The organism is Vibrio sp. YT-15 (assembly GCF_033337445.1).
In the GTDB taxonomy this organism is placed as follows: Bacteria; Pseudomonadota; Gammaproteobacteria; order Enterobacterales; family Vibrionaceae; genus Vibrio; species Vibrio alginolyticus.
The window spans coordinates 346028-403066 of sequence record NZ_JAWOQR010000001.1 but is presented as its reverse complement, the minus strand read 5'-3'; the positions used below and the strand labels follow the sequence as shown (position 1 = coordinate 403066).

The window sequence follows — 57039 nt, the reverse complement described above, 5'->3', positions numbered from 1 at the left end:
TAACTTGGGTGAATTATGTGTGTCGTATCACACTTTATCAAACGGTATTTGGTCAGAACGGTGTTAAAAAACGCGAATATTGAGTGTAGTAAATACTTGTCACTAAAACCAAATTTATAAGAATATGGTTTCGAGAAAGTTGCGATGGATGAAGAGGCAGTAGACTCTGCAACTTAATGTGATTTGAGTATACAATACCGCAACAAATAAAAAACACCCGTAGGAAGAAGGCCATGTCGCAACCCGTTTTATCCCAAATTAATGTTTTTCCGGTTAAGTCAGTTGGCGGATTATCGCTGTCGTCCGTATGGGTTGAGAAGCAAGGATTGAGCTTCGATCGTCGCTTTATGATTGCGAAAGCTGATGGCTCGATGATCACTGCGCGAAAGTATCCGCAAATGGTAACCATTAAGTCTGCCTTATTGTCCGATGGAGTGGTGTTTAGTAGTTTGGGTATGGAGCCACTTAAAATCCGTTACCAAGATTTCAAAATGCAGGAGACACCTGCAACGGTTTGGAAAGATACGTTTACTGCCTATACCACGACAGATGATGCAGATGACTGGTTTAGTCGTGTGCTGGGGCAGCGCGTTGAGTTGTTGTTTAGTGGTGAGCAATCGAATCGTGTCCGTGAAAAGCTAGGTCAAAACGTCAGTTTTGCTGATGGTTATCCGGTTTTAGTGATCAGCCAAGCTTCACTTGATGAGCTGAACCGAAGAAGTTCAGAGCTACACTCAATGGATCAGTTTCGTACTAACTTAGTTGTCTCTGATACTAAACCATTTGAAGAAGATTCATGGAAGCGCATACGAATCGGTGAGGTAGAGTTTGAGTCTCTCAAACCTTGCGAGCGCTGTATCCTGACTACGGTGAATACCCAAAGAGGCACATTCCGTGAGAGCAAAGAGCCGCTCAAAACCTTGCAACAGTTCCGTGCAAACGATGTCGGTGGTGTGTTCTTTGGCCAGAATCTTGTCGCGCGAAATGAAGGCATTATTCGTCAAGGCGATAAAGTTGAAGTATTGGAGTACAAAGAGCCGGAGTTTTACGTAGATAACTCGCCAGTGCGCATGAAGCTTACATGTGTTGAGCGTGAAGAAATTGCCCAAGACTTTGTGACCTTATGGTTAGAGCCAAACAAAGGTTCGTTGCCTAATTACTTGCCAGGACAACACCTGCCAATAGAGGTGAATATTGATGGTAAGAAAGTGGGTCGACGCTATACCTTATCATCCAGTCCTTCTCGCCCGGGTCGTTATGCTATTTCTGTAAAGCGTATCGCGGGTGGAAGAGTCTCTAACTCACTCTTGGACAACTTACAAGTCGGTGATGTTTTAGAGGCAGAACAACCTGACGGTCAGTTCCACCTTAAAACGCATGAAGCGCAGCCTCTGCTGTTACTCTCTGCGGGTAGCGGAGTAACACCAATGTTATCAATGGTGCGTTACTTAGCGGATCACAATCAGTTGGATAATGTGGTTTTCTACCATCAATGTCGCACCGAGAATGATATTCCTTGTCGCTCAGAGTTGGAGCAGTTAAAGCGTGAGCACCCAGGGCTAGAAGTAAAAGTCTGTTTAACGCAACCTGCTGTTGATTGGTTTGGTTTGAAAGGGCGTTTAAGTTTGTCACACATTAAGCAAATCAAAGATGTTGAACAGCGGCAGGTGTTTGTGTGTGGTCCTGATGGTTTTATGGAGAAAGCGAAAAATCTCCTGCTAAGAAAAGGGCTGCCAGAGGAAAACTACCATCAAGAAGCGTTTGGAGTTTCTTCTCTTACGTCAAAGCCAGAGAAAAGTCTCGCTATTGACTTTAATGGAACTAAAGTCGTAGGCAACAACCAAAAAACGTTGTTAGATCAGCTCGAAGATGCTGGGAAGGTCATCAGCAATAGCTGTCGTGCTGGCTTATGCGGCGCGTGTAAAGTTCAGCTTACGTCGGGGCAAGTTCATCATCCGGACGTGCCCGCGTTGACTGATGAGGAACGTGCAATGGGAACCGTATTGGCGTGTTGTGCTGTGCCAGAGACGGACATAACAGTAACCAACTAGGCGAGAGCACCTTTGTCCTTCGACAAAAACTGTTCCTAGACAAAAAAACGCTGCTATTTTTAGCAGCGTTTTGAGTTTTAAAGAGAGCTGAAAATATCGCTTAGTCGTAAATCGTCGGGATTGGCTGGCGTTTGTGCTGCGTTGCTTTGTAAATCGCTACCAGACGGTCACTCACTTGCTGTGGAACAGGTTTGCCCTCTAAGAAGTCGTCGATTTGCTCGTAAGTTAGGCTTAGGGCATCTTCATCTGCTTTTTGTGGAGCAAGCTCTTCTAAGTCTGCTGTTGGCACTTTCTTCACTAGTTGCTCAGGTGCACCCAATGTAGCAGCTACTTCACGAACTTGGCGCTTACTTAATCCGAACAATGGTGCCATGTCACAAGCGCCATCACCAAATTTAGTGTAGAAACCAGTGATGTTTTCTGCTGAGTGATCAGTACCAAGAACAAGGCCGCCTACGTAGCCCGCGATCTCGTATTGAGCAACCATGCGAGCACGCGCTTTTACATTGCCTTTTACGAAGTCGACTTTTGCTGCATCAGTTGGTAGAAGATCTGTGCCTTCTAATGCAACGTGAGAAGCCGAATGAAGCCCGTCAACACCTGCTTTGATGTTCACCGATACAGAATGGGTTGGCTGGATAAAAGACAGAGCGAGCTGAGCCTCATCTTCATCTTTTTGCTCCCCATAAGGCAGGCGAACTGCGATAAATTGGTAGCTATTGTTGCCCGCTTCTTCGTTTAGTTGGTCTACAGCCAACTGAGCTAAACGACCACATGTCGTTGAGTCAACGCCACCGCTGATGCCAAGAACAAGAGACTTACAGCCCGCTTCTTGCAATTTACGCTTAATAAAAGCGACACGGCGTTCAATTTCAAAATGCGGATCAATTGAAGGGAGTACGCGCATTTCGTCACGGATGGATTGTTCCATTTAGGGTTCCTTTTCCTGCAAATATTTCAGACTCTAAAGCACATTTGCTCAAATGGTGATAAACCATACAGTTGAGGCTCATTAAACGCGACTTTAGGGTCAAAAGCTGTAAAGATTAGTAGTATCATACCGAAATCATCAGATTAGAAAACTCTCTTCAACCAGGTAATCACCGGATATGAAAAAAATCGCCATTTTTGGTAGTGCATTTAACCCACCTAGTTTAGGGCATAAAAGTGTTATTGAGTCTTTGAGCCACTTTGATCTTGTGCTACTTGAGCCAAGCATTGCACACGCTTGGGGCAAGAACATGCTTGATTACCCAACTCGGTGCAAAATGGTTGACGCGTTCATCAAGGATATGGGGCTTTCTAATGTTCAGCGTTCTGATGCAGAGCAAGCTTTATACCAACCTGGACAAAGTGTGACGACCTATGCGTTGTTAGAAAAAATTCAAGAAATCTACCCAACTGCCGATATAACTTTTGTCATTGGTCCTGATAATTTCTTCAAATTTGCTAAATTTAGTAGAGCTGAAGAGATTACGGAACGTTGGACTGTTATGGCATGTCCTGAAAAAGTAAAAGTCAGAAGCACAGATATTCGCAAAGCACTGGCCGAGGGTGAAGAGATCGGTGCCTATACAACACCTTCCGTACGTGATTTATTACTTAGTAAAGGCTTATACAGAGAAACATTGTCTGGGAACTGAGAGGTCAGATTTTCATGGTCAGAGTCGTTTTATTTAGTGCATGTGCGCTGCTTGTGGTGACACAAGCTCATTCCGCGTGTAACTATTTTTCTGATCGTTCCGTGGTGTTTGCAGATAACACTCTTCCTATCTGTGAAGACATTTTAGATTCCATCGGCGTGTTAAGTACTGAAGCATTGATTTGGCATGCAGCGGAAGCGAAGCTTGAAGGACCAACAGAAAACTATTGGGAGGAGTGGGCGATTAAGCCGGAAGACACCCCACTTCTAACTCAAAACTTAGAAAAGAATTACTTTGGTCTTGGTTTTTGGATGCCGGAAGAGCTTCGAGACGAAGAGAGTAAAATGGATACAGAAGAGTGGCTTCGTAGTCACGGGTTGATGTTCAGCGTTGGTTTTGGTGATAAATCAGACGGACAGCCAAGAATGCGGTTTGATTATCGTTGGCACGAATATTATGACGCTGACTGGATGATGCAGATAGAGGTACCTTTCTAGACACCTCAAGCAAATGAAAAAAGGGCGTACATTATCAATGTACGCCCTTTTTGCTTTTACTTGAATCTCTACTTTCTGTGTCCGTAATTCTACGTAATGCTGAACACGTAGCTTGTTGAAGAGCAAGTTATAGCGCTTCTCCAAAGACTAAAAAGCAAAGCTGTTCATATTCTTCGGTGTTACCAGCAAAAAGAGAGTCAACAATTTGCTCTTCCTTCTTCCCCGACAGTTTCATTTTTCTTGCTTCACGTAGTGTTAGTACCAAGCAAAGCTCTTTAGAAATATTCATGTCACAGCCAGGAGTCCATTGATTGATGGTTCTCGTTAACGTTGAGTGCGCTAGTTTAGGAGACAGCGTCAATATTTCATGTCTTACTACTGTCAGTAGATCGGTTTGCAGATCCGAGCGTTCGGCAGTTGTTGCTAGCTTCTCGACGAGCGCTTTGAGTAGCGGTGAAGGCTTCACAAAGCCCGCCTGTTGTGAGAAGTCGTCATTTAAACGCACAGAAAAATCACAACGATATACACGAGAATTAGGTAAAAAGGTGAGGGAGCTCAAACATCCTTGAGGAATCCAAAAATATTGGCCTGGTTCAATGGCATACTCCTGCTTACCCAATTTAATGACGGCTAACCCTTCGATGACAGACAGTAGACTGTGCTTCAATGCTTTTTTACGCGCAGCTACATCAAGAAAGGGGTATTTAGCGTCGTGAAATTCAATTGCGTAGTTCATTATGAGTACCAGTGTTTTTTGGCGCTAAGGGTAACGTTAAACCCATACGATTCCAACCTGCTGAGAGAATTTTTTAGCATGATAAATGGTGGCTTAACTGGTATGACCATGTTAAAAGTATGGGTTGAAATGCTGCTTGTCAGCAAAACTATGCGTAAAATGTGCCAGCTTTTTTTGATATGTAATGAACAATGACAGCCAATACCGATCCTTATATTGAAATTCGTCCTTACAACGACGAAGAAATTCCAGCAGCGCTGGATCGTCTAATCCAAGATGATGAATTTATCACTGCTATCCTAGAACATCGCTTTGCTAATAAAGCAGCATGGTTCAAAACGCTAATGAGCCCGATCCTGCGCATCTACCTGAAAGCTAAGTGGAGCAAGCTTGATTCTGTCGAAGCAATTCAGATTGAAGTGAAGAAGTATCTGAAAGATACATTGAATAAGACAACGGATGGCGTCACTTTTTCTGGTTTGGATAAGCTGGATAAAAACACGTCATACCTATTCGTTTCTAACCACCGTGATATTGCGATGGACCCTGCGCTCGTAAACTATGGCTTGTACCAAAGTGGGCACCGTACAGTTCGTATAGCGATTGGCGATAACCTGCTGAAGAAGCCATGTGCGACAGAATTGATGCGACTCAATAAGAGCTTCATCGTTAAGCGCTCTGCTAAAGCGCCTAGAGAAATGATGAAAGCATTGGGACAACTTTCAAGCTATATCAAACATTCGCTTGATACTGGCAATTCAATTTGGATTGCCCAAAAGGAAGGCCGTGCTAAAGATGGAAACGACTTTACTGATCCTGCGATTTTAAAAATGTTCCATGTTGAAGGCCGTAAACAAAAGATCAGCTTTGGTGAGTACACGCGTTCTCTGAAAATCGTTCCTGTCTCGATTGCCTATGAAAATGATCCATGTGACATTGCCAAAGCAAAAGAGCTGTACGAAAAAGCAGAAAATGGCCGCTATGAAAAAGGCGAATTTGAAGATATCGAAAGCATCATTCAAGGTATCGTTGGCTATAAAGGCCGTGTACATGTTGCGTTTGGTGATGTGATTGAGCAAGAGTTTGAAACGCCGGAATCTCTTGCTGGTGAAATCGACCGCCAAATTCACAACAACTACAAGTTGTACCCAATCAACTTGTTAGCTGCTGGGCATGAAGATTCGAGCATCATTACGGAAGCGGTTAAGCGTCATCTCGCGGATAAGTTGGATCAGCTACCTGAAGGCGCAAGACCTTATTTGGTGGCGAGCTATGCTAATCCTGTGAATAACCAAGAGTAATCTTCGTCACTGAACTCTGTTGATTCAGAATGCCTTAAAGCCTCGGCCTGCCGGGGCTTTTGTTTATCTGCTCTTTAAGGTGCGACGGCGCCACCAAGGGTTAAATTGCTAGGCCATTTGGTGATCCTGTTACCACCTAAATAGATATTCCCTTTCACCGTCATTGTGTCTGGAAATACTTTCAGCGCTGATCCTCCAATATAAAGATTACCATCAACCACCAATCCTTCAGGAAGTTCAGAAATGGGAGTGCGAATAACACTTAGATCACCTTTTACTCGAAGTTTAGCTGGAAGCGCTTTTAACGGTGTATCTGTCAGATTTAGGTAACCGCCTAGTTTGATGCCTTTAGGCCAGTTTTCGATCTTACTACCTAGTAGGTTTGCATAGCCTTTTATCTTTGTTCCTGAGCGAATAACTTTGAGTGCGCTGTTAGTTGCTTCCAGACTGCCTTCAACATCAAGCCCTTTAGGCAAGGTTTTGATAGGGGTTTGTGAGATGTTTAAGTTGCCCTTTACCACTAGGCCAGAGGGGAGTTGGGTGTAAGGCTTGTTTCTAAGATCAAGATTGCCGTAATTATCGATGTGACCAAACTTAGAATAGTAATCTAGCTCATATGCCAAAGGAGACGAGCAGAGCAGGATTGAAGTAATGCATAGGGAAACAAAACGCATAGTCAAAGAGTTAGTTAAATACCGAGATCAACAGGTGCTTATCTTATACTTAAATAAACCTATTATGCATTTTTTGCTCACAGTTTTTGATTCATAACTTAAATATTCAAATTAGAGATACACGTTAAAAGTGCGCTTCTTTACTGAGCTAAGTAACTTCAAGCTTACTAAAATGAGATAAATTAAATGATTGAATGTGAAGCAGACCCAAGTGTAGAGGTGAGAAAAATATCAGTAGATATTTGAATAATATGAGATTCTTCCAAGAACTTCACAAGGGTCCTTGTTAGTATTATTGAGGTTTGAGGGAGATTTTCATGAAGTTAAAAAGTGTATCTATTTTTACCGCTGGTGTTTTTGCAGTACTGCTGTCGGGTTCCGTTTTTGCTAAATCATACAGTACACCAGAAAACAAAGCGCTAATAGTTGCTGACGGTAAGGTAGGTCAGCGTATCTGTTACTACGATGATAAAGCCTACACCACAGGGGCCGTGATTAATGTTGAAGGCGTATTACTGATGTGTACCGCTGAGAACGATTTTGAAACCAATGGCTCGTTAAAGTGGGCCGTGTTCAAAAAAGATAAATAAACGCGCCGAAGTTGTCTGTTTCATTTAGAGCGGTTTAAGATTAAGAGATTGGAAAAATAAAAAGCGAGCATCATGCTCGCTTTTTTCATTAACGCGCGAGTGAGCGAGTTTTTAATTCAAAGATAAGTTTTTCAGCACTTACTTCAAATTTGAATCGAGCCGTCGCTTGGTTAGATTCTTCGGTTATTTCTGAAACATTGTATTCAACATCAGCACATACTGATTTAGCGAGCTCGATGTATTTTTGTAGTTCAGACTCTAGCTCTGTTTTTGTCTGTGCGAAAACCGTTACGTCGGCAACTTCGTCACCTTCTTTGATGATAAAGCCTATCTCGCCAGCACAGCCGCAGGCCTCACATACTTGGTTTTTTTCTAATTCGACACTCATAACGAATCCTCTTGTAAATACTAAGGGTATTCTATCAGGTATTTGATCTGTATCTACAAAAATGACGACTTTTGCGTAAAAAAGGAACAGAGTAGGCACTTGTTAAGTAAGGGTTAAAGATTGGATTACTAAATCATCAAGAACGTTAATGTGATATATATCAACATTTAAAATCAATTAACGAACATAGTGACGAGATTTTGCTCAGTCCAGTTGAACTAATGGTTAATTTATAAGACTATTTCTTGATTGATTATTTTTAATAATTATCATTCTTGGTCTTTGAATAGTTTCGATGAATAATTGGCGCAAGGTTTTGATGAGACTAACTTTTCGCCTTATTTTGAGTAGCATGTATTGACAAAAACATAACTGAAAATTACACATTACGCAGTGTAAAGACGTTATGGTTTGGAACTCGACATGATATTAAATAGTCGCAATACATATACCCAAAGCGCTTTCAAGTGCAGTGCTTAGCAACCTGATTTCTAGGTTTTCGCTAATCGAACCGCATCGGCGAGCCGGGTATAATGCTAAGAATGATTTCATTCTGGCCTCATTTAATAGTGAGTTAGATGGATTTACAAAGAGAAGAGCTTAAAATATGCCAAAGCGTAGTAAAGAAGATACCGAAATCACTATCCAAAAGATCATGGATGCCGTTATTGATCAGCTACTCAGATTAGGTTACGACAAAATGTCGTACACGACGCTAAGCCAGCAGACAGGTATATCGCGTACCGGTATTAGCCATCACTTCCCTAAGAAAACGGACTTCACCGCCGCACTGGATGGCCGTATCTTTAAAATGTTTATTGAACACTTAGAGTTTGATAAAGGATTGAATGCATTTTCACAAAGTTGGATTAAAGCGCTGGAAGATGCTGAGTTTCTCGCGATTTTACGACTGCTATTCCATCACATTGTCACCGCTGAAAATGCGCAAGAATTTGCTGCTAATGGTATTGACCGCTTATACAAAATGGTTGAAAGCCAGTTTGGTGCGGGTGGTGACAAAGAGCTTGAGTGGTTGATTGGTCGATCATTGATCCAAATGAGCAAGTAATAGCCTTTAAAGCCCCAAATTCTGCCACTATCAAAGCAAAGGCCCGCAATTCTCATATTGCGGGCCTTTGTCGTATCAAAGTGTTTTAGAGACGGCTTAGAGGAGATACGCTTTATGCTGCGGCATGCACTTGAGGGAAGTCTAGCGTCGGATGTTTTGTCACAATAGAGCGATAGCCATAAACTTGCTCAATGCGCTCTGACGTTAGTGCATTCCATGGCGTGTCATCACAAACTAGTTTCCCGTTATGCAAGAGTACAAGGCGGTCTGCGTACTGAGAGGCTAGATTCAAGTCATGTAACACCACAACCACCGCTGCGTTTTGTGCTTTTGCCGTTTCACGAGCAATTTTTAACGTGTTGTGTTGATGGGCGAGATCCAACGCTGAGGTAGGTTCATCAAGCATTAAGATTCGTTTTTCGCCAGATTGATGTAGTTGTGTCATCACTCGTGCTAGATGCAGTCGTTGCTTTTCTCCACCAGATAAAGACGGGTACAGGCTTTCTGCTAAATGCAATACGTCGGTTTGTTCCATGTAATGTAAAGCCAGTTTAGTGGTTTCTTTATTGGACAGTGATAGCGGTATTGCCCCCAGCTCTACTACTTCTCTGGCTAGAAATGGGAAGGTTAAGGTGCTGTGCTGCGGGAGCATTGCAATATGTTTGGCGCTTTTTTCAGGCTCCCAATCATGCTTTTGTTTACCGAAGTAGGTGATGTGATGATTCGAAGAGATCTCACCGCATAGAAGCTTGAGCAAAGTACTTTTACCTGCGCCATTGGGGCCGAGTAGGGCGGTCACTTCACCAGCTCGGATATCAATGTTGATGTCATCGAGCACCACACGGTTGCCATACGTCATCGAAATGTTTTTCCCCGATAAAACGATCTGGTTCATTACAAAATCTTCCCTTTTTGCTGGAACAATAAGTAGATGAAAAAGGGCGCGCCAATCAATGCGGTCACGATTCCAACTGGTAATTCAGCTGGTGCCACGGCAACACGAGCAAACATATCTGCGGCAGTAAGAAGCAGTGCTCCCATTAAGGCAGATATTGGTAATAGCGTTCGATGGTCAGGCCCAGCGAGCATGCGCCCTAAGTGAGGAATCACGAGCCCAATAAAGCCAATTGCACCACTGATGCTCACCGTAATACCAACACCCAGTGCAGAAAGTAAAATAAGCTGACGTTTGAGTTTTTGAACCGGAACTCCTAAGTGTCTTGCTTCTGATTCCCCTAACAACAGAGCATTCAGCGCCATCGACTTCTTCTGGAACCAGAGTAATAGGATGACGAGTGTTACAGCAGATAGAGCAATCCCTGACCAATTTGCACCAGCTAATGAGCCCATCGACCAAAGCGTCAAGTCTCGCAGCATCTGATCATCTGCGATAAAGTTCATGTAGCCAATCGCAGCACCCGAGAGCGCGCTGATGGCAACGCCAGCTAACAACATAATTGTAACTGAGGTACCAAACTTACTTGTGCCGAGTTTATAAACGAGAATAGTCGTTAGTGCACCGCCAAGGAAAGCAAAAAGAGGCAGAGCCGCTAAGTTCATTAGTTGCGGATAGTTTTGGCTAAATTCAGCAAATACAACAATAGCGAATGCACCACCAAGAGCAGCGCCAGCAGACACACCAATGATACCTGGCTCGGCTAATGGGTTACGGAACAAGCCCTGCATAACCACACCACAAATTGCCAAAATGGCGCCGATGAACATACACAAAATGGTGCGAGGCAATCGGATTTCGTTAATGACCAACTGAATGTGAGGAGCGAGATCAGAACTGCCTCCCGTTAGGCTACGCAAACTGTCAGCAAAGCTAATGTTCATTGGGCCCACGGTAATAGAGGCGATAGCAATAAATGCTAAAAATCCACTAAGCACTGATAACGTCGTTGAAAGGGGGATGCGTCTTAACAACATGTCATGTCTCTATGGGTAAAGCAGTGCATTCAAGCGTTTAGCTTCTGCAAGGCTTTTAAGGCCCAAACCACCTACCAGAGCATGGCCATCAATCGTTATGATGTCTTTGTTCTTTCCAGCGGGTGTTGCAGCAAGAAGCGGCATTGCTTTTAAAATTGCATCGGCACCACCCAACGTTTCATAGCTGCGACCACTAACAAGAATCACGTCAGGCTGCATCTCTACCATCGCTTCTGTGGATAGAGGCTTGTAAGACGAGAGTTGTGTAGCGGCTGGGTTTTGTCCGCCGGCGAGTTGAATAATTGCATCGGGTGTCGTTTGTGAGCCCGCAACATTTGCAGGTCGCCCTTCATGGATCAGCAGAAAGAGCACTTTCTTTTTCTTTGCTTGATCAGGCTGGTTTGCATTGAGTGCTTGTACTTGCGCCTGGACATCTTGCTTTAAGCTTTCAGCTTGAGCTTTGCGATCCATAAGGTTCGCAATTTGATCAATACGTTGATAAAGGCCCTCGACATTTGCATCAGTATTAACGATTTCTACATCTACGCCAGCCGATTTCAATTGGCTCAATGTTGTTTTCGGCCCCATCTCATCAGAACCAATGACTTTTGTCGGACGTAAGGCGAGCAACCCCTCCGCTGAAAGACGACGATGGTAGCCCACTTTAGGCAGTTCCATTCCTTTTGGTAATTGACTGGTGACGTCGATAGCAACCAAGCTATCTTTAGCGTCGAGTTCAAGCAAGAGTTCAGTGACGGCGCTGCCTGCGCTAACAACGCGCTCTGAGGATGGCGTTTCATTGGCAAAAAGTTGACTACTCGCAAGTAGGGAAATAGCTGCCGTGACAACAGCATGAATAGTGATGCGTGTGTTCTTCATTTTGAAAGGATCTCTATCTTACTTATTTTTATGATGGCTCTTCAGTGAGTAACTGAGTAGCTTGAATTCCGTTTTCTTGTAAAAAGCCGAGAAGTTGTACTAGCGACTGAATATTCGCGGTTTTTTCTGCTCCAATTACAATTGGTTTATCGCTTGATTTACTCTCTTCTAACAGCGCGAGGGTAAAGTTGTCCCAATCGATGTATGTCTTGCCGTTAATAGCCCAGTAAGGCTCGTCTTTAAGAATATTTACCGTGATGGATTGCTTATCGACATCTGCAACAGCCTGAGATTCTGTGCTCGGTAAATTGACGTCTAATGAATCGAGTTTGACCGCCGCGGTTAACATCAGGAAAACCATGACGATAAAAATAATGTCTAACAGCGGTGTTAAATCGGGGGTTAAACCGTTACGACTATTTTCTTGTGGTGTTTTAATCATTTAGTTGCTGCCTCAATCTTCCCAGAAGAGCGCAGTGTTACTTTTGAGTGGTCTGGCGAGACATGCTGTAACGAGATACCTTCAAGCCATAAGTTGACGTAGTTTAAAGTGTGCTCAAGCTTGGCGATTACACGATCCGCCCACAAACCAATGATCTGCGCTCCTGAAATGGCAGGAAGTGCGATAATGAGACCCGCGGCAGTGGTGCGCATAGCAAGACCTAGGCCGTCAGCCAAATCATTCGGAGTGATATTCCCCGTTGAAACCGCGATGCCTTTAAACATGTCAATTAAGCCAAGTACCGTACCAAGCAAGCCAATTAAAGGGCTGATGACGCCAATCAGCGTCAGCAAACGAAGGCCGGAATGCAGCTGATGGCGTTTTTCTTGCAGCCAAATACCTGCGGCATCCTCTCTTAAAGATTTAGAGAAAGAATGATGAGCAAGCAACATCGCAACACCACGGTACAGAAGCGGCCGCTTATTCGACAACTCTTCAGCAAGTGCTTCAAGTTCGCTCCCATTTGTTGGGTCTAATCCTGTGAGCTTTTGGCGAATGGCTCGCTTTCCTACACCAAGGCTAATTAACACATGGAATAATCGCTCGGCGATGATCATCACGGTTAGAGCTGAGCAAATGATCAAAGGCCATGTCATCAGCCCAAATTGAGTTTGTAATTCTTGTAGTTGTTCCATTATCCATCCAACTTAAAACGAACAGGTACTTGTACTCGGTGAGCGACTTTTAGCCCACCTGAAATATGTGGTGTAAATTGCCACTGTTTGATCGCACGAAGTGCTGAGGCATCTAGCGACTCTGTGCCGGAAGACTCAATCAAAACCTGTTTAATCTGGTTACCATTCTCATCTAGCCATATCTCATACAAGGCTACACCTTCAATACCGCGTCTTTGTGCAGACCTTGGGTAACGGGGTTGTGTTGGTTGACTCACAAACGTTGGTTTGTCTACCAAGACAGGCTGAGACGTTGCCCCTTTGGATTGGCTCGCAGGTGCGGATTGTTGAGCTACCGTCTCTTTCTTCACTGGTTCCGTTTTTTTCTTTGGTTTCGCTTCGGGCTGAACCTTTTGCTTTGTTACGGTTTTGGTGGGCTCGACCGCTTTAGGTTTAGATTGTTTAACCGGTTCAGGTTTTTTCTCTACTACCTTCTTCTTAACAGCGTCTTTCTTGACGACCTGTTTTTTTACAATCTTCTTTTCTGGTTCAGGTTGGTCTTGAGGCTGCTGCTCTTTTGGTGGCGCTACATTTTCTGGTGTAGATTTTTCGACAGCGGGAGGAGCAGACACAAGATTTAGACTTACCGAACTTGCTGGGTTTCCAGCCGGCATCGCGAACACCTTTGTCTCTTGAGAAACAAAAAGAAGTGCGGCATGGATGGCAAGGGAAGCACCTCCTGCAATGACATATCTTTGTACGTTCACGGAATATCTCGGGAAACTATGAAAACTTGGGCAGATTATTACTTACAATGGAAATAAGATCAATTATCAATTGCATTATCATTACGCTCAAATTATGATTCTTGCAGAATTTTTAAGATCAGCTTCCATCCCTTACATGATGGGAGTTAAGCGAGTATATATGAGCGTCGATATCGATAAGCTTGATGAATCAGTGTTGGGCAGTGATAGTCCTGATCCATTGCGATTTGCTTTTGTTAAGAAGCATTCTGCACATGCCGGGGGAGCGAGCGTACCTGTGCCCTTGTCTCAACAACAGGCGATTTTTTCGAGTATTACGGCTAACTCAATTAAAGCGACCAATAAGCGCTGTCTTTATATTCATGTTCCGTTTTGTCGCGTTCGTTGCACTTTTTGTAACTTCTTTCAAAATGCTGCAAGTCGCACACTGGTTGATGAGTACTTTGAAGCATTAATGCAGGAGCTTAGAGAGAAAGCGGCATTACCTTGGACACAAAATGGTATTTTTCACGCCGTATATATCGGGGGCGGAACGCCAACGGATTTATCTCCAATACAGGTTCGTGTGTTAGGCCAGGCTATCCGAGACCACTTTCCTTTGGCCGCAGACTGCGAAATCACCTTAGAAGGTCGCATCAATCGTTTTTCTGATGAGTTGTATCAAGGCGCTTTAGACGGTGGGTTTAATCGTTTCTCTTTTGGTGTGCAAAGTTTTAATACACAAGTGCGCCGCAGCGCAAAACGTTTAGATGATAGAGAAGATGTCCTCAAACGGGTGAGCGAGATCGCCAAAGAAGACAAAATTCCGGTCATTATCGATTTACTCTATGGCTTACCTTATCAAACCAAAGAAGTGTTAGAGCAAGATTTAAATGATTTCCTCTCGACTGGCGCACACGGACTGGACTTGTATCAGTTAGTGGTTGGTGGGTCAGCTCCCATGCTCAACCTCGTAGAAAAGGGAAAAATCCCGCCACCTGCGACCACACCAGAAAAAGCGGGAATGTATGAGCTCGGTGTGAACTTTATGGCCAAACACCATATGAAGCAACTGAGTGTGAACCATTGGGCAATCGATAACCGCGAGCGTAGTTTATACAATAGTTTAGCCAAGACTTATGCAGAGGTATTGCCAATTGGCTGTGGTGCTGGAGGTAATATCGGTGGCTACGGGATGATGCAACACCGCACACTAGAGACCTATATTAAAGCGGTCAAAGAAGGTCAAAGCACCATCGCGATGATGATGAAGCAAAGCCCTCTAGAACCACTTTTTTCTGCACTCAAATCTGCGTTTGACCGTGGCATTGTTCAAGCAAATCAACTTCCATCATTTATGGGAGAGGACGCGTTCGGGTTTTTATTGCCTCTATTTAAAGTGTGGCAAGCGAAAGGCTTAGTACAACTACATGAACGTAGCGCAGTCCTTACTCTTGCAGGCAGCTTCTGGGCTGTGTCATTGGCTCAAAGTTGTATTCAGGTACTCACGTCAGAGATGAACGAAACCGTACCGAAAGCATCCAATAATTAATGAAAACAAATTGAACAAAAACGGAAGACACAATGGAATCAATCAAGCAACAAGTTGAAGTATTACTAGAGCAAGAACCACAATTATTGCCAGCTGCGATGGCAGAGCGTCTTGGCATTTCCGAGTTTGAGGTTGTTGCGGCTCTACCTCAGGAAATGGTGGCTATTGCACCAGGAGAGCAAGCGCAAAGCATCTTAGAAAGTTTGGTTGGTTTTGGCCCGGTGACGACCATCGTCCACTCTTTTGGTTCTATCTTTGAAGTTAAAGCGCCGTTTCCAAAAGGAAAAGTGGCGCGTGGCTATTACAATTTAATGGGTAGAGAAGGTGAACTGCACGGCCACCTTAAATTAGATAACGTTAAAAATGTCGCATTAGTCAGTAAACCGTTTATGGGTAGAGAGAGTCACTATTTTGGTTTTTTCTCAGAGTGCGGAAGCAATATTTTCAAGATTTATTTAGGCCGTAACGAAAAGCGCGAGTTGATTGAAGAGCAAGTCACCGCATTTCGCGCCCTACAAGCCGAATTAAAAAAGTAATCACAAACATAATCGAGGCTTAACTCGAATACTAATTAGTAAAGTCAGGTATCAATATGGATCAACAAGTTAAACAAGAGCGTTTGCAAGGTCGTTTAGGGCCAGAGATCAAAGAGTTCCGTCAGGAGCGTCGTACACTTCAGCTTGCAACTGTCGATGCAGAAGGTCGCCCGAATGTAAGCTACGCGCCTTATGTCCAAAACCAGGAAGGTTATTTCGTTCTCATTTCTAAAATCGCTCGTCATGCCCGTAACCTTTTAGAAAATCCAAATGTTTCATTGATGATGATCGAAGATGAAGAGTCTTCAAAGCAGCTGTTTGCTCGTAAGCGCTTAACTTTTGATGCGGTAGCAAATGTAGTTGAGCGAGACACAGAGATGTGGCAACAAGTTGTTGGACAAATGAAAGAGCGTTTTGGTGAGATTATTGATGGTCTAAGCCAGCTAGAGGATTTCGTTTTGTTCAACTTAAAGCCAGAATCGGGGCTATTTGTTAAAGGTTTTGGTCAGGCGTATCAAGTGTCTGGTGATGATTTAGTCGATTTTGTTCACCTTCAAGAAGGTCATAAGAAAGTCGAAAGTGCCTGATTGTAAACCGATCATATGAATGTCGATCATTTGGCATAATGAACGTTTAAAGGGAGTTAGGTTATACTGACTCCCTTTTTTATATTGGAACAAAAGCATGAAACCTGTAAGCAAGGAATTGAGCGAGATTTGCTATCCGTTTATTTACGAGGACAGTCCGGTTTGTGACTTTGAAATTACAGCAGATGAACTTTGTAGTCGTATTGGCCTTGTTCTCGCTATGGAGTTGGACGAGTTTAGCCGTGATATACTGACAAGAATGCAGCCTAATGTTTATCATCTAAATGGTTCGGTTCGCGGAAAATTAGCGATTACAGAGACGGAAGTTGAAGAGTTAAAGGCCGATTATGCTTTGCTCAAGCAACGCATTGATGGTGGCTTCAAAGGCTTTGTTCTACCCGGAGGACATCCGGCAGCCAGTCAATTGCATTTGTGCCGTTGCCAAGCTAAAAAAACGGTACGAGCATTAGTTGCCGTTGAACATACAGGTAAGAAGCAGCCCGCACCTATTTTGTTTCGTTACGCGAACTTATTAGCGAATGTACTTTACAGCCTAGCTTCTTATATTAATCATACTTATCAAGTCAAAGAGACGGAATTCGTTTCTCGTAGTTACGCGATGCCAAAGAAGTGAGCTGAGAAATTAGCGGATGTGAGCATCAGGGATAGGACAAGCACTGCATTATATTCTCAAATCAACTCGTCCAATAAGAGTTAAGAAGTCATAGCTTTGGCTTCTAGCTCTTTTGCTCCGCGAAGCATCGCTTCGATTAGTTCTCCTGCATTGAATTTCTCAAGTGCCTCATGCGCGCCAACTTGGTGAGCTCTGTCTACACAGATTTCGCTCGATAACGATGTATGTAAAATGCGGTATGAATGGTTCAGAGAGGAATTATTCTGAACTTCAAATGCTAATTCATAACCGTCTAATCCGGGCATTTCAATATCGCTGACCAGAATATCAATTGGGCGATGAGCCGCAGCGTCACTTTTCATCAGTTCCAATGCATCTAAACCATTTTTACAGATTTGATACCCAATATTGATGCTATCGAGTGCGTCACACAGCTGTTTACGAGCGATGGAAGAGTCATCCACTAATAGAATACTGAGTGCTTTTAGGCGTTCTCGCTCAATATCTGTCAGCATTGGGATCTTTGAATTCTCGTACTGCGGATAAATTTTGGAAAGTAGCAGTTCCACATCCAGCATTTGAACAGTTTTATCCTCGTAGCGAGTAATTCCAGTCACGAAAATACTTTTTCCAGCGCTCGGAGGTGGCGTTTCAATAGCTTTCCAATCGCACTCAATGATCTTCTCTATACTACGAACCATAAAAGCAACCACGGTTCGCAAGCAATCTGTCACGATCAAGTAGCAGCTTTTATATTCTTCTTCACTAATAGGACGAAAGCCAACAGCCGCTGACATATCGATCACTGGTACTGTTAAGTTCCGTATCGTAACGGTTCCAATGACGTGATGATGCGAGTAAGGGATCTTTGTCGTTGGCATGTACGGGACGATTTCACGGACTTTTAGCGTACCGATAGCGAAACTCTGTTGCAGGGTGAGCTTAAACATCAACATGCCCTGAGATTGATTCGCTTTGCTAACGACTTTTGCCATGAAAATAACCTTATAAATACCACCGAATTGTGTCTAATCTAATCTTATCAGACGAAGGCTTCAACCATCGGAGAGACAAATGTGAGCTTTTTAGACAATCTTTTAGAGAATAGTGATTAACTGAGCAAAACTTGTTTGTATTTTAAACTCATTATGTAGACGATTTTATATTCCTCGTGTATTTGGGCCTTTACCGCTGAGCTATTATTAAGAAATGTTTGGTCTGTTAAAAAGGATTGGGTACACTTGCGCGACCAGAATAGTGAGAGATAGATCAATGGCAAATACAGCAGCCGCATTACATATTCTTGTGAAGCACAAAGAGCAAGCGGAAGACATAATCAAGCAACTGAAAAAAGGCGCAAAGTTTCAGACATTAGCGAAGAAGTATTCAACTTGCCCGTCAGGCAAACGCGGTGGTGACCTTGGTGAATTCCGCCGTGGTCAAATGGTACCTCAATTCGACAAAGTGTGCTTTTCTGGCGAAGTGTTAACGCCGCATTTAGTTAAAACCAAGTTCGGTTGGCATGTTGTAAAGGTGCTTTATAGAACATAAGGCTTGGTATCGACCTAAACATTGTCAGATGAAACCCACAAGCATTAAATATCATCTGTACGGTCTCTTTTCACCAATCACTACCGTTATGACATGGCAGATACATTCTGATCTGCCATGCTCCACCAAACGCCAATCTTTCCAAACTAGAAACTCATTTATATGCAGTTAACTTGGCTTTTCTCATAAGTCGTTATTCTATTTCAAGCTTTGATATGAGGATACGTTTGCCGGTTGTATCAATTATCAATGCTATTCCTTGCTGGCGAACTTTGGTTCATGTTCGGGCGCCATTCGCATATGATAGCGACCTTATAAAAATTAATCCTCTTCATAATTTAAGATGTCCCTGACTCATAAAGACTATTTTAAAATCGCATTTCCTTTCATCGTTTCTACTGTTACCCAACCATTATTGGGGGCGGTGGACACCGCGGTGATCGGTAAACTCGGTGTGGCTGAGATGATTGGTGGTGTAGCGATCGGCACCGTCATCATGAATACCTTGTATTGGCTGTTTGGCTTCTTCCGCGTCAGTACTACCGGGCAAAGTGCAATCGCATTAGGTAAAAATAGCCCAGAAGATCAAGCGAGCAGCTTATTGCGTCCTTTCGTGCTTTCGCTCTGCCTTGGCTTGATTTTCATTGCGTTGCAGTCCGTGATTTGGATGGGGGCAGAGCTGATTATCTCCCCTGATGCAGTCGTGGCCGAAAACGCTAAGATTTACTTCGATATCATGATCTTTGGTGCGCCATTTGTACTGCTGAACTACACCGTGATTGGTTGGTTGATGGGGCAGGCGAAAGCCAAAGAAACCTTGTTCACGCAAGTGTTTGGTAACGTGCTGAACATCGTGCTGGATATCGTATTTGTGTTGTACTTCGATATGGGCATTGCTGGCGTTGCGGTAGCGACACTTATCGCGCAAATCTCGACATTTGTTATTGGTGCGGTGCTGGTGTTGAAAACCTGTCGCTTCCCGCTGTTTGATTACATTCAGACCGCGAAAATGACGCGTAAAGATCTCAAAGTTATCGCGTCTTCCAATATGGATCTGCTGCTTCGTACTGTGTGTCTATTGGTGTTCTTCAACATGATGGCGCGTGTAGGCTCTCAGCTTGGTTCTGATGTGCTTGCGGCGAACGCAATCTTGATGCAAGTGACCTTCATCGTCAGCTACATGTTTGATGGTGTGGCGAACGCGTCGAGCGTCTTTGCTGGTAAAGCCGTAGGGCAGAAGAATCCGACATTGCTTGATAACGTGATTAAGCTAAACACGCAATGGACCGCGGCGTTCGTTGTTGTATTGACCTTGCTGTTGGTGCTATTCAAACACCAATTAGTGACGTTGTTTACCACTTTGCCAAACCTTGTTGCACTGTATCTAGACATGAGCCCTTGGTTATTGGCATTCCCGTTGGTTGCTGGTTTTGGTCTTACGTTTTACGGCATCTTTACCGGTACAGGGACGACGCGACCAGTGCGTAACTCTACCTTTCTAACCATGGTGTTGTTCTTAGTGACTCAATTTATTGCGGTGCAATATTGGGGCAACCACGGTTTATGGCTGGCATTCACTCTGTTCTACGTTGGGCGCTTTGTCTTCTTGTTCCCATACCTCGAACAAGTCAAACAAAAGTGTCAGTAATTCACACTGTCACAAAAGACCTAATTTAGATGTTCTTATAACAAGGGTGGAGCCATCTGCCCTTGTTGATAAATCTGAAAAAGGTGATGAAATAACCCCTCCGACTGGTTTCCTTGCTTTAACCCGCATGATATTATTTGTGATGTTATATTATTACATTTAGTTTGATGCCGTGATTTCTCAACCAGTACTCTCCGTTAATAATCTCAGCCTTACAGACTCAGAGCGCACACTCTTCAAAGACATTTCTTTTGAGCTGTTTCAAGGTGAAGTTCTTGCCATTATGGGACCTTCCGGCATTGGTAAATCCATGTTGTCGAAAGCCGTCGCAGGTTTTTTGCCGTTAGATATTTGGGTAGACGGAAGTATCCAGCTTAACAGCAGTGAGGTAGCACAAACTGCCATGCTGCAACGGAGTCAATCTCAGCGTCCTGCGGTCATTTTCCAAGATGCACTTAAAGCACTGAATCCATTGGCCTCTGTCGAGCAACAACTGTGTTTGGCATTGACGGGCAACAAAACACGTTTGTCTTCAGCAAACCGAGAAACGGTGACGACCTTGCTGTCTCAACTCGGATTTGCGGATCCAAAAGCAGCATTGGCGCAGCATCCAAGTCAGCTATCTGGTGGTCAGCGCCAGCGTATTTGTATTGCCATTGCATTGCTTGGTAGTGCCAACTTGATCATCGCTGATGAGCCCACCAGTGCGCTCGATCCAATCACCGAAGCGGAGATCCTTGAGTTGTTCCGCAGCAGTGTTCAGCAACGCAACATCAGTGGTTTGTTGATCACGCACGATCTATCTGCGGCTTTGGCGTGTGACAAAGTCTTGGTGATAGCGGACAACACCATGGTGGCTTATGGCGCACCATGGCAAGCCATTCAGCAAAGTTCGCATCCTTTCTGCCAACAACTTGCGCAACTGCTGCCTTAACCTCATCTCTGGAGCCTATTTTGACTAAGCACAACTTGAGCGGGCACACGCAGCCTAAATCGACGGAAGTTCGCTTTGAGCAAGCCAGTGTTCACTATTACTCCAAACCAAGTTGGTTAGGGGGCAAACCGTTCAAAGCGCTCGAACAATTGGATCTTGCCATCGACACAAAGAACATTGCGATTGTTGGTCCTTCTGGCGCGGGTAAATCGACTTTGATTGAGCTTCTGTTTGGTCTTCGTAAACCCACATCTGGTGAAGTGTATGTGTGTGGTTATCCGTTATCGCGTAGCTCGGCTAAGCAGCGACAAGAGTTGTGTCAGCACATTCAGCTGATCCCACAAGAGCCGCAATCGAGCTTGAATCCGTACTACACCGTTCGCCAGATCTTACTGGAGCCGCTAAGCAATATTGGCTTGACGCAAGAGCTCAATGAGAAGGTGGAAAAGGTCTTGGCGGATGTCGGTTTGGATCTCACATTGCAGGATCGTAACCCGCAGCAGTTATCGGTTGGGCAAGCGCAACGTGTGGCTATCGCCAGAGCTTTAATTGTTGAGCCTTGCGTGTTGGTTGCCGATGAGCCAACCAGCAGCCTAGATCCCGTCAGTCGTAAACAGATTCTCGACTTGTTGGCAGGCATTCAAAAGAGTCGTCAGATGCGCCTGATTTTGGTGACACACGACCTCGATGCGGCACAAACCCTATGCGATGAAATCCTAGTGTTAGACAAAGGACGCGTTGTCGAGCACGGCACAGCACAGAACGTGACAAATAACCCATCGCACTTGATCACGAGAGCCTTGATGAGCGCTCAACACAAAAGTAATGAATTCACAAAAACCATTGGAGAGGTTTCTTATGCACCTTAGTACTCCCAAGTTAGCTTTGTCGCTGGCTTTAAGCGCATTGCTGACGGGTTGTTTTGACTCTGGCGAAAGCAAGCCAGATGCGGAAAAAGCAGCGGCACCGCAAGCAACGGAAATTCGCGTTGCCATGATGCAACCACCACGCACAGGTTTATCGCCACTTTCAGATGACGCGTTCAAACTGTCACGTTGGAGCACGGCAGAAACGCTAGTGAACCTAAACGATCAGTCGGTAGCAGAACCTATGCTGGCAACAGAGTGGGAACAAGTTGACCCGATGACGTGGCAGTTTACGGTACGTAAAGGCGTGAAATTCCACGATGGTTCTGACCTTGATGCCAACGCGGTTGTGAACTCTCTACAAAAAGCATTAGATGCTGCACCAAAGCCACGCATTTTGGATGGTATCGAATGGCAAGTTCGCGCATTGGACGACTTCACTGTTGAAATCAAAACGACCTTTAACGATCCATTGTTGCCAAGCCGTCTATCTAGCCCACAGCTAGCGATCCTTTCTGGTGCTGCATACCAAGAAAACGGTCGTGTTGTGCCAATCAATGCGGGTACGGGTCCATTCGTTCTGACAGAAATCAACGGGACAACCAGCGCGAAACTGAAGCGTTTTGATGGTTACTGGGGTGAAAAAGCGAAAGTAGATAGCATCTTCGCTGAATACGTACCAAACGGTTTTGCGCGTGCTGCAGCGCTGCGTACCGGTGAGGCGGATGTCGTTGAAGCGGTTCCTGTATCGCAAATCGCGATGATGGAATCTTCACAGCTGCACGAAGTCGCCATGCCGCGTACCAACACGCTTTACCTAAACAACAAATCAGATGTGTTTAGCCAGTTCGGTTTGCGTAAAGCAGCGGCTCAAGCAGTTAACCGTGAGCAAATCATCAAAACGGTTTACGAGAACCACGCCGACTCAGCGAAAGGTTTGTTAGGTCCTGCATTGGCATGGGCGGGACCAATTCGTGATGCGAACCCTCGTATGGAAACCATGGAAATGCGCCACGCGAATGGTGAGAAGATCACCATCGGTACATTTACCGACCGTGCTGAGTTGCCAGAAGTAGCGGTGCTGCTAAAGCAACAACTTGAAGCGGCTGGCTTTGTGGTTGAGCTAGACGTTCGTGAATACGCACAAATCGAAAACGATGCACTAGCAGGTAAGTTCGATGCGTTCTTGTTGTCACGTGCAACGGTGCTGGATTCTGGTGACCCAGTGGCGTACATGCAAAGTGACTTTAGCTGTAAAGGTTCTTACAACCTAGGTCAGTTCTGCTCTGAAGAAGTGGACGCAGCATTGAAACACGCTGACCGTCAACCATTGGGTGAGAAACGCCAACAAGCGATCATCGAAGCAGAAAGCAAAATCCTTGAGCAATACGCTGTGATTCCACTGCTTCACGAGCGTGTAATCCAAGGTGAGAGTGACCGCGTGAAGAACGCACAACGTGACCCACGTGAGCGTCGCCTGATCGACCAGTTTACTGAGGTGAACTAACTCGATGTCGTCTGTTGCCAACATGCGCTCTCGTTGGAGCGCTTGTATGCCTGAATGGTTTACGCGTTTTTTGTCGCGCTTCCTGTCACTCGGGGTAGTGGTTGTGCTGGTGGGTTTGATGCCGGATATTGCCGGTATCGACCCAAGCCAATCAATCCTCCGTGCCCGTGCGGGTGCTCAACAATTGCTGACGGCAGAAGCTCTGCAAGCCATTCGAGAAGATCTTCAACTTGACCGCAGCGCTGCTGAGCGACTGTGGGATTGGTTGACGCTTGCCATGCAAGGTGACTTAGGTGTCTCTTGGGTGAGCGGGGCGTCCGTCATGGAGAGCGTTCAACAAACCGCAAAAACGTCACTATTACTGATGCTTACAGCGTTAGGTATAGCATTTGTAATGTGCATGGCGAGCGTGCTTTACACCGTGCGTCGTTGGCAACAGAATCGTTTAGACAAGCATCACGACACGCTCAGTTCGGTGTTGGTCTCATTGCCGGAATACGTGATTGCTTCATTGCTGATCATGGTATTTTCCATTTGGTTGGGTTGGTTCCCACCTTATGGTTGGCAAGGCGTGCAAAACCTCTGGCTACCAAGTTTGGCAATGGCATTGCCTGCTGCTGGTTTGTTCGGGCGCTTGCTCAATGACAGCCTCAAGCGTGTATTAGATGAGCCTTGGGTGATCACTTGGTTATCGGCGAACGTCAGTAAGTTCCAAATCTTACGCTTTGCCTTGTGGCGTGCCGTTAGTAACTTGATTCCTCAAATCGCAATGACGGTGATTGGTTTAACCGGCGGCGCGGTTGCTGTGGAACAAGTGTTTTCCATTCCGGGTATAGGACGACTAATCTTAGGCGCAGCGAAATCACAAGATCTGCCGATGCTGCAAGGTGGCTTGTTGGTGTTGCTGGTGTTCTCGATGTTGATCAGCAGTGCGAGCATCTTATTGCAACGCTGGTTACTCGGGCACAGTGTCACAAGTGGCAAGCTGATCAGCAGTCACAGTACGTTCCGTTTTACCCAAAGCACCACCAAACGCATCGTCAGTGCGACAATCTTTGCCTTGCTGATTGGTTGTGCGGGATGGGCGTTAATGCGCGATCCTTATACCATCCAATTTACCCGCCTTGAATCGCCAAGCTTAGCTGCCCCGTTTGGTGCCGATGCGGTTGGTCGAGATCTGCTTGCTCGTGTTGGCGGCGGTATGATGTCGACAATCAAAATGGGCATCATCGCAACGTTCCTAAGTTTAGTGATTGGTTTGTTGCTCGGCTTCGTGACTCGTTATAGCCAAGGCTTAATTGAGATCACCAAAGGTGTTCCATACATTGTGGCGGGTCTGCTGATTGCAGGTCTAACGGGAATGAACCCAAACAGTGCCTTGATTGCGATTGTTATGGTGTCATGGGCACCATTAGCGGCGCACTGTGCGAGCTTGTTGATGGAAGCCAAAGCGCAGCCTTATACGCATCTTGCGCCCATTTGGGGAACCAGTCAGTGGCGAGTACTCCGTTACTACTTGTTGCCTTATGTGCTGCCGCCATTGATTCGTCACGCGTTTCTGCGTTTGCCGTACATTACGCTCAGCCTGACTTCTCTGAGCTTTATCGGACTTGGCGTTAAGCCACCAGAACCTGAATGGGGCTTATTGATTGCAGAGAATCTGCCTTACATCGAGCGCTCACCATTAGGTGTCTTACTACCAATCTCAGGCTTGGTTTTGATGGCAATTGCGGTGAATTTGATTTTTGATGACAAGTGACGAGCAGCGATAAAGCGAAGTGAGCTTCCATATCCCAGATGTAATCAGTAATTTGGTAATTTAGAAAACAAAAGGATGTGTTTTCTGCCAGAAAGTACACAGCACGGTCTATGTATATTGGAAGCACCTATAAATTAACGAGTATAAAAGTTACGCGAACTCAGATATTTAGGTAGTGTTACTCTTTATACACACGTAATCCTTTATCCGTTAATTCTTGAGTGACCACTTCGGATAGGTTTCGATCGGTAATAATTCCGTCCAATTGCTCGATGTCTAATGCATGAAAGCTCGCTATCTGACCGTATTTAGTTGAGTCTGAGATCAGATAATTGGTTTGTGCCGCCTTGATGATTGCTTTTTTAACGAGAACTTTATTTTCATTAGGTGTTGATAAGCCTTTCAAGCTCCAAGATGAAGTCGAAATAAAGGCGATATCAATATTTAGCCCATTCAAGAACTCTGCGACTTTTCCTCCAATGGTGGATTGGTTCTCGCGGTCAATTTTTCCCCCAGTGTGGTAAAGCTCACATTCACTGTGCGTCATAAGGAAAGCAGCAATAGAGAAGTCATTGGTGATCACTAAAAGATCATTACGATTTGCTATTTGATGGGCGATTTCTAGAGAGGTTGTTCCCGCATCCAAGTAAATCGTAGCGTCTTGACCAATTAACGTAGCCGCCAGCTTACCAATTTGAATTTTTTCATCCGCTTGTTGCTCGACCTTCGCATCATGGGAAAGTTCGGAATGTAGAGCTTGAGCGAGTTGCACTCCACCAGAAACAGAAACGACTTTACCTGAGGATTCAAGCTTCACGATATCACGACGAATGGTCATATGTGATACGCCAAGGTGGTCGGTTAAATCTGAAATGCTTAACACTTCTTGATGTGATAACAGGGATAATATGGTTCTTTGACGTTCTGCTGGGATCATAGTTTCACTTCTATATTCTTGTTTTTCAGTATCCTACCAATCTTTTCATTTGTTGTGAATATCTGTGAATTATGTTCTCAACGTTGTAAGAACAGCCTTCGCTTGTGTTAACTGCTCGGAATATCTCTGCCCATAAAGAGGTATATATCACGACATTGTTAATTTGTGTGAAAAAATGTGATTCAAAGCGAGGTCTTAGTATTAATCTTCACATATAATCACATCAACCAAACAAGAATTAACAAAGTTTAATAGACCAGAAGGCATTGTTTTTATGAGTGAAGTTCAATCTGTAGGTGTTATCGGTTTAGGCTCTATGGGAATGGGCGCCGCAAAGTCATGTGTGCGTGCAGGCCTAGATGTCTATGGTTTCGATTTAAATTCTCAAGCGCTTGAAGAGTTAGGTTCATTCGGTGCAAAAGCTGTTTCTACAAATGCAGTTGAGTTTGCAGATAAGCTTGATTCGGTTCTAGTTCTTGTTGTGAACGCAGCTCAAGTTAACACGGTCTTGTTCAAAACCGGTCTTGCTACAGCGCTTAAGCCGAATACGCCAGTAATGGTTTCAGCAACCATCTCAGCAGAAGACGCAAAACAAATTGAAGCGAAATTGGCAGAACACAATCTTGTGATGCTTGATGCACCGGTATCTGGTGGTGCTGCAAAAGCAGAATTAGGTGAGATGACTATTATGGCGTCGGGAGCGCAAAGCACATTTGATGCACTTGAACCAGTACTCAACGCAACGGCAGCTAAAGTCTACAACATCGGTGAAGCGATTGGCCTAGGCGCAACTGTGAAGATTATCCACCAATTGCTAGCAGGTGTTCATATCGCAGCTGGTGCTGAAGCAATGGCATTAGCGGCACGTGCAAACATTCCTCTTGACCTGATGTACGACGTGGTGACGAATGCAGCGGGTAACTCTTGGATGTTTGAGAACCGCATGAAGCATGTAGTTGATGGTGACTACTCCCCTAAATCTATGGTCGACATCTTTGTGAAAGATTTAAACCTCGTATCGGACACAGCAAAAGATCTCAAATTTCCACTTCCTCTATCAAGCACAGCACTAAACATGTTTTTGAGTGCAAGCAATGCTGGTTTTGGGCAGGAGGACGACAGTGCCGTTATCAAGATTTTTGATGGTATTGAGCTTCCAGGTGTAGAAAACAAACAGAAATAAGCGCACGTAAAACGGAGAAAAAATGATGTTATTAGGCGTTATCGCAGACGACTTTACTGGCGCAACAGACATCGCAGGTTTTCTTGTAGAAAACGGCATGCGCACAGTTCAGCTTAACGGTATTCCAAAAGAAGAGATTGATGTAAACGCAGATGCGGTCGTGATCAGTCTTAAATCTCGCTCTTGTCCTGTAGATGAGGCAATCGAGGATTCAGTAGCGGCGCTTAAGTGGCTGCAAGCAAATGGCTGTCAGCAGTTTTACTTCAAGTACTGCTCAACGTTTGACAGCACAGCAGAAGGTAACATTGGTCCTGTAACGGATGCACTGCTTGCAGAGCTAGGTGAAGCGTTCACCATTGTATGCCCATCATTACCAGTGAATGGTCGCACAGTTTACAACGGCCATCTATTTGTATTCCAAGACTTGCTAAGCGACTCAGGTATGCGTAATCACCCTGTGACACCAATGACTGATTCAAGCCTAGTTCGTATGATGGATGCTCAATCTCAAGGCAAATCTGGCCTGGTGAACTTCCAAATAATTGAACAAGGTCCAAAAGCGGTAATTGGGCGCTTTGAAGAGCTAAAAGTACAAGGCAACCGCTATGCAGTGGTTGATGCATTCAATGCAGAGCATCTTGTCACACTTGGTCAAGCGGCGAAGTCTCTAAAACTGGTAACTGGTGGTTCTGGTTTGGCTGCGGGTATTGCTAAGAACTGGATAGAGAACCTTGAAGATCAAAGTGATGCGAAGCAAGAGGGGAACCCTAAAAAGGCACCAACCGTTGTGTTATCTGGATCTTGTTCTGTCATGACCAACCAACAGGTCGCTGTTTACAAAGAAAAAGCGCCACACTTTGCTATTGATGTGAAGGCGTGTCTGACGGAAGAAGATTACTTAAATCAAGTGTTTGATTGGGTCATGACCAACATCGAAAGCGAGTTCGCACCACTGGTTTACGCAACCGCAGATGCAGCGGCGTTAAAAGCGATTCAACAAGAGTTTGGCGCGCATGCTTCAAGTCACGCGGTTGAACAATTCTTTAGCCAACTTGCAGTTAAACTTCAGCAGAACGGTGTGAAAAATTTCATCGTTGCGGGTGGGGAAACCTCAGGGGTTGTAACCCAAAGCCTAGCCGTAAAAGGTTTTCATATCGGTCCTCAAATCGCACCAGGTGTACCTTGGGTGAAGTCACTTGAAGGCGAGCTTTCTTTGGCTCTGAAATCGGGCAACTTCGGCGATGAACACTTCTTTGCCAAAGCACAGTCGTTTTTTGAATAGGTGAGGTTGTGATGAATAAAGAATTGATGACAGAACAACAACTGCGAGAGCAAATGGTCACTATGGCGCGCTCTATGTTTGAACGTGGCTATGCGACTGGCGGCGCTGGCAACCTTTCTCTAAAACTGCCTAATGGACACTTTCTGGCAACGCCAACTGGTTCTTCGTTCGGCCGCTTGATTGCTGAAGAGCTTTCGGTTGTGGATATTGATGGCAACCATATCTCTGGTGAAAAGCCATCAAAAGAAGTCGCTTTTCATCTGGCGATTTATCGAAATAACTCAAAGTGTAATGCGATTGTGCATCTGCATTCTACTTACTTGACGGCGCTTTCTTGTCTTGAAGGTCTAGATCGCGAGAATGCCATCAAAGCTTTTACACCTTACTTTGTAATGCGCATTGGCGAACTGCCAGTGATTCCGTACCTGCGCCCGGGCGACCCTCAGATTGCTGAAGAACTTGCGCAACGGGCTAGTGACTACCGAGCTTTCCTCCTGGCGAACCATGGTCCAGTGATCACGGGTACGGACTTTGAAGATGCAGTGGATAACGCAGAAGAGCTAGAAGAGACAGCGAAGCTAGCGTTCATTCTTAAAGACAGCAACATCCGCTACTTAACGGATACTGAGATTCAAGACCTAAAAGGGAGAGGTAAGTAATGGCTAAATTCGCGGCAAATCTGACAATGTTATTCACAGAAGTTCCTTTTCTAGATCGTTTCGAAAAAGCACACCAAGCGGGCTTCAAAGCGGTGGAATACCTTTTCCCATACGCATTCGAAGCGCAAGAACTAGCAAGCAAGATACAGCAGTTTGGTTTTGAGCAAGCGTTATTCAACATGCCTCCAGGTGATTGGGATGCAGGTGAACGAGGTTTTGCAGCTATTCCGGGGCGTGAGGATGAATTTAAAACGAGCGTCGAGACTGCGCTGATGTACGCCAAGGCACTGAACTGTAAAAAGGTTCACGCTATGTCTGGCATTGTTGATTCACGCTTCACTCGTGATCAGCATATTGAAACCTTTATCTCAAACATTCGTTATGCAGCGGATAAGTTTGCCGAACATGGTGTTGAGCTGATGATTGAGCCACTCAACAATCGCGATGTACCGAACTACTTCGTTGCACATCAACGTGAAGCGGTGGAACTCATCAAACAAGTGGCTCGTCCAAACGTGAAATTGCAGCTCGATCTCTATCACGCACAAATTATGGACGGTGATCTGAGTACGTTGATTCGCGATGTGGCGCCATACACAGGCCATATTCAAATTGCTTCTGTGCCTGAAAGGCACGAACCATCGGAAGGCGAACTGAATTACCCACACCTATTCAATGTTTTGGATGACTCTGGTTACCAAGGCTGGATCGGTTGTGAATACAACCCAAGGCATAGCACGCAGCTGGGCCTTAGTTGGGTTAAACCATACCTATAACAATTTTAATTTCTATCCATAAATAACTTGAAACCAATTACAAAAACAAAGGGTCGTGACTATGAATATTATCATAACTGGAGGGGCGGGTTTTCTCGGAACCCTACTTGCCAAATCACTACTAAAAGAAAACAAAGCTGAAAGTATTACTATTGTCGACATTCAAAAGTCGCGCTTAGAGGGCATTGATGACCGAGTCGTTTCTTTAGTCATGGATATGACAAAGCGAGAAAATATAGACCAAGTTATTACTGCCGAAACGACACACATTTTTCATTTAGCGGCAATTGTATCGAGCCATGCTGAGCAAGATTTTGATTTAGGCGTAGCTGTAAACCTGACGACCACACAGTTATTGCTTGAGCGTTGCCGTAAAGTAAACCCTAATATTCGTTTTACGTTTGCTTCATCTTTAGCTGTATTTGGTGGTGATCTTCCGGAAACGATTACACCAATAACAGCACTTCATCCTCAGTCATCCTACGGGACGCAAAAAGCTATAGGTGAGTTATTGGTGAACGACTATGCCCGTAAAGGCTTTGTTAAAGCTGTATCCGTACGTTTACCGACTATTTGTATTCGCCCTGGGAAACCAAACCTTGCCGCTAGCTCTTTCGTAAGCGGAATTATTCGTGAGCCTTTGAATGCTCAAGAATCAAATTGTCCTGTAGACCCTACGCTAAAACTTTGGATATCGAGCCCGTCTAGAGTGGTGGACAATATTCAATATGCAGGGCTAATGCCTTATGAGCAGTTAAATAATCTGTCCTATAGAACGCTTAATTTACCTGGTATTCAAACTACACCAGCTGAGATGATTCAAACAATGGACACTCTAATGGGTAAACAACTTTCTAATTATATTACCTATGAGCATGATGCGGGTATTGATCGTATTGTGAGTAGTTGGCCACAAAAAATTGATTGTACTAAAGAACTGGAGCTTGGATTTAAATCAGACAGTAATTTCAAGGATGTATTACAACAATTTATTTCTGTTAACAATATGGAGATTGTCTAATGTTACCAACCTCAGTAATTGGACTAATAGTAGCCGTATCAGTCCTTGTTTTTCTTGTATTACGTACAAAAGTACATGTGTTAATTGCGATGTTAATTGCGGCATGTATCGCAGGTATTATTGGTGGGTTAAGTGTTGACGACACGATTGCGACCGTTAGCAAAGGATTTGGTGGAACATTAGGCGGTATAGGGATTGTCATCGGTCTCGGCGTTATGATGGGGGCTATTTTAGAGGCTTCTGGAGCAGGAGAAAGTATTGCCTATAATTTTATAAAGTGGTTAGGAAAAAAGAAAGAAGAGGCCGCTCTTGCTGTAACTGGCTATATTGTTAGCATCCCAATCTTTGTGGATAGCGCGCTTATCATTCTTTATCCAATAGCGAAGTCTTTGTCAAAAACGTCCAATCGCTCGATTTTAACGCTTACGGTTGCTCTGGCGGGCGGCTTGGTCGTAGCGCATCACGCTATTCCGCCGACTCCAGGGCCTTTGGGCGTTGCTGGTATCTTTGGTGTCGATCTTGCCAGCATGTTAGGTTTTGGTTTGATGATCGCAGCGCCTTGTGTCATGGGTATTGTTTGGTATGCAAGATGGTTAGAAAAGCAGTTTCCTGAATTCATTCCAACCGAACATTTCTCGAAGTCTAGTGAGCAACTGATTAATGATCACAAAGAGTACATTGCAAGTAAAGAAGCGAAAGACCTACCATCTTTAAGTAAATCTATCGCTCCAATTATTATCCCAATTTTACTTATACTTGCGAAATCAGTGATGGGTTTATTAGAGGGGACTTTCGGTTTCGAAGGGCTGACTGCAACAACATTTGGTCAATTTATCGCTTTTATCGGCAGCCCTACTATTGCACTATCAATAGCGACGTTATTAGCGGTTTACACATTGGGTAATAACCTTACCAAAGAAGAAGCGAATGAAAAGATGGAACAAGGAATCTCCACTTGTGGCATCATTTTGCTAGTAACAGGAGCTGGTGGCGCGTTAGGTGCCGTATTGCGTGAAACGGGTGCGGGCGCAGAGATTGCTAACCAAGTTGCAGGGCTTCCTATTTCTGCGGTTATGATTCCATTTATTATTGCGACGTTAGTTCGTATTATTCAGGGCTCTGGTACAGTCTCCATGATAACCGCTGCTTCTATATCTGCCCCAGTTTTAGTAAATATTCCTGACGTTAATCTTTTATTCGCAGCGACGGCAGCTACGATGGGATCTCTATTTGCTGGCTACTTTAATGACTCGTTATTCCATATTGTTAATCGACTAATGGGGGTGACCGAGGTTAAGAAACAACTCATTATTTGGACTATTCCAACAACAATTGCTTGGGCTATTGGTGGTTCATTAGTCATGATTCTTAACTTATTCTTCGGATCTCATGGTTCAATCTTTGATCCCGTGTTACCACTTGCTGTACTTTTGGGGTGTGTTGCATTTACAAAATCTTACAGCGCTAAGCACGTCGAATTACAAGAGGTATAAAGGTTTACTTGTACTCTTCCATAAAGTAAAAACCTATCACAACATGTATTTTTATCAGATGGTTTAGAGATTGTTAATAATATGAACGGCCCTATGTTTGGGCCGTTTTAGTTCTTATAAATAAACTATTTAACTTGAACCGATATAGGTTCCATTTTCAACTTAATTAATATGAAATGGAATTGTTATTTCCCGCTTAGTAAGCGATTACCTATAAAGGATCTATTCGAGTTTAACCTTAGTGACTTTACTCTAGCGAAGTAGGGTTACTTTATATAAGAGTCCAGTACTTTTAATACGACTTCCATATCTTTTTCACGTTGAGTTTTGTCTTCCTCAAGTACGACGTGTTCAAGTAAGTGACCTTTAATTACTTCTCGCATCAAACCATTTACTGCCCCCCGAATAGCGGCAATCTGCTGCAACACATCTTGGCATTCATGCTCTTCTTCCAGCATTTTTTTAAGTCCATTCACCTGACCCTGTATTTTACTGACTCGAGTGTTGAGCTTCTTTTGATCTCTGGTTGTATGCGACATGTCTTATCTTCTTTAAGTTACGGGCAGAGTTATTCTAACTGATAATGTAGCACTCAATTTATACTGGGGGGTAGTATTTAATACTAGGGGGGAGTATAGTTTGCGATAAATTAGAATCAACAACAGAGAACAACAATGGATTTTGTCGCGTTACTACAACAAGGTAATGGGTGGTTCTTTATTCCCAGTGCCATTTTGCTTGGCGCTTTGCATGGTTTAGAACCTGGGCACTCTAAAACGATGATGGCGGCGTTCATTGTCGCGGTGAAAGGAACGGTCAAACAAGCCGTGATGCTGGGTTTAGCTGCCACACTTTCTCACACTGTAATTGTATGGTTAATCGCTGTTGGCGGGATGTATATTAGCCAGAAATTCACCGCTGAAGCGGCTGAACCATGGATGCAACTTATGTCTGGGGTCATTATCGTGACAACCGGCGTATGGATGTTTTGGCGGACATGGAGCGATGAGCGAGCTTGGAACAAAGCTCAGGATCATGCTCGCGATTGGACGACGCAAGTTGTGGATACAGGACATGGGCATGTTTCGCTTTCGATTACAGAGGAAGGGGAGCATCACCGTTTCCAGTTGCGAACACTCAGCGGTAAACCTTTAACTGCTGAAGGTATCAAGGTTTCGGTATCGAGTGATGGTTATCAACCTGCTGATATTTATCACTTTATAGAGCGTGATGGATACTTGGAATCGGCGTCTTGCATTGAAGTCTCTAATGGACTTTCTGTCACTTTGATCATCGGGCACCATGATCATACCCATGACTTTGATGTACATTTCCGTCCTGGTTCTCATTTAGAAAGCGAAGATAAGGAATATCAAGATGCTCACGAGCGCGCTCACGCTTTAGACATTCAAAAGCGCTTTGAGAATCGAGACGTGACGAATGGGCAAATTCTGCTGTTTGGATTAACGGGCGGTTTGATTCCATGCCCTGCTGCGGTAACGGTTTTGCTTATCTGTTTGCAGCTTAAGGCAATGACTCTTGGTGCGACTTTAGTTGTGTCATTCAGTATTGGCTTAGCCTTGACTCTGGTTGCTGTTGGCGTTGTGGCAGCAGTGGGCGTGCAAAAAGCGACATCTAAATGGAGCGGTTTGAATGATGTTGCACGTCGAGCTCCTTACTTATCGGGCGTCTTGATCAGTGCAGTTGGTTTATACATGGGTATGCATGGATACATATCGCTGACGAGCTAAACTCTGTGGTAAAGATTTTTTTCCTTTCTTTTTTTATGGGCAATGGCTTCATGCCTTGGTTTGCATATTTTGCTGCCGATTCTTGATTGAGAATTACTCGATCTGACATCGCTGCCATATCTACAAACCAAGTCATTCTCGCTTCACCAAACATCTCGTATTACAACCGCTGCGATTGTGGCTCTAATATCTGAACCTGAGATACTAAATGATAAAACGGGAGCACTGACCACAGCGCTCCCGACGGTCAAAACGCTAATTAGAAGTCTTTTCTTTAATGTTCGATACCAATTTGGTCGCATAGTTAAATTTAACTATGCAAACGTTTCCTTTTGCGTACTCGTCCCTTCGCCAAACCTCGTAGAAATGTGACGTTTTGAAGACTTTTTTTCCTTCTGTCTAAAGTAATCGGGAACCAAGCAGATACATAGTTATAAAGTTATGTCTTGCTCTGCCAAACAGACCCAAAATGCAGTTTGGTTGGTTTTGGAGAAGAAAGGCTTAGCGCTCGATTAATGAGCATCAATTGAATTGTATTGAGACAATTATAATGAAAAGAATCATCTTATTAGCAGTCTGCGCCATGTTTGGTATTGCTGTCGTGGCGAGTATGGCATCAACGTACCTAATTTCGAGTCAGAAAATCGATGACATCATCTTAAACAAATCCCAAGTTCAAGCTGAGTTTCTAGCGGGAAATGCGAGTTATATTTTGGAGAACTCAGCCAATCCAATGCAAGATTTACAATCGCTTGTTGAGGGGCTGAAACAACGTTCAGACGTGAGTTATGCCGTTGTAATTGACCGTAACGTAACGGCAGTAGCCCACAGTGATAAGCACAAGCTGAACAAAACCTATAACGATGAATATACTGTTGAAGGCGCGACGAGAGGTGTTCAACAGTACTCAAAGTGGTATGCCGATGTCCAGAAAGTATGGGTGTTTGACATCATGGCACCAATTTATGTGGATGGTCAGTTATACGGTACTTTTGATATTGGTATTCCTATTACCGAAGTGAGCCAAGCGACGAATGGAATTATTACTTACCAGTTGATCTCTATGGTGGCGATCTTCGTTATGTGTGTTTTGATTCTGTCACTTCTGCTAAATAAACTGATGAGACCGCTTTCTGCGCTTAAAGACGCTCTACAAGACATCTCAAAAGGAGACGGAGACTTAACCGTTCGTTTGCCAGCGAAAGGTAATGACGAAGTCGCGCAAATTTCTTCTGCTTTCAACGTTTTTGTTGGGAAAGTACATGAGATTATTACACAAGTTGTAAATACTGGTGTGGAGCTTAATAGTTCAGCTGTCGCTTTGCGTGGGCAATCTCAGCAAGCGCTCACAAGAGGGCAAGAGCAGAACGAGCAAACCATGCTGGTTGTCACATCCATGAACGAAATGATTGCGACGGTCAATGAAATTGCCTCCAATGCTGCCGGAGCGGCAAATGCTGCGAGTGCAGCAAGTAATGAAGCGCAAGATGGCTACACGACGCTAGAAAGAACCAAAACGGCGATGACTAATCTTGAAAACGAGATGAACAGCACTTCCAACATTATCGTGAGTCTTGCTGAAAATACTCAGTCGATTGGTAGTATTCTAGAGGTGATTAGAGGTATTTCGGAGCAAACCAATCTATTGGCTCTCAATGCGGCTATCGAAGCTGCACGCGCTGGTGATGCCGGCCGAGGTTTTGCAGTAGTCGCTGATGAAGTTCGCAACCTAGCGACTAAAACGGCTCATTCTACCGATGAAATTGACAATATGATTCACCAGCTACAAACTGAAGCTCAAAGTGCGGTGAATTCAATGAGTAATAGTAAGACTCTTATTGAAGAAGGAACGGCAGAAACTGAGTTAGCTCGACAGGCTTTAGAAGCAATAGCTGCACAAGTGACGACTATTTCAGATATCAATACTCAAGTAGCAACCGCAACAGAACAGCAATCAACGGTAGCAAACGAAATTAATATGAACATGGATACCGTCAGCCACTCAGTGAAAAGTGCGCTAACGGCGAGTGAGCAACTAGAAGAATCAAGTCAACAACTCGCGGAGCTATCGCGAACACTCGATCGTCACGTGGGAGCGTTTAGAATCTAAACGCCAACTGACCCTCTTTAATAAAAAGCCAGTAAATGTTAATTGCTGGCTTTTTTATTTGAAAAAATCGAGTCTCAAATCGCTTAGCGGTGTCTGTCCTTTCTAAACGATAAAACAAAATATGATAAATTAGTTGAGTAAAGCTTAGCTAAGCGTTAAGTTTCGCATTTTGCTTTAAATGTTCAACAAATATAGATATTTTCTTAGCTACATGTTTTCTAGACGAGTAAAAGGCGTAAAGCACTAAATCCTCAGGTTCGTACTCTAGAGTGACGATTTCTAGCTCACCATTTTTGATCTCATTTTGGCATGACTCAATTGGCAATATTGCGTATCCAAGCCCTGATAACGCGCCATATCTGGCGAGATGACCGCTGTTTACTTTGAATGAAGATTGCACAGTTTGAGTAATATGGCCCCCAACAGGGTTTCTGAATACCCATGGTGCACCATTTACTGCGGTAAGCGTCGTGATGCAGGGAACATGACTTAGATCCGTAATTTTGTAAGGGGTGGCGTATTTCTCAATTAGTTGAGGCGCGGCTAAAATGGCACTGGGCCAGCGTTTTATCTCTCTCGCCACCCAGTTACTGTCTGACAAAGTCCCTCTATGAAAACTCAAAATGACATCAAAGCTGTCAATAACATCATCTTTAGGGTTTAGCGTTGTATCGCAAGACAAAGAGATTGACGGGTATTGCGTGCAAAAGGTGACAACCGCTTTGGCCAGTACAGGTGTGTCTGGCATAAGAATTCGCAGTTTCCCTGTTACCGTGTGTGAGTGGCGCGTTACCGTTTCTAGTGCGGCGTTGAGTTGCTCCAATAACGGATGAGTGCTGCTATAGAGCTCTTCTCCAGCCTCGGTAGGCGTCATTCGCCTTGTTGTTCTATTGAACAACCTAATGTTTAACTTTTCTTCAAGCAGGGCAATGTGTCGGCTGATATTTGATGTTGGTATGTTCAAACACTCAGCGGCTCGCTTAAAGCTGTTGTTCTCATAAACACAGTGAAAACTTTTTAACCAGATTTGGTCAACGTTATCAAACATTTCATTATCCCACTTTATTGGATTATCAAGCCAGCATATCGCACTTTATCTCTGTACTAAGTTACATACAATTTTATTTACAAGTTTAAGCGAACAAACAACGAGATATCGCGCTAGAACGTAATCAATAGTGGTGAATTTATGAGCTGGTTAGAACGGTTATTTGAGAATAAAAATATAATAGGTTCGCGCAAAGCGTCTATCCCTGAGGGCGTTTGGACAAAGTGTCCTGTGTGTGAACAAATACTTTATCGTGCCGCGTTAAAAGAAAATTTGGAAGTATGCCCTAAATGCTCATATCACATGAGAATGGCTGCGCGTCAAAGGTTGATCTCTTTTCTGGACCATGGAACACAACAAGAGTTGGCAAGTGAGTTGGAGCCACAAGATATTTTGGGTTTTAAAGACTTAAAGCGATATAAAGAGCGAATTGCTTTAGCACAGAAAACGACTGGAGAAAAAGATGCGTTGGTGGTGATGGAGGGCAAGTTATTGGGGCTGCCTGTTGTTGCGTGTGCATTCGAATTCTCTTTCATGGCAGGCTCGATGGGCGCAGTGGTTGGCGAGAAGTTTGTCCGAGCAGTTGAAAGCGCAATTAATACAAAATCTGGGTTAGTATGTTTTTCCGCTTGCGGAGGGGCGCGCATGCAAGAGTCTTTGGTGGCACTCATGCAAATGTCAAAAACCAGCGCCGCGTTAAACCACTTATCTGAGCACAGATTACCCTATATCTCAGTATTGACGGACCAAACTTATGGTGGCGTCTCGGCGAGTTTAGCCATGTTAGGAGACATCAATATTGGTGAACCTAAAGCAAGTATTGGCTTTGCGGGAAGACGGGTCATTGAGCAAACGGTACGTGAAAAGCTACCAGACGAGTTTCAGCGAAGTGAATTTTTACTAGCGCATGGTGCGCTAGATATGATTGTCGATAGACGTGAAATGCGCGATCGCGTTGGCCGCTTACTGGCTAAGTTAACCAACGCGAGGGTGGTCTCAGAATAGGTTGTATTAAAGTTAGACTTAGTACTTGCGTTTATTGAGCCGTAATCATTACAAACCGTTCATTTTGCCCCCATCTTGGTTCCGCATTCATTAGGCTGAGATCCAACGCCGTTTGGTATGGGTCAACAGCAAAATGGTCGCTTACTAACCCCCAGAGCATCCAGTTGATTGCGGTTTCATTCTCGGTAAGCTCTTCGAGTGGCGCTTGGAGGAAAAAGTACTCATCTTCGCCATCGTAACCGAGCCGATCATAGATAATGTTGCGTAGCTCTCGATCCAAATCATGTTGGAGGTTGATTGAGTCGTACAGTTGCTCTTCTGTTGGGCCATTCTCATGGTGATAAACATTGCGTTTTGACTCTTTGTGTAAAGTACCTGCGCCAGTTTCAATGCTTACTTTCTTTTGCGAGTGTTGCTCAAGAACTTGAATGATTTCATCCTCTAGTTGATCGAGTTTACTCAGCAAAACTTGATTGTTTATGTCACCAGCGGGGGAGGCCATCGTTTGGAAGGCTTTCACTCTCTCGTAGACTGCTTTCCCGTGAGGAAGGGCTGCAAAACACTGTTCTTGGAGCGCTTCATTGGCTTGCCAAATGCCCGAGTAGAGCTCGTAATCATGTGTATATGGTGGAAGCTCTTCAGTATCTTCCCCTAATAATTCTCGCCAGCGCTTTTGCCACTGTTCTTCTTTTGCGTGTTTTACACGCGCGTATTGCTTAACCCAGCGGTTACGAAGTTTTACCCCAAAAATGGCAAGTCCCCATGGAGCGAGCAAATAAAAATAATGGTGAGAAGAGTTATCCCAAAAGTAACCGTAAACGTAAACACCAAAAGCAAGCACCCAAGTTCCAATAGTACAAGCAATAACCCCGGACATTATTGATGATTGGCGCTTTGTTTCTCTTAATGTATTACCTTCAGCACATAACCAAAAAATGCCGCCAAAAACAAAGGCAAACGTTGTCATGAAGTAGGCAATCCCCGCTCCCAAAAATCCCCAAAGTGACATGTATTATCCCTAGCCAAATATCTGCTTTATTCACTCATCAATGACTGGAGGAGTAAATGTGTTTGATTTGGCGGAGAATTTACCATTAATGCCAACCTTTTGATATGCACTCTATGACTTATTGGGAATGAGTCACAAATAAAAATAGATGGTATCAAGCATCAAAATTTAATTTAGAACCTTTGATTGTCGTGAACTCTATCTGGAAGAGTTAAGGGGGGCGTTTAAGGGCAATTTTCCTCATAAAGTCGTTATTTAGAAAAAGGTAAATTAATGTTTTTATTGATAATTGTGAGTTTTTTTTGGAGTGGGATTGCTCCCATTTAATTAGAGTAAAAGACCTATTTTTGGGAGCGGTTTCATAAATTTTATGACACTGATTTCACTGTTTGAGCTGTAAAGAATATAAACCCCCACTCAATGTATGTTAATAATCAATGAGTGTTGTTATGTCTCATATCCGTTTTTTCCCGCGCCATCGTTTGGCGCTTGCTTGTATGCTAGCGAGTGTGTCTGGCTTCTCTTTTGCACAAAATCAGTGTGCGGTTGCTGATTTACAACAATCGCGAGATCTGGCTACTGCCGTTTCTGGTGCTGAGTATGATTGCTACCACGCTTGGTTTTCAGCACCTTCAGAAACGCTGAATGATATCTATAGTGAAGCGAGCCTAAGCCGTATCCAAGTCGCGCTGGATCAAGAAATTGCTCGCTATCGTGGTGAAGCAGATCAAGCTCGTATTCTAGAGAACCTAGGCGAATTTATTCGAGCGGCCTACTACGTTCGCTACAACGCTGGTACTGGTACACCTGAGTTTTCGCAAGCGTTGAGTCAGCGTTTTGCTCAGTCGACGAACCTATTCCTAAACAACCCTCATGCTTTGGATCAAGGTCGTGAACAAGTTGGTGCAATGAAGAGCCTGACTTTGATGGTTGATAACGTTAAGCAGTTGCCGCTGACCATGGATAGCATGATGGCCGCGTTGATGCACTTTAATCGTGAAACCGCGCAGGACACGCAATGGGTCGATGGTTTAAACAACTTGTTCCGCTCTATGGCAGGCCATGCGGCGAACGATGCGTTCTACCGATACATGGCAAACAATACACACCATATTGATACGTTGGTGAAATTCGCATCTGATAATGCTTGGGCATTAGATACGGATGCAAGCTTTATCGTTTTCAATGCATTACGTGAAACTGGTCGTTTGCTCGCGAGCCCAGATCAGGAGACCAAACGCAAAGCATTGGCAGTAATGCAACAGGTGATGCAGCGTTATCCACTGGGTAGTGAGCATGACAAACTATGGCTTGCTGCCGTTGAAATGATGAGCTACTACGCACCAGAAGGCCTAAATGGTCTGAATATTGAGCAAGCCAAGCAAGATTTAGCTGCACGTGTAATGCCAAATCGTTTTGAATGTCAGGGACCTGCCATTATTCGCTCTGAGGATCTGACCGATGCTCAAGCAGCGAAAGCGTGTGAAGTGCTAGCGGCAAAAGAAGCCGACTTCCATCGAGTTGCGAATACGGGTAATCAACCTGTCGCTGATGATTTGAATGATCGTGTTGAAGTGGCGGTATTCGCGAGTAACACTAGTTACGTTGATTACTCTTCATTCCTATTTGGTAATACAACGGACAACGGTGGTCAGTACCTAGAAGGTGACCCTTCAAAAGCGGACAATACTGCGCGTTTCGTCGCTTATCGCTACGCGAATGGTGAAGATCTCTCTATCTTGAACCTAGAACATGAATACACGCACTATTTAGATGCACGATTTAACCAATACGGTTCGTTCAGCGATAACTTGGCTCATGGTCATATTGTTTGGTGGCTAGAAGGTTTTGCTGAATACATGCATTACAAGCAAGGTTACCAAGCTGCGATTGAGCTGATTGCAGATGGTAAACTGAGCCTTTCCACTGTGTTTGATACCACGTACTCTCACGATACCAATCGTATCTATCGTTGGGGTTATCTAGCTGTTCGATTCATGTTAGAAAATCATCCACAAGACGTCGAAAGCTTGTTGGCATTGTCGCGCTCTGGCCAGTTCGAACAATGGGCACAGCAGGTGACGTCTTTAGGTCAACAATACGATGCTGAGTTTGAACGTTGGTTGGACACATTAAAAGTGGAACCTGAGCAACCTGATACAGACCCAGAAGAGCCAACAGAACCAACAAGCCCTGAAGCACAAGTGACTGAATTGACGGCGAACCAAAGCCTTCAGCTCAGTGGCGAAGCATACAGCGAAAAACTGTTCTACGTTGATGTTCCAGCCAACACCGTTAACTTCAATGTATCTATTGAGGGTGCGGGTGATGCGGATCTTTACATGAGCTACAACAAAGTCGCGCATTACTATGATTTCGAAATGAGTCAATATGCTGATGGCAGCAATGAAGAGATTGTGTTTGAACCAGAGCAAGATGGTTACGTTAAAGCGGGTCGTTACTACATCAGCTTAACTGGACGTGATAGCTATGACTCAGTGAATCTTGTGGCTGCGTTAGAAGTGGAAGCGCAAACACCGCCAACCCAAGTGCAAGATGATTTAGCACCTGTGGTATTAGAGTCTGGTGAAGCCAAAATGCTTACCGTTCACAAGCAGCGTTATGCAGCAGTTTATGTGCCTGAAGGTGTTGAAGAGGTTCGTGTATGGCTAACGGCTCACTCTCAAACTGGTAATGTCGATCTATACGCGAGTAGGGAGCATTGGCCTACAGTAGAGCAGCACGAGTATGCGTCCAACTATGCAGGCAGCAATGAATACCTTGCGATTCCTGTTACTGAAGCAGGGTACGTGCACTTCGCTCTTCAGGCTCCAGAGCAAGGCGATGACGTTGAAATGCTAGTGCACTTCAACTAAACAGGTTCGATTAACTAAAGTCGAGATAAAACGTCGCTAATACAGCGACGTTTTTGTTTATATCGGACACGATTATAAACAAACAGCGGCGAATGCTAGTTAATCGGCTGGTTTATCGAGTTATCAGTTGCCCTTTTTCTAAACGGCTTTAGGTTTGTATTGCAATTTACCGCGCACATAAACTTTTTTAGCGACGCGTTCTGTGACCTAGCTTCTGATTTGTGCTTCCCAAATGGATACAATATATATGCACCCCGTGCAATAAAGTGAAAAGGGAAAGACATGAAAACGCTTATTTATGAAACGTTGATTAGCCTTGCTAACCAAGAACCAGAACAACATGCAAGAATCCGACAAAATCTCTATGAACAGTTGGATCTGCCGTTCGATAAGCAGCTGGCTTTGTATTCTTGTGCCCTTGGTCCTGCAAGTTCAGGCAAGTTGGAGAGCAGTCAAGGCATTAACAACGCGGTAGATTGCGCGGTTAAACTGCTTGAAACTCCTGAGCGCTAATTCACTCGTTGTTTTAATCACGGCCCGAACCCCAAGGGCCGTTTTTAATTGCGGTTAAATTGATTTCAACGTCGTTATTACTCTGCTCTTTCCGCTAGCACTTCTTTGAATGCAAACATGCCGTTTAATGCCGCGGGAAAACCTGCGTAGACGGACATCTGCAAAATGATCTCTTTAATCTCATCCTCGCTACAGCCTACATTCAGCGCTGCATTTAAGTGCACTTTTAGTTGCGGCGCGCAATTCCCCATTGCCGTTAGCGCGGCGACGGTTGCGATTTCTCTCGATTTTAGGTCTAAGCCCGGGCGAGCATAAATATCGCCAAACGGATACTCAATGGTGTACTGAGCTAAATCTGGACAAATATCTTGTAAGGTTTCGATGACATTATGACCAGCGTCGCCATCAATTTGAGAGAGTAGTTCTAATCCTTTGTTAAAGCGTGATTGTTCCATCGGTATGTTCCTAGTGAATAAACGTAAACACACCTTAATCGTTAGAGTTAACTCTAAGTCAACGAACTTTTCCGCTTTTATACAAGGCAATTTTTTCTTCTAGAGCCGATAAGTGCTTTTTCTGTTGCTCAATGTGGCGTTTGAGGTTTTCTTGGTGTTGTTCTAACAGGGCTTGACGTTGTGGTACAGATTGAGAGCCGACTTCCCTTAATTTGGCATACTCTAGAATCTCTTCAAGTGGCATTGCAGTTTCTTTTAAACGCTTAACAAAGCTTATCCAGTTTAGATCTTTCGAACTATACATTCGATGTCCACTCGCGTTTCTATGGACATGTTTAAGTAAACCGATTTTTTCATAGTATCGAAGTGTATGAGCAGATAGCCCGACGAGGTCAGAAAATTCTTTGATATTCATTATTATCCTCCAAGGTAGAGCATACCCCATAGAGACAAGCTAAGTTTCGTATTTTGAAGTCATTTCGGGACAGATACAAACAGAAATCTTTAGTCTTTTAACGCTAGGTATGGTGATTTACTGGATTTTTGAAACGCGCCAAACGTGATCCATCTGCCAGTTTCGTTTTATTAACAATTGATTACTCAACGGGTTGGCTTGGCTATTTTTATCCTTTGGGCCTATTTTAGGGCGTACGTAGGTCTTATGTTGCATCTTTTTTGATTGATATTTTTGCTAAATAAAACAATGTCTTAGGTTTGTTCTGGGCTGTTTGGGGTGTATGTTGTGTGCCCGTTATTCACTCAGAACGATTTATCGCTGTGCAATGGATGAGTCGCTACGCCTTCGATTTCAGCCTTGAGTTAGTGCTAAAAGGGTGAGTGCCTCTGATGAATAGCTTTTATAATTTCGATTATTGAATTCACTCACAAAAAAATGCAAACAAGTAATCGTGAGTGGAAACGAGCAGGAGAACAACATGAGTGGCTCACAGGAAACACAATCATTCGGTGCAAACGTTATCTTACATGCGTTTGATTGGAAGTATGCTGACATTGCCCAACGAGCAAAAGAAATCCGCAAGCTTGGTTATGGCTCTGTGTTGGTTTCGCCACCAATGAAAAGCGCACACGATGAGCGCTGGTGGCAGCGTTATCAACCACAAGATTATCGTGTTATCGATAATGCCTTGGGTGATACCAAAGATTTTATTCATATGGTTCGTGAACTGGAGCAAGTTGGTGTGTGGGTTTATGCCGACGTAGTGTTTAACCATATGGCAAATGAGGCCCACCTTCGCAGAGACCTTCAGTACCCAAGACAAGAGGTCTTGGAGGAATACCAGAACAACAAGCAGAAATATCAGTCGCTAGCGTTGTTTGGCGATCTATCTCAACCACTTTTTGATGAAGAGGACTTTGTTGAAGCATTCGGCATTAAAGACTGGAAAGATAAGTGGCAGGTTCAAAATGGACGTATCACAGGTGGGCCAACCGACCCTGGCTTGCCAACTCTTCGTGTTTGTGACCATGTCGTTGAACAGCAGCGAGCGTACCTAACGGCGCTGAAAGCTATTGGTGTGAAAGGTTTTCGTATTGACGCTGCGAAACACATGACGTTAGAGCATCTTAAGCGTGTTTGGACAGACGACATCACGCGGGATGTGCATATATTTGGTGAAATTATTACCGATGGCGGTGCGACGGAAGAAGAGTATCAGCTGTTTCTTGAGCCGTATCTACAGGAAACTCGCCTAGGTGCGTACGATTTCCCTTTGTTCTCAACCATGTTTAAGGCGTTTGCTAAAAAGGGCAGCTTCAAGTCTCTGATTGATCCCTATTGTTTTGGTCAGGCTCTGTCCCCCGGTCGTGCGATTACATTTGCTATCACACATGATATTCCTAACAATGATGTCTTTCTTGATCTCATCATGGACGAGGAAAACGAATGGTTAGCTTATGCCTATATTCTAGGCCGAGATGGTGGTGTGCCGTTGATTTATACCGACTTAAACACCAGCGGTATTAAAGGTAAAAATGGTCAGCCAAGATGGCAAGGTGCATGGAGCGATCCGAGAATGGCAAAAATGATCCAGTTCCATAATATGACGCATGGCGAGCCGATGAGTGTTCTTGAAGGTAACGATGACATGCTCGTACTTAAGCGAGGTGACAAAGGTATTGTGGTGCTTAATAAATCACAGCGTCAACAGTCTTTGACATTAAAAATCGATGGTAATTGGGTTGATTTGATGACAGAACAAATCATTCCAACTGACGGTAAGTTAATCGTACCATCTAAGTCGTCAATGTTACTCGTCGCGAACTAGAAGATGTACACACCGAGGTTAGCAACTTCGGTGTGTATGTTTTTCATCGTCATTCACGTTCTGCTGAAGTTCAATAGAAACTCAAACTCTCTCGTTTTTGCTAGAAATTTATGAGCACTCGTTAACGCAACATTCTGCTTTTAAAAAACCAATTACGTCATCTAAGCACTGATACTCTGCAACACAAAAAAGGGTTCTACCCTCGCGGCGCTGGGTGAGAAGACCAGCTGAAGCAAGGCTCGAGATATGATGAGAGAGAGTGGATGCTGGAATGCCAAGCTTTTCTTGTACGCCGCCTACCGCGATACCTTTGTATCCCGCTTTGACGACTTCTTTGTAAATACTTAAACGAGTCGGATGCCCTAACTCTTTTAGTGCTTTAGCAACGGCTTCAAGCTCCATACTGACCTCTAAAGAATGACCACAGTAATTTTGTTTCGATAATAGGGAAAGTCTCGGTAAATGCCAACTATTACGATCTCAGAACAATTTAAATCAGATGAGATTCATGCTGGCTAATGCCTTCATGACAACAATTGTCTGTTCTAATGAGACAGATCAATCTTCATTATTATTTCACGCCACGTTCAAAATCCCTCGTCTACACTCAATGTTGAGTTGTCAGTTGGCAGACCAAGGAGGCGGCCATGATTGCGGTTCATAGAGATTATTGTTTGTCTAACAGTTCGGAGTTACATGCCCACGTTAAAGTCAATCCTGTCGGTAAATTAGAAGTTGAGATTGTTGAACTTCAAGAGCGCCACACCACAGAATTTGATGATTTGTCTTTTGAGAGTCGTGGGTGTGAAACTCGAATCTGTGGTAAAGAAGACACAACTCCGTGGCAGTTCAATCTTGCAGTTACTGATGCGTTAGAGCTTTCTCATTTAGTGGAAGAAGCAAACGAAGAGTATGAGATTTTAATGAATGATCTTATGTAATATCGAGAAGATCATTTTATCCTGCACGGCGTGTGGCTCTGTACTGAAAAAATAAAAACCTCCCAAGCGGGAGGTTTTTAATATGGAGTGCGTTATCGTTGGATAAGCTCTTCTCTTGGTGGTATTAGCTCTTGGACGTTATCTTCATTAAAGTCATCGGCGTAACCTTTAGGTGGCGGTGTCCAACCTCGTTCTGACCGCGATAGTTTGTCATGACGATCTTTTTGCATCTCTTCCGCCATTTTCTCCTCTAACTGAATAAACAGTTGTCGGAAATTGTTGTCATAGCGTTCACCTTCAGAATCATCTTCCCAAGCTTTGTAGAGTATTTCTGACTTACGTGCTTCAACACGCTTATATGTCGCCTTCTGTTGTTCAACAAAGAAGGGGTGAATGCCAAGTGCTTTCATTGTGTGACCGCCCATCTCCAATGCAGAATGGTAGGTCTCTGATTCAATAATATCAGCTCCCGCTTGACGCAAAAGATAGCCATGTCCACGGTCAAAGGCACGTGCAATCACTGTTACTTTTGGGTGCGTGTGCTTAACGTACTTCACCAGTTCTACACTCGATTCTTGGTTATCAATCGCCACAACCAACGCAGCGGCGTGCTCAATGCCGGCTGTATGTAGCATATCTGGTCGAGTCGCGTCGCCAAAATAGGCGCGAGTGCCAATCTGGCGCATGTTATCGACTTGGTCAGATTGATGGTCAAGTACCACGGTAGTCACGCCGTTTGATACCAATAGGCGATTCACTATTTGTCCAAAGCGGCCGATGCCGGCGATGATCACCGTGCCTGTTTCCTCAATCGTATCGCTTTCGCGTTCATTTGACTGGCTTTCAAAGCGCGGCAGAATCACTCTATCAAAAAGAATAAACAAACCTGGTGTCAGGAACATCGAAATCGCAACCACTAACGCAAGAGTTTGTGAAAGTTCAAATGGGATGACGTGGTTTTGCACTGAAAAGCTTAGAAGCACAAAGCCGAATTCACCTGCTTGAGCCAAGCTTAGGGTAAACAGCCAGCGGTTGCTTCCTTTCACCCTAAATATCAGTGCAAGAATAAACAGCACCAAGGCTTTCAAAACCATCACGCCAATGGTCAATGCCATGACCAACCAGAAATCACCAAAAAGGACCGAGAAGTTGATCCCTGCGCCAACAGTAATAAAGAACAGACCTAACAATAGGCCTTTAAATGGTTCGATATTGGATTCTAACTCGTGGCGGAATTCACTGTTCGCCAATACAACGCCAGCCAAGAAGGTTCCTAAGGCAGGAGATAAGCCCACTAAACTCATCAGTGCAGCGATACCAATGACAAGCATGAGTGCAGTTGCGGTAAAGATTTCTCGCAAACCAGAGCTAGCCACATAATTGAGCAGAGGTCGACTTAAAAAGTGTCCACCAACGACGACGATTGCAATCGATGCTGTGATTACGATGCCGTATGCCCAGCCTGGCAACCCCGCAACGAGGCTTAATTCTTCATGGTGCGCTGCGGCTGTTTGAGCCGCGGACTGTGCCTGTTCAATTAATTCAGGTAAGGCCAATAGAGGAATGAACGCCAACATTGGTATCACTGCAATATCTTGAAAAAGCAACACGGAGAAAGCGTTTTGTCCACCTTCCGTCTTCGTTAATCCTTTTTCGCTAAAAGTTTGCAAAACAATCGCAGTAGAAGAGAGGGCGAAGATCAAACCTATGGCTAAGGCTATGGTCCAAGGCTGGTCAAAGTATAAGGCAATACCCATAATCGCCGCGACGGTACCGCCGACTTGCAGACCTCCTAAACCCATTAAGCGATTGCGCATCGCCCACAACATTTTGGGTTCGAGCTCTAAACCAACGAGAAACAGCATCATCACCACGCCAAACTCGGCAAAGTGCTGGATTGTTGTTGTTTCTTCACCGACTAAACCGATAATTGGGCCAATGACCACACCTGCGATGAGATAGCCTAAAACGGACCCAAGTCCCAAACGCTTAGCAAGTGGGACTGCAATTACAGCAGCAATCAAATATACGAAGGCTTGTAAGAATATCCCTGTCATGAAGCCTCCTTAATGAGCTCTGGCAATGCGCTGTTAAGCTTGATTAATGACGCCGCAGCTTCAACATCCAACCTATCTTCGACTAAAGCTGCTAGCAGGCTCTTGTACCGCTCAACATGACGAGGGATTCGCCCTTCTTCATCTGCTGTACGTGCGCCAAACATCGCGAGAGGGGCAATGTAGTTCATGCCTGTCAGTGCGGACATTTGTTCAATAGGCGCAAGCAGTTGACGAATCGTAAAGTGGTTGTAGCCCTCTGCCTTATAAGCTTCTTCTTTACCCCCTGCAGACAGCACACAAAGCATGGTCTTACCTTGCAGTGCTGTGCCATCTGTACCGTAAGCAAAGCCATATTCCAAAACCAGATCTTGCCACTCTTTTAAAATCGCAGGCGTTGAATACCAATATAGTGGGAATTGGAAAATCACCACGTCATGCTCACGTAAGCGTTGCTGCTCACGGTCGATATTAATATCGAAACGAGGGTATTCGCCATAGAGATCAACACATGTCACGCCTTCAATTTTTTGAGCTTCTTTGAAAAGTGGAGTATTCACTTCTGAACGATGCTGGGAAGGATGAGCAAAGAGAATGAGTACTTTTTTATTTGCCATAGGGATCCTTGCTATCTAAATAACCATGCCCAGTAGGAGCGCGGGTTGGTTAGAAAATGTAACTCATAAATGATCGCCAAGCTAGTTTGGAAAACTGTTTAAGCTGTTTCAATATCAATAAAAAACCACCAAATAAATTGGTGGTTTTGGGAAGCGTTACGTTTTACTAATCATGAATAGGGACGACTAGAATATCCACCGGTGACTTGTTAATTAAGTGTCTGGAGTAAGAAATGATCTTGCTCCAGAAATCTTGGTGGTGACCACAAATCAGCAGATCCACTTCTTGCTCTTTAATGGTGACTTCCAATTTATCAGCCAAATCACCCGTACCTACAAAGAAGTGTTTAAGTGGGTAGTCCATGTAATCACTAAATGTTTTTAAACATTCCATTGAATGCTCATTCAACGGCCTTTGATCCGGGTTTTCTTTAATGTCTACAAGCTCACGATAGATTTCTCCGTGCGTACCATCAATATGAATAAAGGAGATATCGGAGTCGAGATAGTTTGCCATTGATACCGCTCTGTCGATAAGCACGGTGCTTTCATCTGACAGTTCGAGTGCAACAAGGATATGTTTGTATTTCATAACCACGCCCTTATGTGGATTATCTTTACCCTAAGCATAGTATGGCTTGGATAAAAATTGTGTTGCTAAGATCTCGAAATTGTTCAAAGACTTGTTAAAAAGTTAATGTGATATAACAACTTACTGTGAAATTTTCTTTTTGTTCACATTTGGTTAGAAAGCTTGCTTTTTGAACAAAAAAGCAGCTACACTCTACGCATCATTTCTCTAGGAGATTACGCCAACATGAAGAACTAAACCTGTCATCCATATTTTTACTTATTTTTTGGATCTGCAGGGTTAGTAGGCGTAGCTCACTTTCCGATATTTCTTTGCAACAAGACGACTTTTTGATTTGACGTATATCGTCGAGCTTTACATAGAGCTTAATGCGTTTGTGCACGCGTTTTGTTGCAATCTCAAATCATAGCTACGGCTGTTGTCCCTGTCATACAGGAGGCAAATTATGCCAGTTTTACAAGCTTTTAATGTTAGCCATCAGTTTGATAATGGCGATACGCTATTCCAGTCTATTTCTTGTTCCATGACTAAACGACGTGTTGGTTTGGTTGGGCGCAATGGCATCGGCAAGTCGCTTTTGGCTTCCATTTTGGCGGGCGAAACTCAGCCTGCCAGCGGTGTTGTGACTGCTCCCTCTTCTTTCATGATGTATCGCCAGCAGCCCTCTGATCTGCTTTCAGGTCAGCAATCGATCGCCCAATTTCTGGGAACAGACTCGGCCTTACATGCTTTGAAGCAGATTGAACAAGGTGATGTTTCTGAGCATTGGTTCGAACTGGTTGGCGAACAGTGGGATATTGAACTGAAACTCAAACAGCAGCTTGCTGCGATGGGCTTGCCGCAAGACCCTGATTTCTCTTGTGCTCGGCTCAGTGGTGGTCAGTTGGCGCGTTTGCAGTTATGGCAGTTATTTGAAAACGAAACGGATCTTTTGATTCTCGATGAGCCATCCAATCACCTCGATACCGAGGCGAAACAATGGCTGATAGAGTCTATGACGCATTTCAGCGGTGCGATTTTACTCATCAGTCACGATCGTGAGCTGCTGCGAGAGATGGAGGAAATTTGGGAGCTATCGGGCCTAGGTTTACAGGCTTTTGGTGGAAATTACGATGTGTACGTCGAGAAAAAACGCACTGAACTGCAAGCGGTCGAGAGGCAGTTAGCGCAAGTCGATAAACAGAAAAAACGGTTAGCCGAGCAAGCCCAGAAAAATCGCGAAAAAGCAGACCAACGCGCCGCGCAAGGGAACAAACTGCGCAAAGACGGCAGTCAGCCCAAAATTTTGCTTGATGGAAAAAAGGATAGCGCGACCGCCAGCGCTTCAAATCGCAATAAGAATGAGCAACTCAGACAAGCGCATTTACAAGCCAAAGAACAGGCGTTGCAATCGCGACATGAGCAACTCAAGGCGCAAAAGCTTTATCTTACAGATAATCCGAACCGTTCGCGAAAAGTGTTGTCGATACAAGAAGGTATATTACCTTTTGGGAATTCTACGCCTATCACGTTGCAGATTTTTGCGAACGACAAAGTCCATCTCAAAGGGAGAAATGGCTGCGGAAAATCAACCTTGTTAAAGACGTTGCTTGGCGAGTTATCGTTGCAGAGTGGTGAGTTGCAAGTGAATACGCCTTTGTATTATCTCGACCAACATTTTGGTGCAGTGAATCCAAATCTTTCGTTACTTGAGAACGTAATGGAGAGCTGCCAAGAGATGACGGAAAGTGAAGCGAGGACCTTATTGGCCGGGATCGGTTTTCGTCGAGATGCAGTGTTTCGATTGGGGCGCCTACTGAGCGGTGGCGAGAAGATGAAGCTCGCGATGCTGATAGTCAGCCACCAAAATTCTCAGCCTTTGCTGCTGCTTGATGAACCAGATAACCATCTCGACCTCGAGTCAAAAATAATGCTTAGTCAGGCGTTAAATGTATACAAAGGTGGATTTGTTCTGATTAGTCACGACCAAGATTTCGCTTCTGAGTCTGGGGTTTTGCGCCAAATCGAGCTGACTTAGACGAAAGAGAGTAAACGCCATCGTGGCTCTTCAGTATTGTTCCCAAGTTCTACACTTCCACTTACTAGTTTGTAGAACTGGAAGGAAATGAGGGAGTTAGGATGGCTTTCACAACTCGTTTAATGAAATTAGATTCATTTTGTCGATAGATAGTAGAGTTCTGATGTATTGCACAAAAAGACAACAGAAAAATAAAAAGGAATTTCATGAAAAAGAACACCCTAGCACTCACAACGGCTCTCGCACTCGGAAGTGTGTTGTCTGTGGCGTATGCAAATGAAGCGGCGCAATCGTCGGTTGAACAGGTAACCCCGAAAACCATCACGTATCCAACCACACAAAAAGTGGATGTTGTCGATGACTACTTTGGTACAAAAGTGAGTGATCCTTATCGCTGGTTGGAAGACGATCTCAGCCCAGAAACCGCAGAATGGGTGAAGGCACAAAATGCAGTGACGTTTGATTATCTGTCGAAAATCCCTTACCGCGAGCAGATTGAAGAGCGCATCACTAAGCTCATGGACTACGAAAAGCAAAGCCAACCGTTCAAAGAGGGTAAGTTCACTTATTTCTACAAAAATGACGGGCTACAAAACCAAGATGTGCTTTATCGGCAGTTAGGTGATGGCGAAGCAGAAATTTTCCTCGATCCAAATACTTTTAGTGAAGATGGCACCACATCGTTAGCGGGAGTGAGCTTTTCACGTGATGGTTCTTTGGTTGCATACAGCATTTCGGAAGGCGGTAGCGATTGGCGCAAAGTCATTGTGTTAGACACAGAAACCAAAAAGCCCGTCGGCGAAACGCTGGTGGATATTAAGTTCAGCGGCATCAGTTGGCTCGGCAATCAAGGTTTCTATTACTCAAGTTATGACAAGCCAAAAGGGAGTGAACTTTCCGCGAAGACAGACCAACACAAGCTCTACTTTCATAAACTTGGAACGAAACAAAGTGAAGACCAATTAATTTTCGGTGGTGTAAAGGACGAAAAGTATCGCTACGTTGGGGGTTACACGTCGGAAGATGAACGCTACTTGTTTATCTCAGCCAGCGTATCGACGTCGGGCAACAAACTGTTCTTCAAAGACCTGAGTAAGCCAAATAGCCCGCTGAAAACCATTTTAGATAACACCAGTTCTGATACTTGGGTGATAGACAACCAAGGCACGAAACTGTACTTGGTTACGAACCTTAATGCGCCGAACAAACGCGTCGTGACGGTGGATGCAAGTCAGCCGCAACCCAAAAACTGGAAAGATGTGATTCCTGAAACAAAGAACGTGTTACGTGTTTCTACCGCGGGTGGCAATTTGTTTGCGAGCTATATTGTTGATGCGATCTCGATGGTGAAGCAATACGACATGAACGGCAAACTCATCCGAGAAATCAAATTGCCTGATATTGGCAGCGCATACGGTTTCTCGGGGAAAAAAGAGGAAACCGAAGTCTACTACTCTTTCACCAACTACAAGATGCCAAGCACTACCTATCGTCTGAACATCAAAGATGGTGATAGCGAGGTGTACTACAAATCTAAAGCGCCATTTGATCCAGCTTTATATGAATCTCGCCAGGTGTTTTACACCTCAAAAGACGGAACAAAAGTGCCGATGATCATCACCTATAAAAAGGGGACTCCGATGGACGGCAGTGCACCAACCATCCTATATGGTTATGGCGGTTTCAACATTAGCCTCACGCCATCTTTTAGCCCGACACGTGCGGCTTGGTTAGAGCTTGGTGGTGTTTACGCGGTAGCGAACATTCGTGGTGGTGGGGAGTATGGTAAAGAGTGGCACAACGCTGGCATTCAAATGCAAAAGCAAAATGTGTTTGATGACTTTATTGCTGCGGCTGAATTCCTAATTGATGAAGAGGTAACGTCATCAAACAAGTTAGCCATTAACGGTGGATCGAATGGTGGCTTGTTAGTGGGGGCCGTTATGACGCAACGTCCAGAGCTGTTTAAAGTGGCGCTGCCAGCAGTCGGTGTACTGGATATGCTGCGTTACCATACTTTTACCGCAGGTGCTGGTTGGGCGTATGACTACGGCACGGCAGAGCAAAGTAAAGAGATGTTCCAATATCTGAAAAGTTATTCGCCGGTGCACAATGTAAAAGCAGGGGTGGAATATCCAGCAACATTGATTACAACCGGTGATCATGATGACCGTGTTGTTCCTGCTCACTCATACAAATTTGCTGCTGAGTTGCAATCGAAGCAAGCGGGTTCAAATCCGACCTTAATTCGCATCGAAACCAATGCAGGACATGGTGCAGGCACACCAACGCGTAAAATAATTGAGACAAATGCAGATATTTATAGTTTTGCACTGTTCAATATGGGAATAGAGAAACTGCAATAGTGCGAATTGTTTGCGTTTTAGTTATCGAAACGCATCGGCGCTTTATCGCTCGATAATAAAAGGGAATCACAGAGAGTGATTCCCTTTTTATTTATTATAGGCCTACTATTCTAATTTGATTCTAGGCTAATCAAACTAAGGTTTTTAAAATTATTATAATGTTCTAATAAATCTGAAGAGTGTTGTACGATCGAAATGAAACATTGATCGCGATCACCTAAATCCATTGCACTCTCTATTTATATGGTAAAATTAATTAATCATTTGTTCTAATGATAATTGAATTTTCATAAGTTTTAATATTTCCTTCTTTATTAGTATTACCAAATTTCAAGTTATATAAGATATAAGTAGCGGTGATTGAACTTTTACGATGCTTTATTTTATTTTAATTAAAACGTCGAATGTTTCGTCATTATTGAATTTGCTTTGATAATTTATGTTATCCAAAGCGAGTTGTGTTGCTTGCTATTTATGATGACCTCATGACGTTAATAATTTTATAATCATTAAAATGGATACAGTTTTATGAATTTAGTGAAACCGTCTGTTGCCATTATGGTTGCAGCTCTACAACTCGCGTCTTCTGCCTATGCGCAGACAAACAATAACGAAGAACTTCAAGATATGTCTGACCCACTTGCGGTATACACCCAAGCTGGCTTTGGTATTACTGATAAAGGCGCGAACATCAAAATCGGTCAAACTTACCAATCTAGCCAGCCTGGTACCATGGCGATGAACATCATTGAAATGAAAGGCATTGGTGGTGAGCTATTTGGCATTCGCGACAATGACGATCCAATATATGCCAACGTTGATGACAGCATTGACTCTTTCCGACTACGTAATTTCCAAGTAGAAGTCGCAAAAGGTCTAGGCCGTCAATTAGATGTAAACTACGACGTTGATAACGATAAATTAGATGCATCTTATAGCTTTATTCAAGGTCTACCTAAGTTTGGTATGTTGCAGCTATTTCCTTTAGCTGGTGCGGGTGTCACTATTGCTAATGATTTTAGTGGTGATGACAAAGGTTATGAAATTCCAGGTACTTTCACTGTTGTGGGTATGTACTCAAAAATTGAATTAACCGATAAAATCTGGATTAACTACAACCCAATGTATATGCATACGTTGTCAGGGTCTAGTCAATATAAAGATACTTATTACGCGGGTGAAGATAATATCTTAACTCATGAGTTTGCGTTGTCTTATCAAATTAATCCTCGCGCAAATATTCGCTACTTTGCAAACTGGAATGAGCACGTTAATTTCGGTGATGGTGATCATCGTATCGAATTTAACTACCAATTCTAACTCCCTCGTTTATTTCCAGAATAGAAAGTGTGTTTATCCATATATTTAAATGTTTAGGATAGGGCACTTTCTACATAAAGTAGGTTTATCATGAAAGCCAAATATAAATTTGCGTTGGTATCTATTGCTATATCTTCTGCATTACTATCAGGATGCAAAACTGGCGATATCGCAACGAAAACTGCCCAAGCACCCTCTGTTGAAACCGTTACTCTAACCGAAACAAAAATCACTCCTTATCATACTTTTATCGGTCGAACTGAAGCGGTAAATGACGTTGATATTATGCCTCGAGTCGGTGGCGAATTAACCGCGATTCATTTTAAAGATGGCGATATGGTAGAAAAAGGCCAATTGCTGTTTGAAATCGACGACCGTCCTTACAAAGCGGCACTGGCGTATGCAAAAGCGTCGTTGCAAAAAGCAAAAGCGCAACTCGTTCAAACTACGCGTGATGCAGAACGTCTGAAGAAACTCATCAAAGATAAAAGCATCAGTGAGCAGCAATACGATGACGCCATTGCCGCGCAAGCCGCAGCGATTGCTTCGGTAGAAGAGGCGAAGGCGACGCTGGTTTCAGCAAGGCTCGATCTTGAATTTAGCTCTGTGCGTGCTCCTTTCTCTGGTCGCGTGGGTTTCAGCAACTTCCGAGTGGGTGACCGTATTTCGAAAATTCAACTCGTTCCTCTTGTTTCGATCACTCAAGTAGACCCAATTCGCTTTGGCTTTGATGTGGATGAGAAGCTCTACCGCCGCGTAAGAAGTGCGATTGATGTGGCTCATCGTAACGATGACAAACTGGATGTTGATTTAACACTGACGCTTTCAGACGGTTCATTGTATCCGCTTGATGGCAAGATCTACGCCGTTGGCAATAAGATCGATTTAGAAACAGGCTCAATTCGAGCAGAAGCACAATTCGATAATCCAACTTACGCGCTTATGCCGGGTGAATATGGCAACTTGACCATCAAGCTGCGCAACAAAACCATTGATGGTTTGCTTATCCCATCGGCGGCTGTTCAGCAAGACCAAGCGGGTGACTACGTCATGGTGGTTGGTGATGATCACGTGGTGTCACGTCGTAACGTTGAACTCGGTCAGACCTACGGTGTGAAACGTGCTGTGCTGACTGGCTTGGCGGCTAACGAAAAAGTCATCGTCAATGGTCTACAAAAAGTGCGTCCGGGTGCAACGGTGAAAGACGTTGAACTACAGAGTGAACAAGGCTGAGTGAGTACTGATGTTAAGTAAATTTTTCATTCACCGGCCGAAGTTTGCTTTGGTGATCTCACTGGCGATGACATTGATGGGTATGATCGCCCTGAAAGTCTTGCCAATTTCTGAGTATCCTCAAATCTCTCCAACGGTAATTACGGTGAGCACCATGTATCCGGGTGCAAACGCGGACGTGGTTAAAAAGACCGTAGCACAACCGATAGAAGCCAAAGTCAACGGCGTTGAAGACATGATTTACATGTCTTCTGTGATTGGTAACGATGGCTCATACACATTGCGTATTTACTTCCGAGT

55 protein-coding genes (1 of these 55 running past the window's edge) are annotated in these 57039 nt (G+C 44.1%); 34 read left to right on the top strand and 21 right to left on the bottom strand.

Annotated features, from left to right (window positions below):
* Window positions 1-233 precede the first annotated feature (233 nt).
* Window positions 234-2051 (top strand): hybrid-cluster NAD(P)-dependent oxidoreductase, encoded by a 1818-nt coding sequence (locus tag R7D93_RS01720; protein ID WP_047101750.1) that lies wholly within the window; start codon window positions 234-236, stop codon window positions 2049-2051.
* 100 nt (window positions 2052-2151) lie between these two features.
* On the opposite strand, the gene nadE is transcribed toward R7D93_RS01720, so the two are convergent.
* Window positions 2152-2982, bottom strand: a complete 831-nt coding sequence (gene nadE / locus R7D93_RS01715; RefSeq protein WP_005375299.1) for an ammonia-dependent NAD(+) synthetase — start codon at window positions 2980-2982, stop codon at window positions 2152-2154.
* A 178-nt stretch (window positions 2983-3160) separates the two neighbouring features.
* Between nadE and R7D93_RS01710 the strand changes: the two genes are divergently transcribed.
* Window positions 3161-3694 carry a nicotinate-nicotinamide nucleotide adenylyltransferase gene (locus R7D93_RS01710; RefSeq protein WP_005375300.1) on the top strand — a complete coding sequence of 178 codons (534 nt, stop codon included), beginning with the start codon at window positions 3161-3163 and terminating at the stop codon, window positions 3692-3694.
* A 14-nt stretch (window positions 3695-3708) separates the two neighbouring features.
* Window positions 3709-4191 (top strand): hypothetical protein, encoded by a 483-nt coding sequence (locus R7D93_RS01705; protein ID WP_213867847.1) that lies wholly within the window; start codon window positions 3709-3711, stop codon window positions 4189-4191.
* 127 nt (window positions 4192-4318) lie between these two features.
* Here the strand turns inward: R7D93_RS01705 and R7D93_RS01700 are convergent, their stop codons facing one another.
* Entirely contained in the window at window positions 4319-4927 is a 609-nt protein-coding gene (locus R7D93_RS01700) for an AraC family transcriptional regulator (protein WP_167415897.1), read from the bottom strand.
* Between the two features lie 191 nt (window positions 4928-5118).
* On the opposite strand from R7D93_RS01700, the gene R7D93_RS01695 reads away from it, so the two are divergent.
* Window positions 5119-6228 (top strand): 1-acyl-sn-glycerol-3-phosphate acyltransferase, encoded by a 1110-nt coding sequence (locus tag R7D93_RS01695; RefSeq protein ID WP_005385027.1) that lies wholly within the window; start codon window positions 5119-5121, stop codon window positions 6226-6228.
* A gap of 74 nt (window positions 6229-6302) precedes the next feature.
* Here the strand turns inward: R7D93_RS01695 and R7D93_RS01690 are convergent, their stop codons facing one another.
* The gene (locus R7D93_RS01690) at window positions 6303-6902 is read right to left on the bottom strand and encodes a hypothetical protein (RefSeq protein WP_025998668.1); all 600 of its coding nucleotides are present in this window, start codon (window positions 6900-6902) and stop codon (window positions 6303-6305) included.
* Between the two features lie 317 nt (window positions 6903-7219).
* Between R7D93_RS01690 and R7D93_RS01685 the strand changes: the two genes are divergently transcribed.
* The gene (locus tag R7D93_RS01685; protein WP_053307874.1) at window positions 7220-7492 is read left to right on the top strand and encodes a YnjH family protein; all 273 of its coding nucleotides are present in this window, start codon (window positions 7220-7222) and stop codon (window positions 7490-7492) included.
* A gap of 88 nt (window positions 7493-7580) precedes the next feature.
* Here the strand turns inward: R7D93_RS01685 and R7D93_RS01680 are convergent, their stop codons facing one another.
* Window positions 7581-7880 (bottom strand): YfcZ/YiiS family protein, encoded by a 300-nt coding sequence (locus tag R7D93_RS01680; RefSeq protein ID WP_005375307.1) that lies wholly within the window; start codon window positions 7878-7880, stop codon window positions 7581-7583.
* A 607-nt stretch (window positions 7881-8487) separates the two neighbouring features.
* Between R7D93_RS01680 and R7D93_RS01675 the strand changes: the two genes are divergently transcribed.
* A complete protein-coding gene (locus tag R7D93_RS01675) occupies window positions 8488-8949 on the top strand; it encodes a TetR/AcrR family transcriptional regulator (RefSeq protein ID WP_005385033.1) in 462 nt (153 codons plus the stop codon).
* A gap of 112 nt (window positions 8950-9061) precedes the next feature.
* On the opposite strand, the gene R7D93_RS01670 is transcribed toward R7D93_RS01675, so the two are convergent.
* From R7D93_RS01670 to R7D93_RS01645, 6 genes are read right to left on the bottom strand one after another with little or no spacing between them, the layout of a single operon-like run.
* Window positions 9062-9844, bottom strand: a complete 783-nt coding sequence (locus R7D93_RS01670) for a heme ABC transporter ATP-binding protein (protein WP_005385036.1) — start codon at window positions 9842-9844, stop codon at window positions 9062-9064.
* Window positions 9844-10881 (bottom strand): FecCD family ABC transporter permease, encoded by a 1038-nt coding sequence (locus R7D93_RS01665; protein WP_005375318.1) that lies wholly within the window; start codon window positions 10879-10881, stop codon window positions 9844-9846. The genes R7D93_RS01670 and R7D93_RS01665 overlap by 1 nt, the downstream gene beginning before the upstream one ends.
* A 9-nt stretch (window positions 10882-10890) precedes the next feature.
* Complete coding sequence (locus tag R7D93_RS01660; protein WP_005375320.1) at window positions 10891-11760, bottom strand: heme/hemin ABC transporter substrate-binding protein; 870 nt, start codon at window positions 11758-11760, stop codon at window positions 10891-10893.
* Between the two features lie 28 nt (window positions 11761-11788).
* The gene (locus tag R7D93_RS01655; RefSeq protein ID WP_005375322.1) at window positions 11789-12202 is read right to left on the bottom strand and encodes an ExbD/TolR family protein; all 414 of its coding nucleotides are present in this window, start codon (window positions 12200-12202) and stop codon (window positions 11789-11791) included.
* The gene (locus tag R7D93_RS01650; protein WP_225496350.1) at window positions 12199-12897 is read right to left on the bottom strand and encodes a MotA/TolQ/ExbB proton channel family protein; all 699 of its coding nucleotides are present in this window, start codon (window positions 12895-12897) and stop codon (window positions 12199-12201) included. The genes R7D93_RS01655 and R7D93_RS01650 overlap by 4 nt, the downstream gene beginning before the upstream one ends.
* Window positions 12897-13643 carry an energy transducer TonB gene (locus R7D93_RS01645; protein WP_064354554.1) on the bottom strand — a complete coding sequence of 249 codons (747 nt, stop codon included), beginning with the start codon at window positions 13641-13643 and terminating at the stop codon, window positions 12897-12899. Before R7D93_RS01645 ends, R7D93_RS01650 begins: the two co-directional genes overlap by 1 nt.
* 160 nt (window positions 13644-13803) lie before the next feature.
* Between R7D93_RS01645 and hutW the strand changes: the two genes are divergently transcribed.
* The 4 genes from hutW to R7D93_RS01625 all read left to right on the top strand — a co-directional run bounded on the left by hutW (window position 13804) and on the right by R7D93_RS01625 (window position 16931).
* Complete coding sequence (gene hutW, locus R7D93_RS01640; RefSeq protein WP_225496346.1) at window positions 13804-15174, top strand: heme anaerobic degradation radical SAM methyltransferase ChuW/HutW; 1371 nt, start codon at window positions 13804-13806, stop codon at window positions 15172-15174.
* 32 nt (window positions 15175-15206) lie between these two features.
* The gene (hutX, locus tag R7D93_RS01635; RefSeq protein ID WP_005375329.1) at window positions 15207-15710 is read left to right on the top strand and encodes a heme utilization cystosolic carrier protein HutX; all 504 of its coding nucleotides are present in this window, start codon (window positions 15207-15209) and stop codon (window positions 15708-15710) included.
* A gap of 56 nt (window positions 15711-15766) precedes the next feature.
* Window positions 15767-16297, top strand: a complete 531-nt coding sequence (hutZ, locus tag R7D93_RS01630; RefSeq protein ID WP_005375331.1) for a heme utilization protein HutZ — start codon at window positions 15767-15769, stop codon at window positions 16295-16297.
* Between the two features lie 97 nt (window positions 16298-16394).
* On the top strand, window positions 16395-16931 hold the full coding sequence (locus R7D93_RS01625) for an ATP:cob(I)alamin adenosyltransferase (RefSeq protein ID WP_053307872.1): 537 nt from the start codon (window positions 16395-16397) through the stop codon (window positions 16929-16931).
* An 80-nt stretch (window positions 16932-17011) separates the two neighbouring features.
* Here the strand turns inward: R7D93_RS01625 and R7D93_RS01620 are convergent, their stop codons facing one another.
* Window positions 17012-17926, bottom strand: coding sequence for a chemotaxis protein (locus R7D93_RS01620; protein ID WP_053307871.1), 915 nt, complete (start codon window positions 17924-17926; stop codon window positions 17012-17014).
* Between the two features lie 214 nt (window positions 17927-18140).
* Between R7D93_RS01620 and ppiC the strand changes: the two genes are divergently transcribed.
* The 6 genes from ppiC (at window position 18141) to R7D93_RS01590 (ending at window position 25196) form a co-directional block, all read left to right on the top strand.
* Window positions 18141-18482 carry a peptidylprolyl isomerase PpiC gene (ppiC, locus tag R7D93_RS01615; protein WP_080276970.1) on the top strand — a complete coding sequence of 114 codons (342 nt, stop codon included), beginning with the start codon at window positions 18141-18143 and terminating at the stop codon, window positions 18480-18482.
* Window positions 18483-18825: 343 nt separating this feature from the next.
* On the top strand, window positions 18826-20130 hold the full coding sequence (locus R7D93_RS01610; RefSeq protein WP_213867846.1) for an MATE family efflux transporter: 1305 nt from the start codon (window positions 18826-18828) through the stop codon (window positions 20128-20130).
* A 172-nt stretch (window positions 20131-20302) separates the two neighbouring features.
* Entirely contained in the window at window positions 20303-21064 is a 762-nt protein-coding gene (locus R7D93_RS01605; protein WP_080773751.1) for an ATP-binding cassette domain-containing protein, read from the top strand.
* A gap of 20 nt (window positions 21065-21084) precedes the next feature.
* Window positions 21085-21933, top strand: a complete 849-nt coding sequence (locus tag R7D93_RS01600) for an ABC transporter ATP-binding protein (protein WP_213867845.1) — start codon at window positions 21085-21087, stop codon at window positions 21931-21933.
* Window positions 21923-23437, top strand: a complete 1515-nt coding sequence (locus R7D93_RS01595) for an ABC transporter substrate-binding protein (protein ID WP_213867844.1) — start codon at window positions 21923-21925, stop codon at window positions 23435-23437. Before R7D93_RS01600 ends, R7D93_RS01595 begins: the two co-directional genes overlap by 11 nt.
* 4 nt (window positions 23438-23441) lie before the next feature.
* Window positions 23442-25196 carry an ABC transporter permease subunit gene (locus R7D93_RS01590; protein ID WP_405537427.1) on the top strand — a complete coding sequence of 585 codons (1755 nt, stop codon included), beginning with the start codon at window positions 23442-23444 and terminating at the stop codon, window positions 25194-25196.
* Between the two features lie 178 nt (window positions 25197-25374).
* On the opposite strand, the gene R7D93_RS01585 is transcribed toward R7D93_RS01590, so the two are convergent.
* A complete protein-coding gene (locus tag R7D93_RS01585) occupies window positions 25375-26133 on the bottom strand; it encodes a DeoR/GlpR family DNA-binding transcription regulator (protein WP_005375354.1) in 759 nt (252 codons plus the stop codon).
* Window positions 26134-26407: 274 nt separating this feature from the next.
* Between R7D93_RS01585 and ltnD the strand changes: the two genes are divergently transcribed.
* From ltnD to R7D93_RS01555, 6 genes are all read left to right on the top strand, one after another.
* The gene (gene ltnD / locus R7D93_RS01580) at window positions 26408-27316 is read left to right on the top strand and encodes an L-threonate dehydrogenase (protein ID WP_005375356.1); all 909 of its coding nucleotides are present in this window, start codon (window positions 26408-26410) and stop codon (window positions 27314-27316) included.
* A 25-nt stretch (window positions 27317-27341) separates the two neighbouring features.
* Window positions 27342-28598: a 3-oxo-tetronate kinase gene (gene otnK, locus R7D93_RS01575; RefSeq protein ID WP_005375358.1), complete on the top strand. Its 1257-nt coding sequence runs from the start codon at window positions 27342-27344 to the stop codon at window positions 28596-28598.
* 11 nt (window positions 28599-28609) lie between these two features.
* Window positions 28610-29257, top strand: coding sequence for an aldolase (locus R7D93_RS01570; protein ID WP_005385078.1), 648 nt, complete (start codon window positions 28610-28612; stop codon window positions 29255-29257).
* Window positions 29257-30033 carry a 2-oxo-tetronate isomerase gene (gene otnI / locus R7D93_RS01565; RefSeq protein WP_005375365.1) on the top strand — a complete coding sequence of 259 codons (777 nt, stop codon included), beginning with the start codon at window positions 29257-29259 and terminating at the stop codon, window positions 30031-30033. The genes R7D93_RS01570 and otnI overlap by 1 nt, the downstream gene beginning before the upstream one ends.
* A 61-nt stretch (window positions 30034-30094) precedes the next feature.
* Window positions 30095-31054 carry a D-erythronate dehydrogenase gene (denD, locus tag R7D93_RS01560; RefSeq protein ID WP_005375367.1) on the top strand — a complete coding sequence of 320 codons (960 nt, stop codon included), beginning with the start codon at window positions 30095-30097 and terminating at the stop codon, window positions 31052-31054.
* Entirely contained in the window at window positions 31054-32547 is a 1494-nt protein-coding gene (locus R7D93_RS01555) for a GntP family permease (RefSeq protein ID WP_005375369.1), read from the top strand. The genes denD and R7D93_RS01555 overlap by 1 nt, the downstream gene beginning before the upstream one ends.
* A 266-nt stretch (window positions 32548-32813) precedes the next feature.
* On the opposite strand, the gene rcnR is transcribed toward R7D93_RS01555, so the two are convergent.
* The gene (rcnR, locus tag R7D93_RS01550; protein ID WP_005375370.1) at window positions 32814-33086 is read right to left on the bottom strand and encodes a Ni(II)/Co(II)-binding transcriptional repressor RcnR; all 273 of its coding nucleotides are present in this window, start codon (window positions 33084-33086) and stop codon (window positions 32814-32816) included.
* 135 nt (window positions 33087-33221) lie between these two features.
* On the opposite strand from rcnR, the gene R7D93_RS01545 reads away from it, so the two are divergent.
* Both R7D93_RS01545 and R7D93_RS01540 read left to right on the top strand, forming a co-directional pair.
* The gene (locus tag R7D93_RS01545) at window positions 33222-34298 is read left to right on the top strand and encodes a nickel/cobalt efflux protein RcnA (protein ID WP_213906917.1); all 1077 of its coding nucleotides are present in this window, start codon (window positions 33222-33224) and stop codon (window positions 34296-34298) included.
* Window positions 34299-34848: 550 nt separating this feature from the next.
* A complete protein-coding gene (locus tag R7D93_RS01540; protein ID WP_017635256.1) occupies window positions 34849-36408 on the top strand; it encodes a methyl-accepting chemotaxis protein in 1560 nt (519 codons plus the stop codon).
* A gap of 148 nt (window positions 36409-36556) precedes the next feature.
* Here R7D93_RS01540 and R7D93_RS01535 read toward each other — a convergent pair whose 3' ends face one another.
* The gene (locus R7D93_RS01535; protein ID WP_053303804.1) at window positions 36557-37456 is read right to left on the bottom strand and encodes a LysR family transcriptional regulator; all 900 of its coding nucleotides are present in this window, start codon (window positions 37454-37456) and stop codon (window positions 36557-36559) included.
* 141 nt (window positions 37457-37597) lie between these two features.
* On the opposite strand from R7D93_RS01535, the gene accD reads away from it, so the two are divergent.
* Window positions 37598-38461, top strand: a complete 864-nt coding sequence (accD, locus tag R7D93_RS01530) for an acetyl-CoA carboxylase, carboxyltransferase subunit beta (RefSeq protein ID WP_053350528.1) — start codon at window positions 37598-37600, stop codon at window positions 38459-38461.
* Between the two features lie 31 nt (window positions 38462-38492).
* On the opposite strand, the gene R7D93_RS01525 is transcribed toward accD, so the two are convergent.
* A complete protein-coding gene (locus tag R7D93_RS01525) occupies window positions 38493-39470 on the bottom strand; it encodes a hypothetical protein (protein ID WP_225496344.1) in 978 nt (325 codons plus the stop codon).
* A gap of 449 nt (window positions 39471-39919) precedes the next feature.
* Here R7D93_RS01525 and R7D93_RS01520 point away from each other — a divergent pair, with 449 nt between their 5' ends.
* Together R7D93_RS01520 and R7D93_RS01515 are read left to right on the top strand one after the other, a co-directional pair.
* Window positions 39920-42346, top strand: coding sequence for a M9 family metallopeptidase (locus tag R7D93_RS01520; RefSeq protein WP_005375382.1), 2427 nt, complete (start codon window positions 39920-39922; stop codon window positions 42344-42346).
* Window positions 42347-42628: 282 nt separating this feature from the next.
* Window positions 42629-42859: a PAS factor family protein gene (locus R7D93_RS01515; protein WP_005375384.1), complete on the top strand. Its 231-nt coding sequence runs from the start codon at window positions 42629-42631 to the stop codon at window positions 42857-42859.
* A gap of 77 nt (window positions 42860-42936) precedes the next feature.
* Here the strand turns inward: R7D93_RS01515 and R7D93_RS01510 are convergent, their stop codons facing one another.
* Together R7D93_RS01510 and R7D93_RS01505 are read right to left on the bottom strand one after the other, a co-directional pair.
* Window positions 42937-43314: a carboxymuconolactone decarboxylase family protein gene (locus tag R7D93_RS01510; RefSeq protein ID WP_005375385.1), complete on the bottom strand. Its 378-nt coding sequence runs from the start codon at window positions 43312-43314 to the stop codon at window positions 42937-42939.
* Between the two features lie 58 nt (window positions 43315-43372).
* The gene (locus R7D93_RS01505; protein WP_005375386.1) at window positions 43373-43729 is read right to left on the bottom strand and encodes a MerR family transcriptional regulator; all 357 of its coding nucleotides are present in this window, start codon (window positions 43727-43729) and stop codon (window positions 43373-43375) included.
* Between the two features lie 520 nt (window positions 43730-44249).
* Between R7D93_RS01505 and R7D93_RS01500 the strand changes: the two genes are divergently transcribed.
* Window positions 44250-45599 (top strand): alpha-amylase family protein, encoded by a 1350-nt coding sequence (locus R7D93_RS01500; protein WP_053350526.1) that lies wholly within the window; start codon window positions 44250-44252, stop codon window positions 45597-45599.
* Between the two features lie 108 nt (window positions 45600-45707).
* Here R7D93_RS01500 and R7D93_RS01495 read toward each other — a convergent pair whose 3' ends face one another.
* Window positions 45708-46001 carry an ArsR/SmtB family transcription factor gene (locus tag R7D93_RS01495; protein WP_005375388.1) on the bottom strand — a complete coding sequence of 98 codons (294 nt, stop codon included), beginning with the start codon at window positions 45999-46001 and terminating at the stop codon, window positions 45708-45710.
* Between the two features lie 245 nt (window positions 46002-46246).
* Here R7D93_RS01495 and R7D93_RS01490 point away from each other — a divergent pair, with 245 nt between their 5' ends.
* A complete protein-coding gene (locus tag R7D93_RS01490; RefSeq protein ID WP_005375389.1) occupies window positions 46247-46540 on the top strand; it encodes a hypothetical protein in 294 nt (97 codons plus the stop codon).
* Window positions 46541-46632: 92 nt separating this feature from the next.
* Here the strand turns inward: R7D93_RS01490 and R7D93_RS01485 are convergent, their stop codons facing one another.
* The 3 genes from R7D93_RS01485 to R7D93_RS01475 all read right to left on the bottom strand — a co-directional run bounded on the left by R7D93_RS01485 (window position 46633) and on the right by R7D93_RS01475 (window position 49803).
* Window positions 46633-48597, bottom strand: coding sequence for a monovalent cation:proton antiporter-2 (CPA2) family protein (locus R7D93_RS01485; RefSeq protein ID WP_225496343.1), 1965 nt, complete (start codon window positions 48595-48597; stop codon window positions 46633-46635).
* On the bottom strand, window positions 48594-49211 hold the full coding sequence (locus tag R7D93_RS01480) for an NAD(P)H-dependent oxidoreductase (protein WP_213969316.1): 618 nt from the start codon (window positions 49209-49211) through the stop codon (window positions 48594-48596). Before R7D93_RS01480 ends, R7D93_RS01485 begins: the two co-directional genes overlap by 4 nt.
* A 166-nt stretch (window positions 49212-49377) precedes the next feature.
* Entirely contained in the window at window positions 49378-49803 is a 426-nt protein-coding gene (locus tag R7D93_RS01475) for a universal stress protein (protein WP_005375398.1), read from the bottom strand.
* A 445-nt stretch (window positions 49804-50248) separates the two neighbouring features.
* Here R7D93_RS01475 and R7D93_RS01470 point away from each other — a divergent pair, with 445 nt between their 5' ends.
* The 5 genes from R7D93_RS01470 to vmeQ all read left to right on the top strand — a co-directional run.
* Complete coding sequence (locus tag R7D93_RS01470; protein WP_225496341.1) at window positions 50249-51820, top strand: ATP-binding cassette domain-containing protein; 1572 nt, start codon at window positions 50249-50251, stop codon at window positions 51818-51820.
* A 206-nt stretch (window positions 51821-52026) separates the two neighbouring features.
* Window positions 52027-54186, top strand: coding sequence for a prolyl oligopeptidase family serine peptidase (locus R7D93_RS01465; RefSeq protein ID WP_213969318.1), 2160 nt, complete (start codon window positions 52027-52029; stop codon window positions 54184-54186).
* A gap of 528 nt (window positions 54187-54714) precedes the next feature.
* The gene (locus R7D93_RS01460; protein WP_017635247.1) at window positions 54715-55506 is read left to right on the top strand and encodes a hypothetical protein; all 792 of its coding nucleotides are present in this window, start codon (window positions 54715-54717) and stop codon (window positions 55504-55506) included.
* A gap of 90 nt (window positions 55507-55596) precedes the next feature.
* A complete protein-coding gene (gene vmeP / locus R7D93_RS01455; protein ID WP_225496339.1) occupies window positions 55597-56739 on the top strand; it encodes an efflux RND transporter periplasmic adaptor subunit VmeP in 1143 nt (380 codons plus the stop codon).
* Between the two features lie 10 nt (window positions 56740-56749).
* Window positions 56750-57039, top strand: partial view of an efflux RND transporter permease subunit VmeQ gene (gene vmeQ / locus R7D93_RS01450; RefSeq protein ID WP_225496337.1) — the 5' end (the start) only. Its footprint extends 2851 nt past the window's final position; the window shows 290 of its 3141 coding nt (coding positions 1-290); the start codon lies at window positions 56750-56752; its stop codon lies off the right edge, out of view.

What these genes read in the sequence shown, in the direction of transcription:
- vmeP (WP_225496339.1), top strand. Translation starts at nt 55,597, where the DNA reads ATGAAAGCCAAATATAAATTTGCGTTGGTATCTATTGCTATATCTTCT.
- R7D93_RS01570 (WP_005385078.1), top strand. Translation starts at nt 28,610, where the DNA reads ATGAATAAAGAATTGATGACAGAACAACAACTGCGAGAGCAAATGGTC.
- R7D93_RS01490 (WP_005375389.1), top strand. Translation starts at nt 46,247, where the DNA reads ATGATTGCGGTTCATAGAGATTATTGTTTGTCTAACAGTTCGGAGTTA.
- ltnD (WP_005375356.1), top strand. Translation starts at nt 26,408, where the DNA reads ATGAGTGAAGTTCAATCTGTAGGTGTTATCGGTTTAGGCTCTATGGGA.
- R7D93_RS01470 (WP_225496341.1), top strand. Translation starts at nt 50,249, where the DNA reads ATGCCAGTTTTACAAGCTTTTAATGTTAGCCATCAGTTTGATAATGGC.
- R7D93_RS01690 (WP_025998668.1), bottom strand. Translation starts at nt 6,902, where the DNA reads ATGCGTTTTGTTTCCCTATGCATTACTTCAATCCTGCTCTGCTCGTCT.
- nadE (WP_005375299.1), bottom strand. Translation starts at nt 2,982, where the DNA reads ATGGAACAATCCATCCGTGACGAAATGCGCGTACTCCCTTCAATTGAT.
- rcnR (WP_005375370.1), bottom strand. Translation starts at nt 33,086, where the DNA reads ATGTCGCATACAACCAGAGATCAAAAGAAGCTCAACACTCGAGTCAGT.
- hutX (WP_005375329.1), top strand. Translation starts at nt 15,207, where the DNA reads ATGGAATCAATCAAGCAACAAGTTGAAGTATTACTAGAGCAAGAACCA.
- R7D93_RS01465 (WP_213969318.1), top strand. Translation starts at nt 52,027, where the DNA reads ATGAAAAAGAACACCCTAGCACTCACAACGGCTCTCGCACTCGGAAGT.
- R7D93_RS01535 (WP_053303804.1), bottom strand. Translation starts at nt 37,456, where the DNA reads ATGTTTGATAACGTTGACCAAATCTGGTTAAAAAGTTTTCACTGTGTT.
- hutZ (WP_005375331.1), top strand. Translation starts at nt 15,767, where the DNA reads ATGGATCAACAAGTTAAACAAGAGCGTTTGCAAGGTCGTTTAGGGCCA.
- R7D93_RS01670 (WP_005385036.1), bottom strand. Translation starts at nt 9,844, where the DNA reads ATGAACCAGATCGTTTTATCGGGGAAAAACATTTCGATGACGTATGGC.
- R7D93_RS01695 (WP_005385027.1), top strand. Translation starts at nt 5,119, where the DNA reads ATGACAGCCAATACCGATCCTTATATTGAAATTCGTCCTTACAACGAC.
- R7D93_RS01650 (WP_225496350.1), bottom strand. Translation starts at nt 12,897, where the DNA reads ATGGAACAACTACAAGAATTACAAACTCAATTTGGGCTGATGACATGG.
- R7D93_RS01590 (WP_405537427.1), top strand. Translation starts at nt 23,442, where the DNA reads ATGTCGTCTGTTGCCAACATGCGCTCTCGTTGGAGCGCTTGTATGCCT.
- R7D93_RS01515 (WP_005375384.1), top strand. Translation starts at nt 42,629, where the DNA reads ATGAAAACGCTTATTTATGAAACGTTGATTAGCCTTGCTAACCAAGAA.
- ppiC (WP_080276970.1), top strand. Translation starts at nt 18,141, where the DNA reads ATGTTTGGTCTGTTAAAAAGGATTGGGTACACTTGCGCGACCAGAATA.
- R7D93_RS01685 (WP_053307874.1), top strand. Translation starts at nt 7,220, where the DNA reads ATGAAGTTAAAAAGTGTATCTATTTTTACCGCTGGTGTTTTTGCAGTA.
- accD (WP_053350528.1), top strand. Translation starts at nt 37,598, where the DNA reads ATGAGCTGGTTAGAACGGTTATTTGAGAATAAAAATATAATAGGTTCG.
- R7D93_RS01710 (WP_005375300.1), top strand. Translation starts at nt 3,161, where the DNA reads ATGAAAAAAATCGCCATTTTTGGTAGTGCATTTAACCCACCTAGTTTA.
- R7D93_RS01665 (WP_005375318.1), bottom strand. Translation starts at nt 10,881, where the DNA reads ATGTTGTTAAGACGCATCCCCCTTTCAACGACGTTATCAGTGCTTAGT.
- R7D93_RS01625 (WP_053307872.1), top strand. Translation starts at nt 16,395, where the DNA reads ATGAAACCTGTAAGCAAGGAATTGAGCGAGATTTGCTATCCGTTTATT.
- R7D93_RS01705 (WP_213867847.1), top strand. Translation starts at nt 3,709, where the DNA reads ATGGTCAGAGTCGTTTTATTTAGTGCATGTGCGCTGCTTGTGGTGACA.
- R7D93_RS01655 (WP_005375322.1), bottom strand. Translation starts at nt 12,202, where the DNA reads ATGATTAAAACACCACAAGAAAATAGTCGTAACGGTTTAACCCCCGAT.
- R7D93_RS01480 (WP_213969316.1), bottom strand. Translation starts at nt 49,211, where the DNA reads ATGGCAAATAAAAAAGTACTCATTCTCTTTGCTCATCCTTCCCAGCAT.
- otnK (WP_005375358.1), top strand. Translation starts at nt 27,342, where the DNA reads ATGTTATTAGGCGTTATCGCAGACGACTTTACTGGCGCAACAGACATC.
- R7D93_RS01475 (WP_005375398.1), bottom strand. Translation starts at nt 49,803, where the DNA reads ATGAAATACAAACATATCCTTGTTGCACTCGAACTGTCAGATGAAAGC.
- R7D93_RS01495 (WP_005375388.1), bottom strand. Translation starts at nt 46,001, where the DNA reads ATGGAGCTTGAAGCCGTTGCTAAAGCACTAAAAGAGTTAGGGCATCCG.
- otnI (WP_005375365.1), top strand. Translation starts at nt 29,257, where the DNA reads ATGGCTAAATTCGCGGCAAATCTGACAATGTTATTCACAGAAGTTCCT.
- hutW (WP_225496346.1), top strand. Translation starts at nt 13,804, where the DNA reads ATGAGCGTCGATATCGATAAGCTTGATGAATCAGTGTTGGGCAGTGAT.
- R7D93_RS01595 (WP_213867844.1), top strand. Translation starts at nt 21,923, where the DNA reads ATGCACCTTAGTACTCCCAAGTTAGCTTTGTCGCTGGCTTTAAGCGCA.
- R7D93_RS01545 (WP_213906917.1), top strand. Translation starts at nt 33,222, where the DNA reads ATGGATTTTGTCGCGTTACTACAACAAGGTAATGGGTGGTTCTTTATT.
- R7D93_RS01620 (WP_053307871.1), bottom strand. Translation starts at nt 17,926, where the DNA reads ATGGCAAAAGTCGTTAGCAAAGCGAATCAATCTCAGGGCATGTTGATG.
- denD (WP_005375367.1), top strand. Translation starts at nt 30,095, where the DNA reads ATGAATATTATCATAACTGGAGGGGCGGGTTTTCTCGGAACCCTACTT.
- R7D93_RS01610 (WP_213867846.1), top strand. Translation starts at nt 18,826, where the DNA reads ATGTCCCTGACTCATAAAGACTATTTTAAAATCGCATTTCCTTTCATC.
- R7D93_RS01660 (WP_005375320.1), bottom strand. Translation starts at nt 11,760, where the DNA reads ATGAAGAACACACGCATCACTATTCATGCTGTTGTCACGGCAGCTATT.
- R7D93_RS01585 (WP_005375354.1), bottom strand. Translation starts at nt 26,133, where the DNA reads ATGATCCCAGCAGAACGTCAAAGAACCATATTATCCCTGTTATCACAT.
- R7D93_RS01505 (WP_005375386.1), bottom strand. Translation starts at nt 43,729, where the DNA reads ATGAATATCAAAGAATTTTCTGACCTCGTCGGGCTATCTGCTCATACA.
- R7D93_RS01500 (WP_053350526.1), top strand. Translation starts at nt 44,250, where the DNA reads ATGAGTGGCTCACAGGAAACACAATCATTCGGTGCAAACGTTATCTTA.
- R7D93_RS01510 (WP_005375385.1), bottom strand. Translation starts at nt 43,314, where the DNA reads ATGGAACAATCACGCTTTAACAAAGGATTAGAACTACTCTCTCAAATT.
- R7D93_RS01700 (WP_167415897.1), bottom strand. Translation starts at nt 4,927, where the DNA reads ATGAACTACGCAATTGAATTTCACGACGCTAAATACCCCTTTCTTGAT.
- R7D93_RS01485 (WP_225496343.1), bottom strand. Translation starts at nt 48,597, where the DNA reads ATGACAGGGATATTCTTACAAGCCTTCGTATATTTGATTGCTGCTGTA.
- R7D93_RS01680 (WP_005375307.1), bottom strand. Translation starts at nt 7,880, where the DNA reads ATGAGTGTCGAATTAGAAAAAAACCAAGTATGTGAGGCCTGCGGCTGT.
- R7D93_RS01720 (WP_047101750.1), top strand. Translation starts at nt 234, where the DNA reads ATGTCGCAACCCGTTTTATCCCAAATTAATGTTTTTCCGGTTAAGTCA.
- R7D93_RS01555 (WP_005375369.1), top strand. Translation starts at nt 31,054, where the DNA reads ATGTTACCAACCTCAGTAATTGGACTAATAGTAGCCGTATCAGTCCTT.
- R7D93_RS01540 (WP_017635256.1), top strand. Translation starts at nt 34,849, where the DNA reads ATGAAAAGAATCATCTTATTAGCAGTCTGCGCCATGTTTGGTATTGCT.
- R7D93_RS01520 (WP_005375382.1), top strand. Translation starts at nt 39,920, where the DNA reads ATGTCTCATATCCGTTTTTTCCCGCGCCATCGTTTGGCGCTTGCTTGT.
- R7D93_RS01675 (WP_005385033.1), top strand. Translation starts at nt 8,488, where the DNA reads ATGCCAAAGCGTAGTAAAGAAGATACCGAAATCACTATCCAAAAGATC.
- R7D93_RS01525 (WP_225496344.1), bottom strand. Translation starts at nt 39,470, where the DNA reads ATGTCACTTTGGGGATTTTTGGGAGCGGGGATTGCCTACTTCATGACA.
- R7D93_RS01460 (WP_017635247.1), top strand. Translation starts at nt 54,715, where the DNA reads ATGAATTTAGTGAAACCGTCTGTTGCCATTATGGTTGCAGCTCTACAA.